Source organism: Nocardia ignorata NBRC 108230 (assembly GCF_001612905.1).
Lineage (GTDB): Bacteria > Actinomycetota > Actinomycetes > Mycobacteriales > Mycobacteriaceae > Nocardia > Nocardia ignorata.
Genome location: NZ_BDBI01000008.1, coordinates 1 through 55,306 on the forward strand (window position 1 = coordinate 1; position 55,306 = coordinate 55,306).

The window sequence follows — 55,306 nt, forward strand, 5'->3', positions numbered from 1 at the left end:
TAACGGATTGGTAACAAGCTCGAAAGCGGGATGTCGTGTCGGACTGGGGACGCGAATTCCCCAGGTGTACCGGCCGCACGCACGAGCGTGTCAGCAAAGGAAGTGCACATGAGCGAGCATTGGCAGAACACAGCCGCATCGGCGGTCACGGTCGCGCCGGGCGGCAGCGAGGTGCGAGGATGACCGCCAACTTGATGATCGTCGACGACGATGTGCAGATGCGGGGCGATCTGCGCCGCGCGATGGAAGACGAGGGCTACGCCGTGGCCGAGGCGGGTGTCCCCGAGGACGCCCTCGACCGGCTGCGCAACGACGGACCGCCCGATCTGATGATCGTGGACCTGATGCGCGGGGCCACCGACGGCTTCGACTGCATCCGTGAGATCCGCCGCGACCACGACGTGCCGATCATCGTGATCAGCACCAGGTACGACACCCACGACGTGGTCGCGGCCCTGGAAGCCGGTGCCGACGACTTCGTCAGCAAGCCGTTCGAGATCAAGGAGATCACCGCCCGGATGCGCGCCCTGCGCCGCCGCGCCAGGATCACCGCCGAACGCGATGCCACTCCCGAAGTGGTCCTCGACGACGACCCGGTGCGTCCCCTTGTCCTCGCGGCCGACGCGGGCGCGGTGCGCCGTGGCAGCGAGGAACTGCACCTCACGGTCACCGAGTTCCGGTTGCTGTGCGAACTCGCCGAGACCCCCGGCCGCGTGCTCAGCCGCGCGGTGCTGCTCGAAAGGGTCTGGGATCAAGGCTTTTTCGGTGACGAACGCATCGTCGACGTCCACGTGCGCCGGTTGCGCACCAAGATCGAGCGTGACGCCTCGGATCCGCGCATCGTGGTGACCGTGCGCGGGCTGGGTTACCGGCTGGATATCCAGCCGCAGTAAACGATTCGTCATACAACCGCAAAGAGCTCGACACAAAGACCGTAAAGTCTCTTAGTCAAGGTGGAATGTATGCCGAGTCCGACTATGTCCATGGAGCCGACCGATACCGCGACGGCTCGAGGTTCGGAAATAATTCTCAGACACCCGAGATTGGGTGACGGTGCCCAATTGTGGCGCATCGCGCGCGATTCCCGCGTACTCGACGTGAATACGAGCTACGCCTATCTGCTGTGGTGCCGGGATTTCGAGGCGACCTCCATGGTCGTCGAATGTGGCGGGCAGGCAGTGGGATTCGTGATCGGGTATGTTCGTCCCGATGAGCCGGACACGCTTTTCGTCTGGCAGATCGCCGTCGACGCCGAATTCCGCGGCCGGGGTCTGGCCGCGAAACTCCTGCACGCTCTGCTCGATTCCGTGGCACCCGCCGGGATCAACACCCTGGAAACGACGATCTCCCCCGATAATTCCGCTTCCCAGGCGTTGTTCTCCGCGGTGGCCCGCGAACGCGGCGCGCAACTGCGTACCGAGGAACTATTCGAAGCACATCATTTTCCAGATTCCCACGAAGCCGAGCACCTCTACATTATTTCGCCCGCTCAGCGCCAGGAGGCATGATCATGATCACGACCACCGACACCAGCATTTTCGAAGCGATGGAATCGAATGTGCGTGGCTACTGCCGCGACTGGCCCGCCGTCTTCACCACCGCCGAAGGTGCCTGGATCCGCGATGAGCAGGGCCGCGACTATCTCGACTTCTTCGCGGGCGCAGGCGCGCTGAACTACGGCCACAACAACCCGGTGCTCAAGAAGGCGCTGCTGGAATACATCGGCAGCAACGGCATCACCCACGGTCTGGACATGTCGACCGTGGCCAAGCGTGAACTGCTCGAGACCATCCGCGAAACCCTGCTCACCCCGCGCGGGCTCGACTACAAGGTGCAGTTCCCCGGCCCCACGGGTGCCAACGCGGTCGAGGCGGCGCTGAAGCTGGCCCGCAAGGTCACCGGCCGCAAGACGATCCTGAGCTTCACCAACGCCTTCCATGGCATGACGCTCGGCGCGCTGTCGGTCACCGGCAACGCGGCCAAGCGGGCGGGCGCCGGTGTGCCGCTCGAGCACGCCACCCCCATGCCCTACGACGGCTACTTCGACAACACCATCGAGGACTTCGGCTGGATGCAGCGGGTGCTCGACGACAGCTCCTCGGGTTTCGACCGCCCCGCCGCGGTGATCGTGGAGACCGTGCAGGGTGAGGGCGGTGTGAACCTGGCCCGCGCCGAGTGGCTGCGCCACCTGGCCGGCCTGTGCGCCGCCCGCGACATCCTGCTCATCGTCGACGACGTGCAGATGGGTTGCGGCCGCACCGGCCCGTTCTTCTCCTTCGAGATCGCGGGCATCACCCCCGATATCGTCACCCTGTCCAAGTCGATCGGTGGCTACGGCCTGCCGATGGCGTTGGTGCTGCTCAAGCCCGAGCACGACCAGTGGGCTCCCGGTGAGCACAACGGCACCTTCCGCGGCAACAACCCCGCCTTCGTCACTGCGACCGCCGCGCTGCGCGAGTACTGGTCCGACGACAAGCTGGCCCGGCTCACCGCCGCCAACGGCGAGTACATCGGCCGCACGCTCTCGGCGGTGGCCGAGCGGCACGAGGGCGTCACCACCCGCGGTCGCGGCATGGTGCACGGCATCGTGTTCGACGACCCGTCGCAGGCGGGCAAGGTCTGCCGTACCGCGTTCGAGCAGGGTCTGCTGGTGGAGACGTCGGGCTCGATGGACGAGGTCGTGAAACTGCTACCGCCGTTGACGCTGCGCAGCGACGAGCTCGACCGCGGTCTGTCGGTGCTGTCGGACAGTATCGACACCGTCTGTGGTGGTGCCGCATGATCGTGCGCACCACCGCCGAGATCACCGGAACCGACCGCGATGTGGCCGGTCCCGGGTGGCGAAGCAAACGTATCGTGCTCGCGGGCGACAAGGTCGGATTCTCGTTCCACGAGACCACGATCGAGGCAGGCACCGTGCACCGGTTCCACTACCAGAACCATGTGGAGGCGGTCTGGCTGGTCGAGGGTGAGGGTGAACTGCTCGACCTCGAGGACCAGACGGTGTACCCGCTCGGTCCCGGCTCGATGTACCTGCTCGACGGCCACGAACGTCATCAGGTCACCGCCCGCACCACGCTGCGGATGTTGTGTGTGTTCAATCCGCCGGTCACCGGCCGCGAGGTACACGACGAGAACGGGGTGTATCCGCTGATTATCGAGGAGGATGCCAGTGTCTGATCGGTCCGACCGCTACCCCACGCGGTTGTCCGAGCCCGCCGCACACATCGAGCGCACCGATCCGACGGTGTGGGGGCAGGTGACTACACCCGAGCTGGCCGAGTTCGACGCGAACGGTTTCGCGACGATCCCGGACCTGCTCAGTGCGGACGAGGTGGCGGCCTTCGGGGCCGAGATAGGGCATCTGGCGGCCGACCCGGTGCTCTACGGCGACGAGCGAGTGATCGTGGAACCCGTTGCCGGACAGGTTCGTTCGGTGTTCCAGGTGCACCGGCTGAGCAAGCCGATCGCGCAACTGCTCGCCGAGTCGCGCATCGTCGGGCTCGCCGAGCAGATCCTCGGTTCGCCGGTGTATCTGCATCAGAGCCGGGTGAACTACATGCCGGGTTTCGGTGGTAGCGGCTTCGGCTGGCACTCCGATTTCGAGACCTGGCACGCCGAGGACGGGATGCCGACCCCGCGCGCGGTGAGTCTGTCGATCGCGTTGACCGACAACTACCCGTTCAACGGGTCGCTGATGGTGATGCCGGGCTCGCATCGCACGTTCGTGCCGTGCCTGGGTGAGACGCCGGAGGGTCATTACCGGGAGTCGTTGCGCGAACAGCGCATCGGCATCCCGACCAACGACGACATCACCTTCCTCGCCGCGCGCTACGGCATCACCCAGTTCACCGGCAAGGCCGGCTCGGCGCTGCTGTTCGATTCCAACCTGATGCACGGGTCGTCGAACAACATCACGCCGTATGCCAGGTCGAACATCTTCCTGGTGTTCAACAGTGTCGAGAACGCCCTGGTCGAGCCGTTCGCGGCACCGCAGCGCAGGCCGGAGCACATCGCCGCACGTGATTTCACGCCTGTGCGGTCGTTGTCCGCCGAGCGGCACCTGGTGGATCAGGTGCGCTGAGGCAGTTCGGCCAGGCAGGCCGCGGCCCGGGGATCCTCGTGGGCCGCGGCCTGCCACCAGGTGCGGGCGGCGCCGATATCGCCGACGTGCAGGGCGAGCAGGCCCAGGTCGTAGGCGGCGGCGCTGTTTCCGGCCTCGGCGGCTTGGGCCCAGAGCACGCGAGCCGAGTCGTGTTCTCCCCGTGCGAACATGGCCGAGCCCAGGTCGTGCAGTGCGCGTCCGACATTCTGCTCCGCGTATGGCTGCGCGGTCGGTTCGGCGGCGACGACCGGCTGGACACGCGCGGTCGGCTTGGCGTACAGGGGCGGCTCGGCCCGCACGAGTGGCTGGGCGCCCACACGCGGCAGCTGATCGGTCGGCGCGGGGTCCGCGTCTGCCCGGGTGAGTTCGACGACGAGTTCGTTGAAGTCCGGGGTACCCGGGCCGGTGCTGCACCACAGCGTCGACGCACCGTTCGGCAGCAGGTCGACGACCATGCCGTAGTTGCCGGTCCACGACTGCTGGGGGCCGGCACCCGCCACCCAGACGGGCGTGAGGGTGAACAGAGCCTCGGGCGCCTCGGCGGTGACGGTGATGTCGATGCCCGCCGCGAGCGCGTCGGACCAGATGTCCACGCCGCCCAGGGTTCGCCCGCCCAGATTCACGTGGCCGTCTGTGACGGTGAGCCCCAGACCCAATCCGGACACGTCGGCGGGCGGCATCACCGACAGCGCGCGCAGTCGTAGCGCGGTCGTCCCGGTGGGTAGTGCCTCGGTGTACATCGGGTACACGTCGGCACCGCACCAGTCGATGGGATCGGCCCCGGTGTAGCGGTGCTCGAGCGGCACGTCACCGGGGCGCTGTGCGCCAGGACGATTCATCGGTGCAGCCCACCCTTTCCGACGTAGTACCCCCTGCATCGGTCGCGCGCTACACCGTACCCGCGTCCCACCCCGAACGCGGGCTGATTCATGACACGGAATCGGTCATCTCACCTCCGCGTGATCCGCCTGCGCCTCGCCGGTCCGGCACCCACCGCTGCGCGACTCACCGGATGATCTCGGCCCGCGCACGCTCGTTCGGCGTGGCGATGTCCCGGAACCGGACGCTGCCCCGCGCCTCGCGGTAGTCGCCGGTGCCACCGGAGATCGCCATGTCGAGCGGGCTCGTCCCGCGCTTCCACAGCGACTGCACGGTGATCGAGCCGGTGCCGATGCCTCCCGAGACACCGCCGCGCGCCCGAATGGGACACTGCGGAAGTAGTTGGGGCGCACGTCACTCGATTCAGGCGGCGACCGATTCGCCTATCTCCTCCTCGACCGCGCGCTCGCTGACCGGCTCGGGGGCATGCCGCGCCTCGTACTTCCCCGCGACAGTGACGAGCAGCACGCCGACCGCCAGCCACACGAACAACCCGCCGAGGCGTGCGCTGAAACCGGCGCCACCGTCGAAGTACAGCAGGCTGCGCAGACCTTCGACGAAATCGGCGCCGTTCCAGAACGAATGCAGCGCACCGAAGAACCCGTTCTGCAGTTCCGGCCGGTAGACACCGCCGGAGGTGGTGAAGTTGAGCATCACGAACAGGGTGATCAGGGCTAGCGTGGTCCAGCGCTTCAGGAAGGTGTGCAGGCCGATACCGATCAGGATGATGCCCGCGGAATACAGCCAGGCGATGCCGCACACGCTCGCGAAGTCGCTGTCGATCACCCCGAACACCGGGCCCGCCACCACGACACCGATCAGGCTCACCACCAGGGCCGTCAGCACGCCGATCGCCGCGCGCACCCGCATCCGCAGCATCGCGCCCGCGGCGCCGATCACCGCGACACTGCCGTAGGAGCCGACACTCAACGCCACCAGCAGGAAGAACAGCCCCTGCCCGGTCGGATCGCCCTCGGCCTTGCTCGTCACGTCGGTGACCACCAGCGGCACGCCCTGATGGTCGGCGACCGACCGGAACGCCACCTCGGCGGCCATCGCACTCGTGTCCGAACCGGCGGTGGCCACGAGCAGTTCGGGGCGCGCGGCATCGGGCACGTAGGCGCCGACGAGGTCGCGCTCGCGCAGCAGGTCCGTCGCGGCCTCGCGGGTGGGCACGGTGATGACGTCGACACCCGACCCACCCCGGTTCTGCATCGTCTGGGCGAGCACCATCGCCTGCGGGGAATCACCGACGACGGCCAGCGCCAGATGGTTCGGCGTGGGCTGGTGGAAGGCGCCGAGATAGGCCAGGGCCATGCCGAGACACATCAGCAGGGGGGTGAGCAGGTGGCCGGCGAGGTGCCGCAGCTGGGTGACGGTCATCGAGGAAAGTCTCCAAGAAGGTTGGTAAATGCAACTATGATTGTTGTATCCTACAACCATGACTGAGTCAGAGGCAAGGGACGACGCCGTCGACGTCATTCAGCGGGAGCTGACCGCCTTCTCCCGCCGCGCCCGCGGCCGCGCCGCCGAACTGCACCCGGAATTGAGCCTGGTCGCCTACAGCATCCTCGACCTGGTCCTCGAACGCGACGGCTGCCAGGCCGCCGACGTGGCCGCACAGTTCCTGCTCGACAAGTCGACCGTCAGCAGACAGGTCGGCGCGCTCGAGCAGCTCGGCTACCTCGAACGCGAAATCGACCCCGCCAACCGGCGCAACCACATCCTGCGCGCCACCCCCGAGGGTCGCGCTGCCGCACGCAAGGCCGAACGCATCCGCCGAGCCGCCTTCACCGCCCGGTTCGCCGACTGGTCCGACCAGGATGTCCGCACCCTTGCCCGCCTGCTCGTCCGCTACAACCAAGGCTGAACGGGGTGTCGTGCGCGTCACTGCCGCCGAAGGTCGGTGCCCCGAGTCGGGCGCTCGGTCGGTATAGTCGCCGCGGATGAGTAGTGACACCACCCACCCCGCGCAACCGACCCCACGCCCGATCAATCGAGCCTGGTGGCTGGTGCCGATGGTGCTCGGTGTCGTCGCGGTGGTGTGCATGCGCACCCCGCTGTGGCCGTTCGAACCGTACTCCGGCGCCTTCATCGACCTGCAGGTGTACCGCCTCGGGATCGAGGCCATGCGCGACGGTGCCGACATGTACGGCCAGCTCCCCAAGACCAGTGTCGGGATCGGACTGCCGTTCATCTATCCGCCGTTCGCGGCGATCGCGCTCGCGCCGTTCGCGTTGCTGCCGTGGGGTGCGGCCAAAACCCTCTACGTCGCGGTGTCGGTCGCCGCGCTGGCCTGGACCCTGTACCTGGTCGCCCGCCGCTACAACCCCGAGCGCAAGCAGGTCGCCCTCCTGGTCACCGCGTGTGCGCTACCGGTCGCGATGCTGCTCGAACCGGTGCGGGCCACCATCGACTTCGGGCAGGTGAACCTGCTGCTCATGGTCCTGGTCGCCACCGACTGCCTGCTGCCCAAGACCCGCTACCCGCGCGGCATGCTCATCGGCCTGGCCGCCGCCGTCAAGCTCACGCCCGCCGCGTTCGTGCTGTTCTTCCTCGTCCGCAAGGACTACAAGGCCGCCGCCACCGCGGCCGCGACCGGCGCGATCGCCACGGTCGCCTCGTTCGCGATCCTGCCGACGGAGTCCGTGCGCTACTGGTTCGGCGGCCTCGGCAACGTCTCGGGACTGAGCGGTTCGGCCTTCCACACGAACCAGTCGATTCAGGCGGTACTGGCCCGCCTGCACGTCACGGGCCTGCCGTTCGACGCTTTGTGGTTGTTCTTCGGCGCTTTGCTGCTCGCCCTCGTCGTGGTCGCCATGCGCAAAGCCGCCGACGCTCCCGCGATCGCCCTTGCTCTCAACGCCGTCTTCACCCTGCTGCTGTCGCCGATCTCGTGGTCGCACCATTGGGTGTGGATCGCGCCCGCGCTGCTCGCCGTCGTCTGCCACGCCCGCACCCTGCCCGCCGCGAGCGCGCGCGGCTGGTATGCCACGGCTGTCGTGGTCGCCGCCGTCTTCGTCATCGCGCCACACAGTTTCCTGCCCGACGGCGAACACCGGGAAACGTCGTGGACCTGGGATCAGCACCTCATCGGCGATACCTATGTGTGGTTGGCGGTGGCGCTGGTTGTGCTGTTCCTCGTCACCGGCAGGCGCGCGGACCGCAAGTCCGTCGCGGTGGAGCCCGCCCGTCCGGAAGTCATCCCCGCCGCCTGAGGACCGCCCTGTTTGAGGCCGGTCCGCCCGGGTATTTCGGCAGCCGTTCGAGGAAACTGACGCAGGTCGCTTCGGCGCCCGGAAAGGTTCCGTGATGGTGACTACCGATGTGCAGCGGGTCGAGCGAGCGTTGTCGGAGGTGGATTTCCCGGCGAACAAGGACGACCTGGTGCGGTGCGCGACCGACGCGAAAGCCGACGAGGACACGGTGCGCGCCCTGCGCGCCATCCCGCCGGTGGCCTACGCCAACATGACCGAGGTCCTGCAGTCGGTGACCCTCGACGACGGACGAACCGAGGCACAGCGCATGGCACAGAGCCGCGATCACGCGCACCCCGGTGTCGCCGAGCGGGACCGCGAGGTACCGCCGAACCCGATCGTGGAGGAACTGGGGGAGAACCGGGACAGCTGACGGAGGTGTGACGCATGGCCGAGACACAGGTCGACGACGAACTCTGGGACGAATTCCATCGCGTGGTGAACATGTCCTCACGCGAGCTGAGCGACTGGTTGCGCACCGCGGCGGCGGGCACTGACGCGGAACGGGAGCCGGATCTGTCCGGACCCGAGATCGGCAGGCACGTGCTGGCGATCCTCGGTAAACGCCGCACCGACGTGACCGCCGACGATGTGGCGGTCATGCGGCAGGTGGTCGACGAGATCAACGCCTCGCGCCGAGCCGATCTGGAACCCGTCGCCGGTGAGGCACAGTTCCGGCACCGGCTCATGAGCCTCGGCCACGATCCGTTGAAAGCGCCCTGACCGGGACCTGGGTCACCGTTGTTTCGTGGCCGGGATCCGCGATGTATCCGCCAGCCCGCTTCCCGTCACCAGCGGAAGGTCGAGCGTGGTGCGGATGCCCGCCGGTGCGGCGACGACGGCGGGGATGGCGTTGACCAGGCGCATCGCGGTGCCGACGAGGCTGGCGTGGTTGTGGTCGCCGTGGTCGCTGAACATGGCCAGATCGAGGGTGTAGTTCGGCTCGCCGGTGACCTCCACCCGATAGGAACCGCCGGCCCGGGCGGGCTGAGGCCAGTCGGGCGCGAGATCGGCGCGCAACCGGGTGACGTGCTCGAGCACCGTGACGGCGCGAGCACCCACCATGCCGCGCACTTCGAATCGCAGTGCCGCCGCCGTACCCGCCTCGATGGTGCCGGAGTCGATGTCGAAGGTCTCCGGGGCGGGCAACCGCTGGTACTCCTGGGTGACGGCGTCGAGTTCGATGCCGAGCCCGGCCGCGAGCTGACGCACGACGCTGCCCCAGGCCAGCGACAGCACCCCCGGCTGCAACAGCAGCGGCGTCTCGGTCATCGGCTTGCCGAACCCCATGATGTCGAACATGACCGCCGGATTGTCGTAGGTCGAGTAGTCGACGATCTCGAGGCAGCGCACCTGCTCGACGTACCGGCAGGTGCCGAGCAGGGCGAGGGGGAGCAGATCATTGGCGAACCCGGGGTCGATCCCGTTGACGAACAGCGACGAATCACCCTGTGCCGCAGCCTCTTCGATGGGATCGAGGAGCTCCGCCGGAAGCACACCCCACGGGTACTGCAGGAACACCGGTGCGCTGGCCACCACATCGATGCCCGCGGCGAGCAGCCTGCGCAGGTCTTCGAGCGCCTCGGGTAGCCGGTTGTCGGTCATCGCGGTGTATACGACACAGTCGGGACGACGCGCCAGCACCTCCTCGATGCCGGTGGTGGCCGGCACGCCGGACGGGGTGGCGAGTCCTGCCAATTCGGCCGCGTCGAGACCGACCTTGTCGGGGCCGGAAACATGGACCCCGATCAGCTCGAACCGCGGGTCCGTGAGCACACCCGCCAACGCGTGCCTTCCGACATTGCCTGTACCCCAGTGGATTACGCGAACAGTCATGATGTGGTCCTCACAGATCAGGAAGCGGAATCGTCAGATTGGGTGCGATCAGGCCGCCGTCGACCTCGAGCACCTTGCCGGTGAGAAACGACCCGGCGGGCGAGGCGAGATATACCGCCGCCGCCGCGATATCGGTGGGCTCACCGAGGCGCCGCAGTGGCGTCGCCTGTTCCATCTGGCCGCGCATCTGCTCGTTGCCCGCGACGACCGCCAGCGCCGAGGTGAGGATCGAACCGGGTGCGATGGCGTTGACCCGCACCCGCGGGCTCAGATCGGCCGCGGCGGTACGCGTGTAGTGGGCAAGCGCGGCCTTGGCCGTCGCGTACGCGGCGAACGCGCGCCCGGGTAACCGGCCCATGGTCGAGGTGATGTTGATGATCGAACCACCCTCGGCCGTGGCGAGCATCTTCGGCACCGCGGCCCGCACCAGAGCGTGCGCGGTGCCGACATTGAAGGTGAAGGCCTCGGCCAGGTCCTCGGGAGTGGTGTCCAGCAACGGTTTCGGCAGCGCCCCACCGACATTGTTGACGGCGATGTCGAGGCGCCCGAACCGCTCGACCGCCACCTCGGCGAGCGCGGCGGCGGCCGCCGGGTCGGCGAGGTCTGCGACCACGACCTCCGCTCGTCGGCCGGCGGCCGCCACCTGCTCGGCGACCGCACGCAGATCCGACTCGGTCCGCGCGGCGATCACCACATCGGCGCCCGCCTCGGCGAATCCGACGGCGATCGCGGCCCCGAGTCCGCGTCCTGCCCCGGTGACGACGGCGACGCGGTCGTCGAGCCGGAAGTGATCGAGAATCATGAAAGCCCCTCAGGCGTCGAATATTCGACTAAAGTGTGGCGAATAGTCGAAGCAGTGTAGGGCGGGGCGACCCCGCGGACAAGAGGTTGTCATGGTGCAGTCGGCATCGCCGCCGACCCGGCGGGTCGTCGAGGTGATGGAGTTGCTCGCGAGCGCGGGCAAGCCGCTCACGGCCTCGGAGGTCGCGACGGCACTGTCACTGGCGCGCGCCACGGTCACCGCCGTCCTCACCGAACTCGCCGCGGCCGGATGGGTGCGCCGGGACGGGGAACGCCGCTTCCGCCCCGGTCCAGCCCTGGCGGCTCTGTCTCCGGCGGAATCCGAACTGCCCGAGGCGGCCGTGCGGGCGGAACTGCGGACGCTCGCGGTCGCGGCGGGCTGCGGGGTGACGCTGAGCAGGATCGAACGCGCCACCCTGACCGTCGTCGCGAAGGAGTACGCACCGGATGCCCGTGTGGTGCCGGGACTCACTGTGGGTCAATCGATTCCGCTGGCCTATCCCGCGGGCGCGGCCGTGATGCCGTGGCGCGCGGAGGCCGAGCGTGCCGCGTGGTCGAAGACCGCTCCCGGCGAGGCCGCGGCACTGCTGGAATTCGTGCGGGCCAACGGGTGCGCGCTCTTCCGTCCCGACTCCGACGACGCGGGCGTTGTCGACGTGCTCGCCGACCTGCTCGGCGCCCTCGGCGCGGAACTCCTGCAACCCGACCTGCGCGCCCGCGTCCTGCGCCAGCTCGCTCGTCTTACCGCCCGCCCGTATCGCGACACCGAATTCACCGGCGACGATCCGCTGCCCGTGAGCTACCTGTCGGCCCCGGTGTTCGCCGGCGGCGCCGCACCCTACGAACTGCAGCTCGGCCCGTTGCGCCCGGCCGTCGGCCGCGCCGAGCGAATGGTGTATGTCGAGGCGATAACCGCAGGGGCCCAAGCGATGTCGGTCGCGCTGGGCAGGTAGTTCTCAGGCGGGCCGAGGCGTCAGGATCACCACCGGTATCCGGCGTTCGGTCCACGCCTGATAGGTGTCGAAATCGGCGTACAGGTCGACCAGTGCCGGCCACAGCCGAGCCCGCTGCTCGTCGTCGGCGACCACCGCCCGCACGGCCCGGCGCTCACGCCCGATCTGCACGTGCGTGTCCGGGTGTACGCACAGGTTCCGGTACCACTGCGGATGATTCGCCAACCCGCCCTGGGAGGCGACGACCACGATATCGGCGCCGTCGACCAGGTAGAGCAGTGGAACAGTGAACTGCTTGCCCGACTTACGGCCGCGATGCTCGAGCAACAGGGTGGGCACCGGCTTGCGGAAGCCCGCGCCGATGCGCCAGGTGCCGCCGATGCGCCCACCGGTGCGCCGGTAGATCGCCACCTGCGCGCGGCCGACGATCCGGAAGATCTTGGGCAGCACGGGGTGATCGAGCTGACGCGGTCGCGGCGGTGTGGTCACTCACCAACCATACATAGTGCTGCTCGTTTGTATGGTCTGTTTCTCGTGTCCCGCCGCGAGTCGGCGCGGGATCAGGGGCTGCTGGCGGTGAATAATCACCTCGGAAGCCCGGTAGGTCCGGACGGCGGCGAGAGGTGCGACGATGACCGCGATCGGTTTGATCTTCACCGGGGTGGCGGTGCTTCTGCACGCCTACATCTTCGTGATGGAGTCGCTGCAATGGACGGCTCCGAGCACCCGGCGGACCTTCGGGATGACGGCCGCCGAGGCCGAGTCCACCACGGAGATGGCCTTCAATCAGGGCTTCTACAACCTCTTCCTGGCCGTCGTCGCGGCCATTGGGATGGGGTTCACCGCCTTCGGCGACAAGGGCATCGGGCTCGCGCTCGTGCTCGCGGGAGCCGGGTCGATGGTCGCGGCGGGTGTCGTCCTGCTCGCGTCTTCGCCGAGCAAGGCACGCCCGGCCCTGATCCAGTTGGTCCCGCCGCTGATCGGCTGCGTCGCGCTGGTGATCGCCCGCTTCTGAACTCGTCGGTAACCACACCTTCCGCTGGAGTAGTAACAGTGTTACTCTTCCCCGCGGCGCAGGTGTGATGGGCCTCATGGTTCCTTTCATCTGCGGCGTGAATCACTCCGGCGACGTCGCCGGGCGGTGGAAGGAAAGGTTCTCGATGGATCAGCAGGTTATCGGGCGACGACGGCCGAAGACAGGCCGCGTCGTCCTGGGAGCAGCCGTTGCCTGCGCGATGGCGGCCACCGTCATGGTCGCGCAGACCGATGCCTCGTCGGCCGAGCCGGTTGGCTCGTTCTACACCCCGCCCGCGCAGATCCCGCAGGAACCCGGCGCCATCGTCAAGACCGCCCCGATGACCCTGCTCGCCACCCCGCCCACCGACAAGGGCTGGCCGGGCGCCGCCCAGCACGTCATGTACACCTCACGCCTGCAGGACGGGTCGCCCGTCGCGGTGTCGGGTACCTACCTCGAACCGACCGGCCCCTGGCTCGGTGCCGGCCCGCGCCCGACCGTCGTCATCGCACCCGGCACCTCGGGCCAGGCCGACCGGTGCGCCATGTCGCAGGCGTTCTCCACCGGCCTGAGCGTGCACACCGATCCCGCGCTCGGCCTGTCGGCGAACCAGGAACTGCCGTCCTCGGCGGTGTGGAGCCGGCTCGGCGCCCGCGTGCTCGTCACCGACTACATCGGACTCGGCACCCCGGGCATCCACACCTACGCCAATCGCATCGAGAGCGCCCACGCGGTGCTCGACGGCGCACGAGCGGCACATCGCCTGGCGGGGGTCGGCCCGGAGACACCGGTGGTGCTGTGGGGCTACTCGCAGGGCGGCGGTTCGACCGCGGCCGCCGCGGAGATGGCGCCGGACTACGCACCGGAACTCACGGTGAAGGGCACCTGGGCGGGTGGCCCCGTCGCCGACCTGTCCGCGATCCTCGCCAAGATCGACGGCGCCTTGATCAGCGGTGCCATCGGCTTCGCCGTGAACGGCATGGTCGCCCGCTACCCCGAGCTGAACGCGGCCGTCGACCGGGTCATCAGCCCGTCTGGCCGCGACATGCTCGCCACCCTGAGCGACTCGTGCATCGCCGACCTCATCACCCGACACCCGTTCCTGAAGACCACGACGCTGACCAAGGACGGTCGCACGCTGACCGAACACCTGGCCGAAATGCCCGAAGCCGCAGCGGCTCTGGAAGAGCTGCGGGTCGGCTCGATGACCCCGGCCACGCCGGTGCTCATCACCAGCGGGCTCAACGACGACACCGTCCCCTACGGCCAGGCCCGCGCGCTCGCCGAGACCTGGTGCGCCAAGGGCGCAACGGTCACCTTCCGCACCAACGAGCTGCCGCCGATCCTGCCCGGGACCACCATCCCGAACCATTTCGGTCCCGAGATGATCGACGGTTTCGGTCCCGACAACGCGATCACCTATCTGCTCGATCGCCTCGCGGACAAGCCGGTCACCGGCTGCACCTTCGACTGACTTCTTGCGAGGAAATCCCCGTGAATACGTTCTCCCGCCGCAGCATGCTCGCGGCCGGGGCGGCGCTGGGCGGCATGCTGCTCGGCGCCCGCCCGGGCCTCGCCGCGCCGATTCCGGCGCGCACCGGCACCATTCCCCTGACTCGTGAGGACCATCGGGTCATCGTCATCGGCTCCGGATTCGGTGGCGGCGTCAGCGCTCTGCGGCTGGCGCGGGCGGGCGTGCCGGTCACCGTGCTCGAACGCGGGCTGCGCTGGCCGACCGGCCCGAACGCCGAAACCTTCCCGCGCGCGTCCGCGCCGGACAAGCGGATGCTGTGGTGCCGGTCGAGCCCGAACCTGTTCGGGCGCCCCCTGCTCGTCGAGCCCTATGCCGGGTTAATCGAGGCAGTGACCGGTGAGAACATGACCGCCCTGTGCGCCGCCGGTGTCGGTGGCGGTTCGCTGGTCTACCAGGGCATGTCGCTGCAGCCCGCGCAGGATGTGTTCGAGGCGCACTTCCCGCAGGAACTGGACTGGGCGCGGATGAACCGGGTCCACTACCCGAGGGTGGCGGCGATGCTCGGCCTCGCCGAGGCGCCCGACGAGTTGGTGAACACCGAGAACTACCGTGTCGCGAGAATTTTCGCCGAACGGGTGCGCCGGGCCGGGCTGCCGCTGTCGAAGATCCCGATGCCCATCGACTGGAACTTCGCCCTCGCCGAACTGCGCGGGGAGATGAAGGCCTCCTACACCAACGGCGACGGTGCGATGGGGGTCAACAACGGCGGCAAGCATTCCGTCGACGTCACCTATATCGCCGCCGCCGAGGCCACCGGCAACTGCCGGGTGAAGACCCTGCACGAGGTCACCGACGTCGAGCGCGCGGCCGACGGCCGCTGGGTCGTGCACGTGCAACGGCTCGACACCGCCGGCGCCGTCGTCGAGCACAAGATCCTCACCACCGGCGCGCTCATCATGGCGGCCGGCAGCCTCAACACCACCCGCCTGCTGGTCCGTGCCGGCGCCAAGGGGCTGATCCCCGACCTGCCCGACGACCTCGGCCGAGGCTGGGGAACCAATGCCGACCGCATCTACGTCTGGCGCGATCCGGCCGCGAATTTCGGTTCGGCACAGGGTGGTCCGGTGGTCTACGGCAGCAAGAACTGGCACGACCCGCACACCGCGCACACGGTGATCCAGGCGTCCATCCCGCCCGTGTCCTTCGATGCGGGCAGCACGATGCTCGTCGGCTACGGCGTGAGCGACAGCCGTGGTGCCTTCACCTACGACGCCGCACGCGACGAGGCCGTGCTGCGCTGGCCCGCCGACGGCGACCGGACCATCCAGGACAATCACATCGGACCGACGGTCGCGCGCATCGCGGGCACCGGCGCCACGCTGCTCGACACCAACACCCTGTTCCCCTCCACTTGGCACCCGCTCGGCGGTGCCAATATGGGCGCGGTGTGCGACCTGAACGGCCGCGTACACGACCAGCCGGGGCTCTACGTACTCGACGGCGCGCTGCTGCCGGGCAGCGCCGCCGCGTGTAATCCGTCCATGACCATCGCCGCCGTGGCCGAACGGGCCATGGACACCGTGGTCGACGAAGACATCGGGACTCGCATCTGAGTTCCGTGCACTACCCTGTCCGGGTGGCACGAAGGGGCGAAGGCGATCCGGCGCGCAGGATCACCGAGGTGACCCTCACGCTGCTCGAGACCGAAGGGTACGAGGCGGTGCAGTTGCGCACCGTGGCCAGGCTCGCCCACGCGTCGCTGAGCACCGTCTACAAGCTCTACGCCACTCGCGACGAGCTGGTCCTCGCCGCCGTCGCGCAGTGGATGGCCACCAACACCTACACCGAACTCGAGCCGCCGCGCCCGGGTGAGTCGCTGGCCGAGGTGCTCATCCGGGTGATCCGCTACGTCTTCGAGCCGTGGGAGCGTCATCCACGGATGCTGGCCGCCTACCATCACGCCAGGTCGGGTCCCGGCGGCCAGCGCCTCGACAACCAGGGCTTCGCCGCCATCCTGCCCGTGGTCGCCCCGATGTTCGCCACCCTCGACAAGGACTACGCCGCCGATCTCGCGCTCGTCCTGTCGAACATGGTCTTCGCCCTGCTCGCCCGGTTCACGCACGGCGACCTCGATATCGCCGATATCGTGCCCGCCCTCGAGCGCGCCATCACCCGGCTCACCGGTGACAACACGCCGCTGGCCGCCGCCGCGCTCCGGGTGACCACCGCCGACAGCGGTGATTTCGCGTGGAACTCCGGTTTCGGTTCGCCCTACTCGCCGGGCACCGCGACCGACGAGTCGTAACTCCACCTCCCACACGCTCCGCGCCCACCGATGGGCCATTGCTGTCCGCGCGCGTCGATGATACTGTCCAGACAGGTGTCCAGCTCGGTGTCTCGAAGCTGAGAACACCTGGGCGACAGGGGAAGGCGGGCGACGAGATGAGCAGACGCATCGTCGTTGATCTGGATCTGTGTCAGGGGCACGCCGCGTGCCAGGAGGAAGCGCCGGAGGTGTTCACGGTGCCCAAACGCGGGAAGGTCGAAATCCTCGTCGAACGGCCGTCGAGCGCCCAGCACGCGGCCGTCGCCGACGCGGTGACCTACTGCCCCACGCGGGCGCTGTCGATCGTCGACGACAGCGCGGCCGACGACGAAGGAGAATGACATGACCGGTTTTTCGCGCGGCGAACTGGAAGAGATGGTCCAGCGCTGGCTGGATGCGAACAAGCGCTGTGAGGCCGAAGGCGACTGGCGGCCGCTGGCCGACATGTACACCGAGGACGCCACCTACGGCTGGAACTACGGACCGAACCACGAGTTCATGGCGGTGGGTCGCGAGCAGATCCGCGAGATCGCGGTCGGCCAGGAGATGGACGGCCTCGAGGGCTGGACCTACCCGTATCAGCATGTGGTGATCGACGAGAAGACCGGTGACGTCGTCGGTTTCTGGAAGCAGACCTCGAGCGCGACCCGTCCCGACGGCAGCAACTATCAGGTGCAGGGCATCGGTGGCAGCTGGTTCCGTTACGGCGGCGACTTCCAATGGTCCTGGCAGCGCGACTTCTTCGACTACGGCAATGTCGGCGCCTTGTTCATGGAGATGATGACGAACAAGGCGATGACCCCCGGCATGCTCACCCGCATCAAGAAGGCGACGACCGAGCAGCCGCTGCCGGGGTGGTACCCGATCGGGAAAGCGCCGGTTCCGCTGTGGTGACGCCGAATTCGCGACAGTCCTACGCCGGGCTGTCGCGCGCGCAACTGGCCACGCTCGTCCCGGAACTGCTGCTGTGCGGTCACCTGATCGACCGGTCGGGCATGCCGCACACGATCGGCGCGTTCGGTCGCGAGGGCATGACCGAGGTCGCCATCGACGAGTGGCAGGTCGCCAGTCCCGTCTACACCCGGCGGATGCAGGCCGCGCTCGGCTTCGCCGGTGACGGTGTCGAGACGATCTTCAAAGGCCTGCAGCTCGATATCGGCGCCCCGCCACAGTTTCTCGACTTCCGCTTCCGCGTCGAGGATCACGATCACGGCGAGTTCTGGCTCGACCACTGTGGTGCGCTGGCCGATGTGGAACCGCTCGGCGACCAGTTCGTGCGGGCCATGTGTCACGACATCGAGGATCCGACCTTCGACGCGACCGCCCTGGCCACCAATCCGCACGCCCAGGTCCGCCCGATCCATCGCCCGCCGCGTGCGCCCGCGGACCGCAAGCCGGTATGCGCGTGGCGGGTGAGTATCGACCCGGCCAACGAACCGCCGCCGATTCCGCGCAATGCGGGGCTGGTGGCCGGGTCCGTCGCGGCGACGGTGGCGTTGTCACCGATCGACCCGGCCGACGACGGCACCGCCGACTACCGTGGCCCGTTGCTGAGCGATCTGCGGTTCGGTGATTTCTCCCGGTCGGCGCTGATCCGCATCGCCGAGGAGGTCGCGCTGCAACAGCACCTGCTGGTCGCCGGTTTCCTCATCGCGATCCGCGAACGGGTCGACGCGGAGCGGGCGGCGGAGATCGGCCGCAAGCAGTTCGCCGGTGTGGCGGGGGTGGCCGCGGAGCGGATCAGATCGGCCTTGGGTCTGGGTGGTGACCCGGAGTCGCTGGCGCGCGTGCTCGACCTGCATCCGGCGCTCAATCCGCGGCAGTACGTGGGCGCGAGAGTCGAAAAGTCCGGTGCCGAAGTGCGTCTCGTGCTCGAGCGCGGGTGCGGTGCGATCACCGACGGTGTGTGGCCCGCCCTGCTCGACCCGGACCATCTCGCGCCGCTCGACGCGCTGGTGCGTGGTGTCGACCCGCACTACACCTGCCACACCTCGAAGGCGACCGACACCGAACTCGTCGTCGAGGTCGTGCGTGCCGAGGAACCGGCCGCCGAGGCGGTGGAGGTGGCGCTGACCAGGATCAGCACCGGGGCCGCCTTCACCTTCGCCGATCGCGGAATCCCGTTGCCGTTGACCGTCGTAGATTCGAGTGGAGTGCGCAGTGACCGTTGACATGGAGACCTCGATCCCGTTCGACCCGTACGACTACGCCTTCCACGAGGACCCGTACCCCACCTACGCCCGGCTGCGGGCGGAGGCGCCGGTGTACCGCAACGCGTCGATGGACTTCTGGGCGTTGTCGCGGCACCGCGATGTGCGGGCCGCCCTGCGCGACAGCGCCCGCCTGTCCAACAGCTGGGGTGTCTCGCTCGACCCCACCGCCTACGGGCCGGAAGCGCACCGGTCCATGTCGTTCCTGGCGATGGACGACCCCAAGCACGCGCGTATCCGCAAACTGGTGTCCAAGGGTTTCACCCCGCGCAGGCTCGCGGACCTGAGCGAACGGATCGCCGAACTCACCCGTAGCCACTGGGATCGGTGCCTGCAACTGGGCGAGTTCGACTACATCCGTGACTTCGCCGGGCTGCTGCCGATGGACGTGGTCTCGGAGATGCTCGGCGTCCCCGAGTCGGACCGCGCCCATCTGCGTACCCAGTCGGATCTGCTGCTGCACCGGGAGGAAGGCGTGCTCGACGTGCCGCAGGGCGCGATCATGGCCTATCTCGAACTCACCGGTTACTACCGCGACCTGCTCGAAGGGCGCCGCAAGAACCCCGGTGAGGATCTGGTGTCGGTGCTGATGGACGCCGAGGTCACCGACGGCGACGCGGGCACCACCCGCCTGTCCGACGCCGAGATCATCGGCTTCCTGATCCTGATGGTCGTCGCGGGCAACGAGACGACGACCAAGCTGCTCGGCAACGCCATGTACTGGGGTTCGCGGTTCCCCGACGAGGTCGCCAAACCCTTGGCCGACCCCTCGCTCGTGCCGGACTGGACCGAAGAGACACTGCGCTACGACAATTCGACCCAGATCCTGGTGCGCCGTGTCCTCACGGATGTCGAATTCGGTGAGCACACCATCGCGGCGGGGGAGCGGGTGCTGTTGCTGCTCGGTTCGGCCAACCGCGACGAGGACGTCTTCGACGACGCCGCCGAGTACCGCATCGGCCGCGACAGCTCCCAGACCCTGCTGAGTTTCGGTCTCGGCGTGCACTTCTGCCTCGGTGCGCACCTGGCGCGGATGGAGGCCGACATCGGCCTCGGGCAGATCGCCGCCTCCATCCGCGGCTACGAGATCGACACCGCCGCTGCCGAACGGGTGCACTCGGTGAGCGTGCGCGGCTTCGCCACGCTGCCGATGTCGGTGCGGGCGAGATAGGTCACTTCAGCGGCAGGGCGTTCTGCAGCCCACCGACATCGGCGATCCGCCAGTCCGCGTTGCGGTCGACCGTGAGCGAATAGGCCACGGTGGTGAGGGTGCCGGTGGGATTCTGCACGCTGGTGGAGTTGACGGTGAGATAGGCGTTCACCTTGTACACCCCGCCCGACTCGGACACGACGCCGGCCGACAAGGGTGTCGCCGTCGAGGTCCACTGCAGCGGCAGCAGGATCTGCTCGAGTTGCGGCGCTGTCGCGTCGAACTTGCCCGAAAGCTGCGGGGTGGTACCGGTTTTCAGCCGGGCCAGCCACGCCTTGGCGTCCCGGTAGTCTATGGTCGACGCCCCGAGCGCGTAGTCGAGGGCGACCTGTTCGACCCGGCGATCCTCGGCGGCGCGCCGATCGTGGTCGGCGATGGTGGTGCGCGCCGACAGATACAGGATTCCGAAGGTGGCCGTCACCACCACGAGCGCCGCGACGGCGCACCCGGTGAGCACGCTCGACAGCCGGATCGAGAGGGTGCGTGGCTGGGGTCCGTCGGGGGCAGGCGTGTGGGGGCGGGTCTCGAGGTCAACGGTCATGGGGTGCCGGTCCTTTCGTGCCTATTTGATGCCGATGCGCAGATGCACCGTGTCGTCGCCGAGGCCGTGCAGGGCCTGGTCGAGCAGGGCGCCGAGATCGAGATCGGGTGCGGTGGCCACGGCGTCGCGCACCACCGGTTGCAGCATCGGGCCCAAGGCCGCGGCGCTCGGCCCGATCTTCGCGAGCAGCGCGTCGAGTTCGCGCACGAACACCAGCACCCCGCCCCCGGAGAAATAGTCGGCGACCGGGCGGCTCTCGACCAGCGCCGACCCGGACTGCACGATGGCGCTGAGGGTGATGCCGAACTCGCCGAACAGCGGGCCCGCTGTGCTCAGCGACGGCCCCATCCAGTCGATGTCGGCGCCGAGGAATTGCAGGTCGGCGAACAGCTGACGCAGCCGGTCGGTGCGGCTGAGCAATGTCGCGGCCAGCAATGTGGTGGAGCGGCGCAGGGTCTGCATGGTCGCCTCGGTGTCGGCAAGGGCACGGTCGAAGGTGTCGACCAGGCCTGCCATCACCTCGGGGCGGATCTGATCGAGCAGGTCGATCAGCCGGGTGGACAGGGTGGTGATGGTCATCGGCGCGGGCACGCGGTGCGCCGGAATGCGCTGCCCGTCGGTGAGATACGGCCCCGCGTCGTCGACCGGGTCGAAACCGATGTAGGGCTCGCCGAGTGCCGAGAGCTGTTCCACGCGGATCCGGCTCGACACCGGAATCGGGTACCGCTCGTCGATCCGCAAGGCGACGAGTACCCCGCTCGCCTGCTTGCGTACCGACTCGGCCCGGCCCACCGCGATCCCGTTGAGCAGCACCGGCGCGCCGGGACCGAGCCCACCCGAGGTGCTCAGTTCCAGCTCGACGGCCAGGTAGTCGCGACGCGGGTCGATATTCAGTACCCCGAACGTCATGTACGCGACGCCGAGAACCAGCACGGCCGCGATGGCCGAGAGCGACAGCGCGGCACGGGTATTCATCGGACGGCTCCGATCATCCGCAGCAGGTCGACGATTCGCTCGGTCTGCTCGTCGGTACTCTTCGCCCCCGTGACCCCGATCTCGACCACGTCGACCTTCGGCCCGCGCTGGGCGAACGGCAGCACCTTGGTATGGATCAGGTCGACGAGCGTCTTCAGGTTCGACGGCGACGAGGTATCGAACGGTCTGCTGCCGAACAGCATCGGCACCACCGCGGCGGTCGTGGCGTCGAGCGAACCGAGCAGCGGCCCGAGCCAGGCGGCGCTCGGCGCGACCGGGCCGAGCGCGGTGAGGACGAAGATGACACCGATCTGGGCGTTGATCGCATCGGTGGTCTGGGTGACGCCGTAGGGCGTGAGCAGCTCGGCCAGCACGGGGGCGTTGTCGAGAACCCCGTCCTCGAGGGTGGCACCGAGACCGTCGAGGATCGCGTCGACCGAGTCGAGGTGATCGGCCAGGTCCGACAGGTCCGTGCCGAGGGTTTCGGACAGGCGGGCGGTGTCGCCCGGATCGGCGGGCAGCACCCCGTTCATCGTGGTGACGATGTCCTGCAGATCGGTGACCGCGCCGGTGCCGATGAACACCGACAGCGTGGCGAGAATGTCCTCGATGGCCGGGGCGCGGGCGGTGTCGGCCAGCGGGATCGTCGCGCCAGGTCCCAGCGTGCCGGTGGTGGATTCGCTCGGTTCGGTGAGCGCGATGTGCACGTCGCCCAGTGGGGTGTTCTGGCGCAGCTCGGCCGTGGTGCCCACCGGCAGCCGAACCGTGTCGTCGATCTCGACGTCCGCTGTGGCATGGCCGTTTTCGCTGAGGGCGACCGACGAGAGCTTGCCCACCCGGACACCGTCGGCGATCACCTTCGCGCCCTGCGGCAGGTTGAGGACACTGGCGAATTCGATGCGCAGCCGATAGGTGGGTTCGCCGGCGCCCGGCAGAACCGTTCCGCATCCGAGCAGGGTGCAGGCCGCTACGACGATCAGGAACAGGTGTCGTAGCCGACCGCGCCTCCCGAGGGGAAGCTGGTTCCGCAACCGGCACGTCGTCGACCTCATCGCCCACTCACCGCCGCGAGCAGGGCCGGAAGCGCGGGCAGAGTGAGCGTTCCGTCCGGCGCGAGAGCACACGGTTGCCCGGTCACCGCCTGGATTGCCGCACACACGTGTGGTGAGTCGACTTGGGGCACAGCCAGTTTCGGAGGCGCGTACCCGATGGTGGGGCGCCCACTGTCCGGATCGATACTCGCGGCGAAGCCGGCGGCGAGGGCGGGGGTGAGCTCGATGACTTCGGCAACCGAGCCGAATCCCGCCGTCAGCAGTGCGGGCAGGTCGGCGATCTTGTCGAGCGCACGGACCGCCGGGGTGCCGATCATCATCATCACGTCGTTGAGCTGGGGCAGGACCTGGATCAGATAGGTCACGATGTCGATGATCGGTGGGAAGGCGATGGTGACGATGTCGTCGAACGTCCGTGGTAGCTCGATCGTCATCGCCCGCACGGTGTCCCACCCGTTGCGGGCGTGCCGTACCAGCTCGGTGAGGGCGTCGATGAGACTGCCGAGGTGCCCGATCGCGGCATCGGGGGCGGCCAGCGCCCGGCCGAGCTGGTGCAGGACCGCGTTGATGTCGTCGCCGGTGCCCGCGGTCGCCCGGTCGAGCGCCGACAAGCCCGAGCCGAGGGCCGTGCGCTGCGCGGGATCGTCGGCGGCATTCAGTTCGTCGGCCAGCCCGGCGAGCGCGTCGAACGTCTCCGAAAGACTCAGCGGAGTCAGTGTTCTGGTGATGCACGTGCCCGGCTCCCAGCCACCGGCAGCCGGTTCGTCGCCGACGAGAGCGAGATGGCGATCGGCCACCAGGGTGTCGCTCACGGTCACCGCGCCCACATCCGTGGGCAGCCGGCGATCGGCGCGCACGGTGAACCGCACCCGAGCCGAGGCGCCGTGTGGCTCGATGCCGGTGACCTCACCGACCGGGATGCCGAGCACGGTGACGGAGCTGCCCCGGTAGAGCCCGATGCTGTCGGGCATGTCCGCGCAATAGGTGCGCACCGGCGGCGCGGGCCGTGACAGCTGTAGTGCCACCGCGCCCGCGAGGACGACGACAAGCACCACCGCCGTTGACATGAACCCGCGCGAACCGAGCAGGCGTGTCACCATCAGCACCCACCTCCCGGAACCGGCACACAGATACGGTCCGGCACGATCGTCACCGTGGAGTGGTCGATGCTCACCCCGTCGCCACCGGCGAGCAGCGGCGTCAATCGCTGTTCCAGTGCCACCAGTGCTTCGAAGAGCGAACCCAGGTGCGTGCCGAGGTTTTCCAGGCCCGCGACGGCGTCGGCGAGCGGTTGCGCGCGGGCTCGCAGGTCGCGGTCCCAGGCCCGGCCGAGCGGGGACGCCTTGCGCAGCACATCGGACAGGTCGCCCAGAGCCTGGCTCACGATGGCCTTGTTGGTCTGCACCAGCGTTTCCAGGGTGTGCAGGTTGCGCACCAGTTGGGCGAGCACCTGCGAACTGCCGTTCAGCGCGGTCAGGTACTCGTCGGCGAAGGCGAGCGCGCGGGAGATGTCGGCGTTCTGGGTGTTCAGCACCGCGACGAAGTCACCGGCGGCGCGCAGCGCCGACCGGAAAGCGTCGGGACTGTTGTCGAACGAGGTGGACAGGGCGGCCAGGTTCTGTCGCAGCACCGAGCCGTCGATCTCGCGCACGGGTCGTACCGCGTCCTGGAAGACCTCGGTGAGGTTGTAGGGCAGGATCACCCTCTCCCGGGGGATCACGGCCGAACCCAGCGCAGCCGTGCCCGCCGGTCGCAGGGCGACGTAGTAGCCGCCCACCACCGTCAGCATGCGGATCTCCAGGATCGTCTGATCGCCGACGGCCACGTCCTCGCGCACGGTGAACGTCATCCGTACCCGATCCGCCAGCAGGTCAAGCGTCCGTACCCGGCCGACACCGATCCCCGCGATCCGTACATCGTCGCCTTCGCGCAGCGCACCCGCATCGGCCAGTTCGGCGTGGTACACCCGCTCGGCATCCGTCCCGACCACCGCGACCACACCAAGCGCGATCATGAGCAGCACGGCACCGCACAGCCCGGCCAGCCCCCAGCGCAGGTCACCGGCACGCCCGTCCGTGCGCCGGCCGAGCAAGGCGCGCAGTCGTGTCATCGGGTGCGGCACAGCGTCACCCCCTGTCCGTCGAACAGCACCCGCAACGGCTCCGGCGCCGCCGCGACCCCATGAGTGCACGTGCCCGCCCGCCCGTTCGCGGGCACGGTGGCCGCCATGGTCTGGATGAGCCCCGGCAGTCCGGCGAAGACCTCGGCCGCCACCTGCGGATCGGGAAACGCGTTGCGCAACACCAGGTCCAGATCGCTGCCCTCGTCACCGGTGATGCCCGCGACGGTCAGCATCGACCGGATCGGTTGCAGCACCGGGGGAATGGCAACGGAGAAATCGACCAGGCCGGGCAGCTTGTCGGCGATGGCGGTGAACAAGCCGGTGAGGTTGGTCAGCATCCGCACCGCCTGCGCCGACTTACCGCCGAGGCGCTCCGCGATCACGGCCAGATTCCGCACCAGCGTCGACAGCACGACCTGCCGGTCGGAGGCGTAGCGGCTCAGGGTGTCGACCGCGTCGAGAGCGGGACCCAGACCGGCGCCGTCCCCCTGGATCACGGCGAGCAGGCTGGTGGTGAACCGGTTGATCTCCTCGGTGGACAGCTGCGCGAGGACCGGCTGCAAACCCTTGAACAGTGTGGTGATGTCGAACGAAGGAACGGTTTCGGCGGTTCCGAACACTTGCTCGGGCGCGCGCGGTGTGCTCGGCCGCGGCGGTGCGACGATCTCCAGATACCGGAAGCCGGTGAGGTTCTGGTACCGAACGGCGATGGTGGCGGCCGTGTCGACCGGGTGCGCGCGCAGCACGGTGAACCGGACGCGGGCCAGTGCGCCGTCGAGCTCGATCCCCGACACCTTGCCGACCGCGACACCGTGCAACCGCACGTCGTCGCCCGTGCGCAACCCGTTGGCATCGGTGAACAGCGCGATGAAGGACTCGGTGTCGCCGCGCACCGGTCGCTCGATCAACCGGAAGATCCCGGCCAGCGCGACGGCGGTGAGCGTCAGTGCGATCGCCACCCGCACGGCGAGCCCGCGAGTCCTCATCAGCGCCCTCCGCTCGGCAGCAGCGCGGCCAGCGGCCCGGCCAGACCCGGCACGGTGTCGAGTTCGACCGAGACCCGGAGCGCGGGGCCGTCGGGGGTGTCACGGAACGCGGCGCCCAGGCGTTCGAGCAGCGTGGCGAGCTGATCCGCCGATCGTCCCGGTAAACCCATGGTCGCGGACACCTCGTCGAGCAGCAGCGTGGCCATCGGCATCATGTCGCCGAAATGTGTTCGCGCGGTGGTCATCAGCGCGGTGACGGCGGGCAGGAGCTGGTATTGCATATCGCCCCAGAACTGCCCGAACCGCGCGATGTTCGCCGGTGAGCGCAGGTACTCGTTGGTGTAGGCGGCCTCGAGCACGTCGACGGCGCCGGTCAGCATCGGCGGCATACCGGCCAGCACCGAACCGAAGGAACTCGCCAGCTCCGACGGCGGCAGTTCGCGGGTGTCGGCGTAGGCGCGCAGGGTGGCGCCGAGGGCTTCCAGCAGCGGGGTGAAGGCACGCAGGTCACCGGCGATGGTGTGCAGCAGCGCGGCCAGTTTCGGGGTGAGTACCTGCTCGACGAGTCCGCCGGTGGAGCGCAGCAGCGCCGCCAGCGTGGCGTCGCGGACGCGGCCGTCGTCGAGGTCGACCGAGGACGCGTTCCCGAGCTCGGTGCCACCGGGCCGCGCCACGAGATTCAGCGCGCTGATGCCGAACAGATTGCCCGGCGCGAACTCGACATCGACGGTGTCGGTGAGCCCGAACAGCTGCGGCCGGTCGAGCACGAGGGTGAGCTGTTCGCGCCCCCGCCCGGCCGGTGCGATGGCCTCGACCGTCCCGACCCGCACCCCGTCGAGACGGACATCGGTGCCGGGGGCGATGCCCGCACCGACCCGCTCGGTTCGCAACGTCACCCGGATCTGCTCGGCGGCAAGAGATTCCGGCCACACCTGCCAAGCCAGCACGCTCGCCAGCGCGACCAGGAGCGCGCAGACACCGAGCACGCGGGCACGCAAGGGCCCCACCTCGGTCCCGGGAAGTGCGTACGGAGGCATGCGCGTCACCCCGTGAACGTGATCGGGGAGCGCCAGCCCCACAGGACGACGGTGGCCACCATGTCGAGCGCGATGATCGCCACCAGGCTGGCGCGGATGGCGCGCCCCGAACCGATCCCGACACCTTCGGGTCCACCGACCGCGAAATAGCCCTGGTAACAATGGATCAGGACCACCGCGACGGCGAACACCACCACCTTCACGGTCGCGGCGAACACATCCCAGCCGAGGACGAACTGGTCGAAGTAGTGGTCGTAGGTCCCGGTCGGCACCTCGTGGATCGATGTCACGATCAGCTGACACGACAGATAGCTCAGGATCAGCGCCACCACGAAAGCCGGTGCCACCGCGACGATCCCGGCCACCACCCGGGTGGTGACCACGAACGGCACCGACCGGATCCCCATGGATTCGAGTGCGTCGATCTCCTCCGAGATCCGCATCGACCCGATCTCCGCCGTCATCCGGCAGCCCGCCTGTGCGGCGAAACCCACCCCGGCCGCGATCGGTGCCAGCTCCCGAGTCACCCCGAACGCGGAGATGAGCCCGCTGAGCTGCCCGAGTGCCAGCGCGTCCAGCGCGTGATGGGCCTCGATGCCGATGGAGGCACCCATCGCCGCACCCATCAGCAACATCAGCGGCACCACCCCGCCGCCGACGATCACCGAGCCGCGCCCCCAGGTCATATCGGTGATCGCGGTGAGTGTCTGGCGCCGGTAGTGCGCGAGGGTGTACGGCACCGACGACAGCACCTGCCAGCAGAACCCGATCACGAACCCGAGTGACTCCACGGGGCGCACCGGTCCGATGCGGCGGCGCAGCCGGCCGATCCAGCGCACTCCGAACGGCAGATACGGGCTCGCGGTCATCAGGCCGCCCGCAGTGGAACGAACACCGTGATCACCTGGGTGACAACGGTATTGAGCACAGTGATCGCCGCGACCGACATCACCACCGCCGCGTTGACACCGTCGGCCACCCCGCGTGGTCCACCCCGCGCCTCCAGCCCGCGCTGACAGGCGATCACCACCACGAGGAACCCGAACATCAGCGACTTCACCAGCGACACCCACACATCCAGCGAGGTGGTGAACGCGCCGAAGGAGTCCCAATAACTGCCCGGCGTGACGTCGAGGGCGGTGACCGCCACGCCGTATCCGGCGGCGATCCCGACGACGATGATGAGCACGTCGAGCAGCGGCGCGATCAGCATCATGGCGGCGATGCGCGGAACGACCAGGCGCTGCACCGGATCCACGCCCATCACGCGCATGGCGTCGACTTCCTCGCGCACGGTGCGCGCACCGAGGTCGGCGGCGATCGCGGCGGCGCCCGCCCCGCCGAGCAGAATGCCCGCGGCCATCGGCGCGCCCTGTTTGATCACCCCCAGCCCGCCCGCGGCGCCGATCATCGAGTCGGCGCCCAGCTGGGAGACGATATTGCCGACCTGGGTGGACAGGATCACCCCGAACGGCACGGCCATCAGCACGGCCGGAATCGCGGTCACCTTCACCAGGAACCAGGCCTGTTCCAAGGCCTCGTGCACCGGAAATCGCAGGCGCACGGCGTCGTTCGCGCCGATCCGCACGGCCGAGGTGCCCATGCGCAGGGCGCGGCCGAAGGTGGCCAGCGCCGACAGCACGGTGTCGGCGAAGTTGCGGCGCAGCACCGCGCCCGCGGTGCGTGGCTGCGCGAGTGGCTCGGCGTCGGTGGAATGGCCGTGCCCGGCTCGCGATGTGGTCCGCCCGAACAATGCACACCCCCTCGGTGTTCGAATGCCCGTTCAATTGCCTGGACACCAGTCTGGACGGTACTACACCCAGCTTCGGCGGAAGGTCGTAATCGCGAATCGCTCCGAACGAGAGCGATTCTCCGTATCATGGACACCTGTCTGGACAGAAATTCAGAAATAGCGAACCGGTATCGAGTTGCGAGGCACTGCATGGTTGGTTTCAGTTTGTCGAACGTATTCGCGACCGTGGCGGCGGCGATTCCGGAGCGCGAATTCCTCGTGCACGGTGACCGCCGGGTGTCCTATGCCGAAACCGACTGCAGGGTAACGGGATTCGCGAAATTCCTGGCCGCGCGGGGGATCGGTGCCGAGGTCGAGCGGACCGCCCGGCATTTGTCCGGGCAGGACCATTTGGGCGTCTATTTGCGCAACGGCACGGAGTACCCGGAGATCTTGATCGGTGCCTACCGGGCGCGCGCGGTGCCTTTCAATATCAACTACCGCTACGTCGAAGAGGAATTGCTGTACCTGCTCCGCGACGCCCGGGCACGAGTGCTGGTGTACCACGCCGAATTCGCCCCACGGGTGGCCGCGGTACTGCCCACGCTGACCGACCCGCCGCTCCTGATCCAGGTCGCCGACAGCAGTGGCAACGACCTGTTGCCGGGCGCGATCGACTACGAGACCACCGTCGCCACCACCGAGGGCGAGCTGCCGGAACCCGACGGCGACGATCTGTACCTGCTCTACACCGGCGGCACCACCGGGATGCCCAAGGGTGTGCTGTGGCGTCAGGACGACATCTACCTCGCCGCCATGGGCGGCACCCGCTTCGGCACCGGCGTGCGACTGGATTCCTATGCGGAACTGGCCGATTCGGCCACGGTCACCGGCGGCGCCTACCGCTTGGTCGTCGCCGCCCCGTTCATGCACGGCGCCGCCCAGTGGTTGCTGTTCCAGTGCGTCACCAACGGCGGAACCCTGGTGCTGCCCACCGTCGTCGACCGCTTCGACGCCACCTCGGTCCTCGAGGCCGTGGCCAGGGAGAACGTGATCGCCCTTCCACTCGTCGGTGACGCCATGGCGCGACCGATCGTCGCCGAACTCGAGCGGCGCTACTACGACCTGCCGTCGCTGGCCGCCGTGCACAACGCAGGCGCCCCGCTCACCCCGGCCGTGCGACAGCGATTGATCGCGGCCTTCGGCAAACCCGTACTCGTCGTCGACTCGGTGGGCTCCTCGGAGTCCGGCATCCAGATGACCCAGGTCTACGACGCCGACGCCCGAACCACAGCGAGCAGCTTCGTCCCCGCCGACACCGACACCGCCGTGATCGACGAGGACCTCACCCGGCTGCTCGACGAACCGGGCGCCTCGGGCTGGCTGGCGCGCAAGGGCCGCATCCCGCTGGGCTATCTGGGCGACGAGGAGAAGACACGGCGCACCTTTCCGGTCGTCGACGGTGTGCGCTGGTCCATCGCGGGTGATCGCGCGAAGGTGCTGGGCGACGGCCGGATCGAACTGCTCGGCCGCGACAACCTGACGATCAACTCCGGCGGCGAGAAGATCTTCGTCGAAGAGGTCGAGCGCGCCGTCGCCGCCCACGCGAGCGTGCTCGACGTGGTCGTGGTCGGCAGACCGTCACAGCGGTGGGGTAGCGAGGTCGTCGCCCTAGTGCAGATGGGCGACGAGACCGTCACCGATGCCGAGCTGCTCGATGAATGCGCCAAGCACATCGCCCGCTACAAACTGCCGAAAGCCATTCTGCGCTGTCGCGAAATCCTGCGCTCGCCCACCGGCAAGGCCGACTACCGGTGGGCGCGCGGCGTCGCGACGCGGATGTGAGGAGATCCCGATGCCCCCACTCACCCTGCCCGCCGGCCTCGACTTCTCCGACCCGGGACTCTGGGCACAGCGCACGCCCGTCGAGGAATTCGCGATGTTGCGCGAGGCCGCCCCGGTGTGGTGGAACGCGCAGTCCGACGACATGTGCGTGCCCCACGACGACGGCGGATTCTGGGTCGTGAGCCGTCACGAGGACGTGCGAACGATCTCGCGCAACCCCACCCTGTTCTCCGCGAGCACCAAGGGTTCGGTGATCCGCTTCCCCGGCACCGTCACCGCCGACACCTTCGAAGCGACGAAATCCATGCTCCTCAACATGGATCCGCCCAAGCACTCGGCCGTGCGCCGCATCATCTCGCGCGGATTCACCCCACGCGCGGTCGAGGCGCTGCGCGCCGCGCTGGCCGAACGCGCCGAGGCCATCGTGCACGCCGCCCGTGCGACCGGCGGCGGCGACTTCGTCCACCAGGTGGCGCGCGAGCTGCCGCTGCAGGCCATCGCCGAACTGTTCGGCATCCCGCAACCGGATCGGCTGCGCCTGTTCGACTGGTCCAACCAGATGCTCAATTTCGACGACCCCGAATACGGCGACCCCATCGGCGCCACCGCGGATCTGCTCGGCTACGCCTGGCAGCTGGCCGAATCGCGACGCCTCGACCCCGCCGACGACCTGGTGTCGAAACTGGTCACCGCCGATATCGACGGCGGCTCACTGACACCCGACGAATTCGGCTTCTTCATGATCCTGCTGACCGTCGCGGGCAACGAGACCACCCGTAATGCCACCACTCACGGCATGAAGGCCTTCGTGGATCATCCGGAGCAGTGGGAACTCTTCCGCGCGCAGCGCCCACGCACCGCCGCCGACGAGATCGTCCGCTGGGCGACTCCGGTGATCGCGTTCCAGCGCACGGCCACCGAGGACACCGAACTGAGCGGTCAGCCGATCCGCGCGGGGCAGCGGGTCGCGATGTTCTACAGCTCGGCCAATTTCGACGAATCGGCCTTCGGCAACCCCTTCACCTTCGACATTCTGCGAGACCCCAACCCGCACCTGGGTTTCGGTGGTACAGGCCCGCACTACTGCGTAGGCGCGAATCTGGCGCGACTGCAACTGGAGCTGATCTTCGGGGCCATTGCCGACGCCATGCCGCGCCTACGGCAGGTGGCCGAGCCGACCAGGCTGCGGTCGAGCTTCGTCAACGGGATCAAGCACTGGCAGGTCGCCTACGAGTGAGGCGGATCGCCGGTCGCCGGGACCGATCCGTAGTAATGTCCAGACAGGTGTCCAGGCTCGTCTGGACGAAAGGAAGGTGTGACCATGCCACGATTCGAACCCCACCCGCCGGCGCGCCCCGCCCTGGTCACCGGCGGCTCGTCCGGCATCGGCGCCGCCACCGCGAAAGCCCTTGCCGAACTGGGTCATCCGGTCGCGCTCGGTGCCCGGCGCGAGGCCGAGTGCGAGGCCGTCGCGGCGGCCATCCGGGAGAAGGGTGGCACCGCGTTCGCCCACCGGCTCGATGTCACCGACAACGACTCGGTGGAGGAGTTCGTCGCCGCCGCGCAGCGCGAACTCGGCGACATCGAGATCCTGGTTTCGGCCGCCGGGGTGGTGAAATTCGGGTGCGTGCACGAGCTGTCCTCGGCCGACTTCGTCCGCCAGCTCGACCTGCACCTGGCGGGCCCGCAGCGCCTGCTGCGCCTGCTCGTGCCAGGCATGATCGAGCGGCGCCGCGGCGACGTGGTGCTCATCGGCTCGGACTGCTCGGTGACGCCACGTCCGCGCACCGGCGCCTACAGCGCCGCCAAGGCGGGCATCGAGACCCTGGCCACTCAGATGCGGATGGAGCTGGAGGGCACCGGCGTTCGCGTGTCGCTGGTCCGCCCCGGTCCCACCGCTACCGAGATGGGCACCGACGCGACCGTCGAGGACATCGAGCCGCTGCTGAAGGACTGGGCACGCTGGGGCTTCGCACGCCACCCCTACATGTTGCGCGCCGCCGACCTGGCCGACGCCGTCACCGCGGTGGTGTCCACGCCGCGCGGTGCCCATGTGATCGTCAGCGAGGTGCAGCCCGAGTCGCCGCTGCGCTGACTCGCCAGACGTCGAAAGCCGCCCCGAACCTTCCGGGGCGGCTTTCGCGTGTGACGTCAGCGGCGCCTGCGGTAGCGCACCCGGCACGGCTGCTGCAGCTGCACGACCATCTTGGAGTGATCGTTGCGATAGCTGTCCGACGGCTGCGCCATCTCGAACTCCCAGTCGCGCAACAGGATCGAGAAGATCGCCTTCATCTGCATGAGGGCGAACGCGGCACCGACGCAGCGATGCCTGCCCGCGCCGAACGGGATCCAGGTCCAGCGGTTGACGATATCGGCCTGTTCGGGGTCGATATAGCGGCCGGGATCGAAGGCGTCGGGATCGGGGAAGCATTCGGGCAGCCGGTTGGACACCGCCGGGGTGGCCGCCACCAGGTCGCCCGGCGCGATGCGGTGCCCACACACCTCGAACTCGTCCCTGGCCACCCGCATCAGGATGATGAGCGGTGGATGGAGCCGCAGCGTCTCCTTCAACGCCGCTTCCAACCGCGGAATCCGGCGCAGCGCACGGAAACTCACCTCGGTGTCGTCGGTGAAGAGGCTGTCGAGCTCCCCGACCACATCGGCGAGCGTGTCGGGGTGGCGCAGCAGTTCGATCATCGTCCACGCCGAGGTCCCCGAGGTGGTGTGGTGACCGGCGAACATCATCGAGATGAAGATGCCGGTGACCACCGACGCCGAGAAGCGCGGTGCGCCCTGTTCGTCGCGCACCGACACCAGCACGTCGAGCAGATCGCGTTCCTCCTTGCCCTGGGGAGGCGCGGCGATGCGGCGGTCCATGATCTCGCCGACCAATTCGACGAGTCGGCGCCGCGATTCGTCGCGTTTACGGAAGCTCTCGATCGGCATATACGGATCGACGTAGGCCAGTGCGTCGGTGCCGCGCTCGAGATCGTGATAGAGCTCGGCGAAACGGCTGTCGAGTTCATTGCGGAATTTGGTGCCGATGAGGCAGGCCGAGGAGGTGTAGATGGTGAGCTCGGCGAAGAAGCCGAGCAGATCTATTTCGCCGGAATCGCCCCAGTCCGCGATCATCCGGTCCACTTCGTGCGAAATCGTCGCCGCATGGCCGCGCATGTAGTCGGCGCGCAACGCCTGATTGTGCAGCATCTCCTTGCGCCGCTCCGGGCTGGCGTCGAAGACGACGCCCTCGCCGAAGATCGGCTTCATGAAGGGATACGCGGCCTCCTGGTCGAGGTCCTCGTCGCCGGCGCGGAAGAAGAATTCATTGGCCTCGGCGCCCGAGAGCAACACCACGTCGCGCCCGGCCAACTCGAAAACGCCCACGTCGCCACATTCCTCGCGCACCCGGCGCATGAGGGCGATCGGGTCGGAACGCAGTTCCTCGAGGTGACCGTGCTCGTGTTCGCCGCCGGAGACCCGTCGCGGTTTCAGAAGCGTCATCGAAGACCTTTCAATCTCTGGGTCATATAGACACGTGTCCAGACGGTACTACAGTTCTCGGGCGTGGCGCAATGCGCGAAAAAGCCGCCACCCGGTTACCGGATGACGGCTTCTGTTGTCGCGGAGACTATTTCAGGATCAGGTAGACCGATTTCTCGATCCGGTCCGCCATTTCGTCGTAGGTCCCGTATCCCATCCCGGCACGCACCAGCGCGCCCGCGTAGAGCAATTCGAACGCCTCGAGCACATCCGGATCGTGGTCGGGACCCAGCGCCCGCGCGATCCGCTGCCGGATCTCCAGGCCGATCCGCACCCGCAGATGCGACACGTCGGGGTCCTGGCCGAGCAGGGCGCTGGTCACGGCACCCGCCAGCTCGTTCTCCCCGCCGACCATCAGCGACACCTGCCGCAGCGTCTCGACGACCCGCTCGGCCGCCGACTTGTCGTCGTCGTGTTCGAGCTGCGGCGTCTGCAGCAGGCGACGCCAGAACACCTCGGCGACGAGGTGTTCCTTCGACGAGAAATAGGTGTAGGCGGTCGCGGTTCCCACCCCCGCGGCGGCGGCCACCTGGCGCACGGTGAGTCCGGAATAACCCTGCTCGGTGATGACGTCGACGGCGGCGCGGGTGAGCCGGTCGACCGTATCGGCCTGTTTCTCGGTCAGGCGCCTGCGCGTGGCCTCGAGAATCGCGGGATCAGAATGGTTTTCGGACACAATTCCATATTAGTCGCAGGTGCATGGGATACCTATTTGGGCCTGCGCATGCGCGGTTCGCCGCCCCCGCGTGCCCGTTCGGAAACGGTGCTGATCGCGGTATCGAGCCGGGTTCCGTTGGGCCAGCCGACATAGTGGCACAGGAACAGGGCGATTTCGCGGAGCTGTTCCTCGGTGAGCTCTTTGTTGTGCAGGGCGGCGTGGATCTGGATTTCGGCGGTTTCCATGCGGCCCTGGGCGGCGAGCGCGCCGAGCAGCAGCAGCCGGCGGTCGCGGTCGGTGAGTCCGGGGCGCGACCAGATCTCGGCGAAGAGGTGATCGACGGTGGTGGCGAAGAACGCGCCGTCGATCTCCGGCGGTTGCCAGCCGTAGACCTCTTTCATGCGGGCCAGGCCGCGGGCGCGGGCGTCGTCGGTCATGTGCTGCTCCTGTCGGATGTGGGGACCCGAAGGCCGAGACCTTCGGCGAGATGCTCGAAACCCATTCGGGCGAGCGGTAATTCGACGCCGAGCCGGGCGCCGAGGTCCAGGGCCAGCGCCAGATCCTTCTCGCCCAGGTCGCGTACGTGCGACATGATCGGCAGCCACGGATCGCCCTCGGCGAGGCGGGCGGTGGACTCGCGCCACAGGATGGCACCCGGTCCGCCGGTGACGGCGTCGGAGTGGCGCACCACCTCACCGAGGCGGCGGATGTCGAGCCCGGCCGACTCGGCCAGGCGCGAGGCCTCGGCGGCGGCGGCGAAGGCGACGAAGTGCACCAGATTGCGGGCGAGCTTCATCCGGGTACCCGCACCCACCGGGCCCGCGTGCACCACGAGATCGGCGAAGCGGGCGAACGGGGACCGCACCGCCTCGAACGCGGTCTCGCTGCCGCCGATCATGACCGCGAGGCGCCCCTGTTTCGCGCCGGGCGCACCACCGCTGACGGGTGCGTCGACCAGCTCGACCTCGTGGCGCGCGCATTCCTCGGCCAATTCGATCGCCGTGCTGTCGGCGATGGTCGAATGCACGGCGACCACCGTGCCCGCGGCGGCCGTCGACAGAATTCCCTGCGGACCGGTCAGCACATCGCGGACCTGGGCGTCGTCGAGGACGGTCACCGAGATCACCGCCGCGCGGGCAGCGACCTCGGCCGGTGTCGCCGCCACCGCGACACCCGCGGCGGCGAACTTCTCGGTGGCATCGGCCCGCGCGTCGCACACCACCAGGCCGCCCGGCCAGTCGACGAGCCTGCGCGCCATGGGCGCACCCATGTTGCCCAGCCCGATGTAGCCGAGACGTGGCGCGTTGTCGGTGGTCATGAGCGGATCACCTGACCGCCGTCGACATTGAAGATCTGCCCGGTCACCCAGGCGGCGTCGTCGGAGAGCAGATACAGGCAGGCGCCGACGAGATCCTGCGGTGTGCCCATCCGCTTGAGCGGCAACCGCTTCACCATGTCGTCGACGATGACCGACGGCGTGATCGTCTTGGTCGCCTCGGTATCGATGGGGCCCGGGGCGATGGCATTGATCCGGATGCCGGAGCTGCCGAGCTCGTGTGCCAGCTGCTGGGTGAGGCCGTTCACGCCGACCTTGGCCAGCCCGTAGAAGCTCGAATAGGTCCACGCGGCGGTGGAGGACTGGTTCACGATGGACCCGCCACTGGCGCGCATCGTCGGCCAGACCGCGCGGGTCACGTTCAGCGCGCCGTCGAAGTTCACGCTCATGAAGTGCTTGTAGTAGTCCCACGGCACCGTGAGCAGCAGGTTCAGCTTCATGGTCCCGTAGATGGCCGCGTTGTTCACCAGATGGTCGATGCCACCGAACTTCTCGACGGTGAACGCGGCGAGCGCGGCCGCGGAATCCGGGTCGGCGACATCGACCTCCCGGAAAGCGGCGACACCGCCGGCCGCGGTGATCTCCTTGGCGACCGATTCGCCCGCCTCGGCATTGATGTCGGCCACCACCACTCGGGCGCCCTCGGCGGCGAGCGCCTTGGCGTAGGCCGCGCCGATACCCTGTGCCGCGCCGGTGACGATCGCGGTCCGGTCGGTGAAACGTGTCATGTCTGTTCTCCTTCAGGCCGGGTAGGCCACGAGTTTGGTTTCGAGGTATTCCTCGAAACCGGCGACGCCCATCTCGCGTCCGATGCCGGACTGCTTGTAGCCGCCGAAGGGCGCGTCGACCGAGTACCAGGTGCCGCCGTTCACACCGAGGGTCCCGGTGCGGATGGCGGAGACGACCTTGTCGACGCGGGCGGGATCGGTGCCCCACACCGAGCCCGACAGGCCGTAGGGGGAGTCGTTGGCGATGCGGATGGCGTCGGCGTCGCCGTCGTGCGGCAGGATCACCAGCACAGGCCCGAAGATTTCCTCCCTGGCCACCCGGGACTCGTTCGTCAGCCCGGCGATCAGGGTCGGCTCGACGAAGTAGCCCGCGTCGCGGCCGGCCGGACGACCGCCGCCCACGACCACCTCGCCGCCTTCGGTGCGAGCCAGCGAGATGTAGCCCTCCACGCGTTCGCGCTGTCGCTCGGAGATGAGCGGACCGCACACGGTGCGCCGGTCGTCCGGGTCGCCCGCGCGGATGCCGGCCATGGTCTTGGCTGTTGCTTCGAGAGCCGCCTCATAAGCGCTGCGCGGTACCAGCAACCGGGTGGACAGCGCGCAACCCTGACCGGCGTGCACACACACCGAGAAGGCGGCCATCGCGCAGGCCGCCGCGATATCGGCGTCGTCGAGGACGACGAACGCGGACTTGCCGCCGAGCTCGAGGAACACCTTCTTCACCGTGGCCGCCGCCGCGGCCATCACCGACTTCCCGGTGCGGGTGGAACCGGTGAACGACACCAGATCCACGTCGGGATCCTCGGCGAGCTGCGCGCCGAGCCGGTGATCGGAGCCGGTCACCACATTGAACACACCCGCGGGGATATCGGTGTGCTCGGCGGCCAGAATCCCCAGTGCCGCACCGCACCACGGGGTATCGGGTGCGGGTTTGAGCACCACGGTATTGCCCGCCGCGAGCGCGGGCCCGATCTTGGCCAGGTTGATCTGATGGGGGAAGTTCCACGGCGTGATCGCCCCGACGACGCCCACCGCCTCGCGCCGCAGTTCCCTGCGGGTACGCATACCCATCGGTTCGGCGATCGGCATCTCGGTGCGCCAGGAATAGGATTCGGCGAGGTCCGCGAAGTAGCCGAGATCGTTCACCGGCCCTTCCAGATGAGGTCCTGCCGTGAGCATCCGGGGTGCGCCCGCCTCCTCGATGGTGATCTCGCGCAGTTCCTCGATGTGCTCGCGCATGGCCTCGCGCAATTGGCGCAGGCAGCGCGCCCGGAACGCCGGATCGGTCGACCATCCGGTGGTGTCGAAGGCGGTGCGGGCCGCGGTGACGGCCGCGCGCATGTCCTCGGTCGTGGCATCGGCCGCCCAGCCGAGGCGCTCGCCGGTGGCGGGGTTGCCGGTCGCGAACACTCCGCCCGATCCCCGGCTCAGTTTTCCGTCGATCAGCAGCGTGCAGCCGTCCTCGGGACGTAAATTGCTCGGCACCGTGTCTCCCTAACTGTCTGGACAGGTGTCTAGACTGTATTTCACCGTCCGCCGGTGAGCAAGGGCGCATCGGCCGGAACCGTTGCCCGCGAGAGGAAATGCCATGAAGACCAGACTGCGATGCCCCTGTGGAGACCTCATCGTCGGTGCCGACGAGGACGACCTGGTCGAGCACGCGAACGCGCACCTGGTAGCGAACCATCCCGACCACGACTACACCCGCGAGGAGATTTTGCTGTTCGCCTACTGACACGACAGCGGGCCCGCACCGTGTACCGGTGCGGGCCCGCTGTCGTGGACCGGGTCAGGGTTTGCGGGCGACCCCGCCGTACGCGGAGATCGGCTGGACTTCGCCCACCTGGGCATTCTCGGGCCGCCACTGGGTGATCGAGGTGAAGCCGGGCTCCACGAACTCGAGGCCGTCGAACACCGCCTGGATCTGGGCCTGCGTGCGCGGAATGTAGGGGGTGCCGCCGGTGCCGGTGTAGTTCTCGCACAGCGTCACGTAGGCCTGGCTGTCGTCGGTGCCGTCCCACATGATGAGGTAGCTGCCCGACGGGACCGCCGCCAGCACGGTGCCGACGATGCGGAGCAGGTCCTCGTAGGTCTTGGCGTGGCCGAGCACGCCCATGAACATCACCGCGATGGGCTCGTTGAAGTTCAGCACATTGCGGGCGTCGGCGACGATCTTCTCGGGCTCGTGGAAGTCGGCGTCGATGTAGGTGGTGACACCCTCGGGGGTGGTGCTGGTGAGCAGCGCCCGCGCGTGGGTGAGCACCAGCGGATCGTTGTCGACGTACACCACGCGGGCGTCGGGGGTGACGCCCTGGGCGACCTCGTGGGTGTTCTGCATGGTCGGCAGGCCGGTGCCGATGTCGAGGAACTGCCGGATGCCGCGCTCGCGGGCCAGGAACCGGACCGCCCGGATCAGGAACTGCCGCGACTGCACCGCCATGGTCGAGATGTCCGGGTCGACGGCCAAGCCCGCGTCACCGGCGATCTTGTCGATGTCATAGTGGTCTTTGCCTCCCATCCAGTAGTTCCAGATCCGCGCCGAATGCGGGATGTCGGTCCTGATCTGTGGGGTGTCTACGTCGGCCATGGGTCTCGTTCCTCTGCGAATCGACTGTGACTTAGCCGGCCCGCCGGTCCACACCGCCGGCGCGGGACAGCATCTGATCTGGTTGCGACAGTACAAGATTGACGCCGTGCTCGAGCAGATTCGTGGTTCACCTGTTCGGGCCGATCGAAACCGGTTCTCGCGCTGCGAATCTCGCGCCCGACAAGGTGGTCCCGGACGGGAACGGTCAGGTCGAATTCCCGCCGGTGACCCGATTCGCGGCTCCCTACGGTCGGTCGAGTGAACCCTGATACCTACGCACAGACCCCGGTGACCGACAGGCTCCACCGTCCCCTGATCCTGTTCATGGCACTCGCGGCCGCCGTCGGTACATCGACGATCTATCCGATGCAGCCCGCGATCGCGGACGTGGCGGATTCGCTCGGCACCCAGATCACCGCTGTCGGATTCGCCCTGGCTTGCGGGCCGATCGGCTACATGCTCGGACTCGGCCTGCTGGTGCCGCTGGTCGACCGCTTCGCTCCCGGCCGCGTCCTGGCCGCTCAGTTCGGGGTCCTCGCGTGTGCGCTCGCGGCCGGTGCCGCCGCGGGCAGCGCCACCGTGCTGGCTCCGATGATCGGTCTGGTCGGCGCCTGCTCGGCGGTCGGGGCCGGGTTGAGCTCCGTCGCCGGCCGGTTGGCGCACCCGCACCGGCGCGCGACGGTTCTGGGAGTGGTGACCGCGGGCATCTCCGTCGGCATCCTCGCCGGCCGGATCGTGGGCGGGTGGCTCGCGGACGAGATCGGCTGGCGCGCGATGCTGCTCGTCTTCGCGGCCGGCTGCGCCCTGCTCGCCGTCTGCTGCCTCGTCGCGCTGCCCGTCGTGACCGGCACCGCCGAGCGCGGCTACTTCTCGACCTTGCGTTCCCTGCCCGGATTGTTCGTCCACCACGCGACGCTTCGGATCGCCGCTGTGCGTGGCTTCCTGTGGTTCTTCGCCTTCTGCGCGGTCTGGGCGGGCATCGCCGTGGCACTCTCGGAGCCCCCGTACTCCTATTCGGCCGAACGGATCGGCCTCTACGCGCTGGCGGGCCTCTCGGGCATCCTGGCCACCCGGATCGCGGGCACACGGACCGACCGCGACGGCGCTCGCCCGGTGATCCTCGCCGGTCTCGCCCTCGCCGGAGCCGCCACCGTCGTCATGGGTTTCGGCCTCGCGAACACGCTCGTGACGCTGGTCTGCCTGGCGGCCTTCGACGCCGGGCTCTTCGCTGCCCAGGTCGCCAACCAGAGCACGGTCCTGGCGATCGAACCCGACGCACCGGCACGCTTCAACAGCGCGTACATGCTGGTCTACTTCGTCGGTGGCAGCCTCGGGACCGCCTTCGGTGCCGCGGCGGTCGAGTGGTTCGGGTGGCAGGCGACCGCCCTGATCGCGGCGGCAGCCATCGTCGCCGCCGCGATCAGCACAGCACGATCGCCGCTCGTATAATATGAAACTCGTATGGTCGTTCGGTGGGTAGGAGAAGAGAGCGCGGATGGTGGCGGACGAAGCGACTCGGCGACGCAAGCTCACGGTGGCGGTCAAAGACGCCCTGCGTGACTTGAATATCGAACTGTCTTTGCTCAATCGGCGCTTCGGTGGCCAGGTGGAGCTGCGGGAGGTGGACTTCACCTGTCTCGACCTGATCAACCGGCACGGGCCGATGTCGCCGAAGGAACTCTCACGCCGGGCCGGCCTGCACCCGGCCACGCTGACCGGGATTCTCGACCGTTTGCAGAACGGTGGATGGGTCGTGCGCGAACGCGACCCGGAGTCCGCCGACCGCAGGGCCGTCACCGTCCGTGCTGTGCGCGAACGCAATTCGGCGCTCTACGAGGTGTTTTCCGGCATGAACAACCGGATGGACGCGCTGTGCGCCGACTACACCGACGACCAGCTCATGGCGATCGCCGACTTCCTCCGGCGCACCGGTGATGCCGGGCGGCAATCCGCCGAGGAACTCGCCCGCTGAACGGCACCGCTGGAATTCGATGTCATCGGCAAGCCCTCCGGTCAGCGGGTGAAGGCTGCCGCATGGTCGGTGACCCAGGTGGCGAAATCCTGTGCGGGACGGTCCAGGAGGTCGGCGACCGTGGCGGTCGTCGGGCCGAGAATGCGGACCTTGTCGGGTTGGGTCAGCGATCGGGGACCGGTGAGGACATCGGAGCGATTCCCGTGTCCTTCCTCGGTCAGCGCGCGCACCGCGACGGCGGCGATATCGCGTTCGTGGATCGGCGAGGTGGCCGCATCCCGATACGCACCGCGCACCACGTCACCGGCGCGTAGCTGTGGCGCCCACGCCAGGGTGTTGGCGGCGAAATCGCTGCAGCGCAGGGCGGTCCATGCCATGCCCGAACTCTGGGCGGCGGCCTCGAGGGCTCGGAACCCCGCCATGAAGCGCGGTTCCCCCGCGGGGAACTCGACGGTCGCCGCGGAGATGACCACAACCCGCTCGACCCCGTGACCCGCTGCCGCGGCGAGGATCGCGCCGCGGAGTCGAGGGCGCCACGCGAGCTCAACAGCACCGCCTCGGTGCCCTTCCATACGTCGGCCGGGATATGCGGGCCCGCTGGATCACCCTGTGCGACAACAACTCGACTCGGCAAGACGGCTTCACGATCCCGGGTGACCGCCGTGACGGGTGCGCCTGCCGCTACCAAGTGGGAGACGACTTCACGGCCCACGATCCCGGTGGCTCCGATGACGACGAACATGACCCCGGGAGAGATGTAATACGGAAATCAAACTACTTCGCCGTGATGCTCGTCACCGAGGGAAGGGCTAATCTGGGGCGAACGGACATGGGGGAGTCGATGGACGACGCGGGTTTCGATCGCAAACTGGACGCATTCGAACGATGGCAGTCGACCCCCTGGGGCAGGCTCCGATACCGCATAGCCGCCGCAAACCTCGCCACTCATCTCCCGGCCGGGCGCAGCCTCGCGGTCCTCGATGTCGGTGGGGGCAACGGGCTGGATGTCCTAGAGCTGGCCGCTCTCGGTCACCGGGTGACCATCGCCGATCTCTCACGGCCATCCCTCACCTCGGCCGAGGCGCTCGCCGCCGAGCGCGGACTCGCCGACCACATCACCACCGCGCCGGTCGCCATCGACGACCTGGCGACCGAGTTCGGGCACGCGGCGTTCGATATCGTGCTGTGCCACAACGTGATCCAATACCTCCCCGAATCACCGATATCCGCCCTCGCGGCCCAGCTCGCGCACACGGGTCTGCTCTCCGTCATCGCTCCCAACGCGGCCGCGGACCCCCTTCTCACCGCGGTCCGTTCCCGGAATCTCACCGAGGCGCTGCGCCTACTCGACGCCCCGACCCGTGTCGCTGTCACCTACGACACCGAAGCGCGAGCCTGCTACGCCGACGACATCGCAGGCGACCTGCGCGACGCGGGCCTGGAAGTGCTGGCCCACAGCGGAATCCGCGTCGTCTGCGACCTCGTCACCGACGACGCCCGTAAATCCGAGCCCGACTTCTACGCCGATCTGGAACGCCTGGAACTGGCCTTGACCAACCGGGCGCCGTACCCCCACTTCGCCCGCATGTTCCAGCTCATCGCCCGTCCGTCGCGTACACGCTGAAACTCTCACCGTCGGCGATCCGGCGCATCGCCGCCACCTGATAGGCGATCGCGTCGCCGGGAATCTCGCTCATCTGCCGCCATGTCAGCTCGGAGCACTTGTGTGGTTCGCGGTTGACCACGTCGTCGTCCCACCGTTCGGCGCGGAAGAAGAAACCCACTCTGTGCGGCTGATTTCCGTACCGGTGCTGCATGACGTGCACGCACGTCAGATCCTCGGGGCGTAGCCGGATCCCCACTTCCTCCTCGGCCTCCCGAATGGCTGTCTCGACCACATCCTCGCCCTCCTCGAGGTGTCCGGCCACCAATCCCAGCTGCCCATCGGCGAATCCGGTGTTCGACCGCCGCGACCACAACAACTTCCCGTCGCGCACCAAGACCAGATGCACATCCACCACGCTCCGAAACCGTTCGACCACGCTTGTCTCCCAACAGCTCCCGGCATCGCACCCCGGTGGACGCGACCGAGCACGATCGTATTTCCCACAGGCGCCGAGCGGTTCGGGAATGCACGTCCATCGATGGGTCGTCGGTCAGTGGTATTCGGGTGCCCATCGGACGAGCTGGTTCACGGCCGAAGGTCGATCGCGCACGCCCGCATTCGCTGACGCGTCATCATTCCCGCTGGTCAACCCCCACGCCGCCGCTGATCGGGACGACACCCCGACTCGACCGCGACACACCTGATCCGGGGTAGCGATTGCTGGATGATTGCGGTTGCGCGCGCCGGACGGAGAGCAAACTCCGGACCCGGAGGCAGGCGATCAGTGTTCGGCTGTGTCCGGAGCCATGGAGGAGTCCGACGGTATGGGTGTGCTCAATTCTACTGCCCCGAAGGGCATTCCGTGTGGCCGTGGGCCGCCGCCGCGGTCGGTCGTTCGTGTACAGGACCGGGGCCGCGCCGTTGTGCTGGTGCGGATTCTCCCCGGACATCGGATCGGGTGCCTCCCCGCGAGCACGGGGAGACACCCGAAAGAGCTCTGCGTGGCGGTCGCCACCGCCGCGCGGAGCAACGCAGACACTGGGAGAGCGCTGCTGTGACCACACTAGATGTTCCTGTTGTTCCCGTGTGCCCGGATTCGGCCCATCGGCCGCTCATGGCACCAGCCGACCCGACGGTCGAGTCGTTGCGAACGGCGATTCTCGGCGACTCGCGTGCGACGCACCGCCGGGTGCGCGCCGCGACCATCGCCCTGAACGACCGGCCAGGATCGGGATTCACCTCCTCGGCCGAGGCCGCGCTGGCACCGGATCTGCTGTGCACGACGATCGCGGTCCTCGGTGGATCGGCAACGGCCATCGCCGCCGACCCCCGGTTGCGCGGTGCGCTGTGCGAGTGGGCGGCTGTGTACGCCCCGCACCTGTTGCCCGTGCTCACCGGCCATCTCGACTTGGCGATCGGGGCGATCACCGCACTCGGCAACGGTTCGGCGTACCAGCGGGAACTCCTCGCCGAGCTCGACACCGGCGAGGCGATCGGCTTGCTGCTGCTGACCGAGCTCGGTGGCACCAACGGCGCCGACCAGCAGACCACCGCCACCTGGGACGGCGCCCGTGGCGGGTTCTGGCTCGACTCGCCCGACACCGCGAGCTGGAAGTTCATGCCGAACATGGCTGATCCGACCACCCGCAAGACGGGTGTGGTCACCGCCCGCCTGATCGCCGACGGTCGCGACGAAGGCGTGCTGCCCTTCCTGCTGAGGTTGCGTACCGGGCAGGGCCTCGTGCCCGGTCTGAATGTCGCTCCGCTGCCCGACAAGGGCTGGGCGCCGATGGATCACGCGCTGATCCGGTTCGACGCGGTGTTCGTCCCGGCCGACGCACTGCTCGGCGGCCGGTGGGCGGTGCTCGGCGCTGCTGGAATCGAATCAGAAGTTCCGGTGCGGCAACGCTTTCACCGCGCGATCACGGCTTTGGGGGAGGGCCGGCTGGACTTGGCAGGCGCGGCGGCCGCCGCTGCGCGTGCGGCGCTGGCGGTGACGGTGAACTACGCCGGTCAGCGCCGTCCGGGTGGCCGGACCTCGATGGCCGACCGGGGAACGGTTCGCCGTGATCTGGTCTCCGCACTGGCCTCCACCTACGCCACCAGCATCCTCGGCCGCCGCATCCAGGACCTGCGTGTGGCCGCCGCCGAACCGTTCTCCGCGCTGTGGTCGATGCTGGCCAAACCGTTGCTGGCCTACACCGCCCACGACGTGTTGCTGACCTGCCGTCAGCGCAGTGCGGCGCAGGGGTCGCTGCGCGCCAACTGGATCATCGACTGGATCGGCAACACGGAAGGCATCATCACCGCCGAGGGTGAGTCCCAGCTGCTCTGGAAGCAGGCCGGGCACCTCATCGCCCGCGCGGAAACCGCCCTGATGCTGCCTGCCACGCCGGACCTGCTGCCCTGGTACATCCGCATGCTCACCGGACGGGAGTCGGCGCTCGCTGCCGCACTGCGCCGGGGTGACATCGCCGTCGCGAGCACCGCGGTCGACGGCGATACCGCCGCCGTCGAGCTCGCCGCCGCCACCAGCGAAAGGCTCGCCGCCACCGCGTTGTTCTCGGCCTGTGTCACGGCCGACGACGCTTCGGCCCGCCACCTGCTCGAGTCCGCCTGTGTTGTGTACGCGCTGGAGCGAATCCGCGCGCACGGCAGCTGGTTCGCTGCCCACGGACAGCTGACGCCCCGGCACGCCCATCGCGTGCACGAGGAATTGCGCTGTGGTACCGACTATCTCGGTGCGCATCTGAATGTTCTGGTCGACGGCTTCGACATCGAACTCGAGCCCTTCGACGCGCCGATGGCGGCGCCGGACTACCTGCGGTGGTGGGAGACCTGGGCGGGCGGGAAGACCGCGCCGTTCGGCGAGACGCTGCGCTCGATCACCGGGCAGGTGCGGGCATGACCGGACACGGTGTCGAATACGAGGTCGTCGTCGTAGGGGCCGGGTTCGGTGGGCTCACCATGGCATGGGAACTCCAAGAGGCAGGCGTGCGGAACTTCCTGATCCTCGAGGAAGGGCCCGAGGTCGGCGGTGTGTGGCGGGAGAACACCTATCCGGGCTGTTCCTGCGACGTGCCCGCACACCTGTACTCGCTCGCCTTCGACCCCTACCGTGACCCCCGGGTGCGCTACCCCGACGCGCAAGCGATCCTGTCCTACCTGGGTGCGGTCGCCGACCGGCACGGGCTGCGTCCCCATCTGCGCTGCGACACCGCCGTGGTGGGCGCCGATTACCGCGACGCCGACCGCACCTGGTCGCTCACCACGTCGGCGGGGGACCAGATCCGCACCAGAGCGGTGGTGTGGGCGGTCGGTCAGCTGCACCGGCCCGCAGTCGCACAGCTGCGCGGAGCCGACACCTTCGGTGGCCCGATGTTCCACTCCGCGCGCTGGGATCACACGGCCGACCTCACCGGACACATCGCCGTGGTCGGCACCGGATCCTCGGCGGCACAGATGATTCCCGAGCTGGCTCGCACCGCTTCGTCGGTCACCGTCTACCAGCGGAGCCCGTCGTGGGTACTGCCCAAGCCCGCCGCGTCGTTCGGAACGATGTCGCGGTGGGCGCTGACCCATATACCCGGCCTGCACGGCTTGTACCGCGCCGGACTGTACCGTGCCGCCGACCTGGTCCTGGCCCCGACCACTCATGCCGGGTGGACGGCCAAGTCGCTGGAATTGGTTGCGCGGGAACATCTTCGACGCCAGGTCCGCGATCCGGAGCTGCGCCGAAAGCTCACCCCGGAGCACCGGATCGGGGAGAAGCGCATCCTCATCGACAGCGGGTACTACCGCGCGCTCACCGAGCCTCACGTAGAACTCGTCACCGACCCGATCGACCGGATCGTCCCGGACGGTATCCGCACTGTCGACGGCATCGAACGCCGCGCCGACCTCATCGTCCTGGCCACCGGCTTCCGCGCCCGGGAGTTCCTCGACGGCGTCCGGGTCCGTGGCCGGGGTGGTGTCGAGCTGCACGACCGGTGGCGAACCGAGGGCCGCCCGACCGCCTTCTACGGACTGGCCGTTCCCGGCTTTCCCAATCTCTACCTGATCGCGGGCCCGCACTCGTTCACCCCGACCAACAGCAACCCCGCCGTCAAACAACACCAGGTCCGCTACATCATGCGCTGCCTGGCACTCAGCGCCCGCCTGCGCGAACCGATCGAGGTCACCGAACAGGCGATGGCGACCTACCTGGACCACCTCGACGACGCGCTCGACCGCACCGTCTGGCGCGTCGGCAACGCAACAACCTGGTGGAAAACGGCTGACGGCACCGTCACCAATGCCTGGCCGGGGACGGTAGCCGCTTTCGGAAAGGCGCTCGCCGGAAACAACCCGGCCCTCTCGTTCACGGTGCCGAACGCACAGACACGGCTCCCGGGCGGCCCCCAACCACGTCCACACGACGAACCGTGCCGAACGGGATAGTGGCGCCGTTTCGCGCGATCGGCACCGAGTAGAGCTGATCGCACCGCGCACGCCCTCGAAGAGACCGCATTCTCCTCGAGGGCGTCGCTGGTGATACCCGGCGGGGGCTCGGTCTACCTGTCGGTTCCGGTCATTCCTCGGCGAGGATTTCCTGGAGCGCAGTCGATATGGCGGCCCGCAACGAATCATGCCGGGGGCCGAGCCGATGCTCCGGCGCTTCGCGTTCGGATCCGTAGCGTGCGACCGGTCCCACCCTGAGGTGCTCCGGCTCCCAGTGGTAGCGCGCGTGAATGTGACCGTGCAGATGCGGCCAGAAGTTGCCGAGGACTTCGTAGTTGATCCGAAGGAACCCCGGATCCACAGCGCGACAGGCACGTTCGACAGCTTCGCCGAGTATCACCATGTCGCGCATGAAGGCGACTCGATCACTTCTCGGCAGCTCGGTGAGCTGGTCGGCGTCCCCGTCATGAATGAGTACGCAGTACCCCGGGAGGTGCTGCGTGCTACCGATGACCGCCCATCCGGTCCGCATCCGTCCGATGACGGCCGGGTTGGTCCCTTGCCGGGCGGCACCGATCGGGTCCTTCGAATAGTCGATCGGCGCACTGTCGGCCGAGATCTCCGCCATGCGATATCTCCGTTCCCGGTGCGCGCCGACAGTATCGAGCGACGCGGCCCGTGTAGATGCGGAGTTCCACGGTAGTTCTCGCGGCGTCAGCCCGTAGTGGAAGATTGTGCCTGTCGCGAAACAATGTTCGCGACCGTCCACATGATGTCGTTCAGCGGTTTACGTCGACGGTCCGTACCAGTGGCGTCACCGACCGGCAGCCCGACGGCCGCCATCGTCGCGATCTCCCAGTGGTCGGGCAACGCGAACTCTTGGTGCAGTCCGTCCCGGTCGAATGCCCGGAATTGATGCACCTGGAGTCCGAGTTCGTGTGCCTGAAAGGTCAGGTGCGCCACGGCCTGTCCGAGGTCGTAGTCGGCGAACTCGGAGTACTCGAACTCGGTGTCCGCCACCCGTCGCTGTACGAGGTTGGCGACGAGGAGGCTCGCATTCGGTGCCCACGCCGCGGAACTTCGGGCGAGGAAACCGGCGAGCCGCCGATGAACAGCGTCCCCGCGCACACCGGCGATGAACCGCCACGGTTGCGAATTGCCAGCCGAGGGCGCGCGCCGGGCAGCTTCGAACAGCGAGCTGACCTCGGCCGACGACAGCGTGTGGTCACGGCGGAAACCGTTGGGGCTGTAGCGCTCGAGGACGAAAGGGTGCAGGGCGGGAACGTGGACGGTCACACGAAAGGCAACCACTCGAGCGGGCCCGACCTTCCCGGGCACGCCCGCAGTTCAGACGGTCCGACCGTCCTGAACCGAGGGAAACCGGACGGGCATGCGACCATACAGAGGTTGTCGGAGGTCGTCGCTATGCTCGGTGTCACCACGGCTCGAAGCCACTCCCAGGGGGAATCCATGACCGACCTACACCCGCGCACGTCCGGCCGTCCTCCGGAACCCGCCCGCACCGACGAGGTAGAACTCGCCGTGTCTTCGAACGCTGTCCCATTGTTCAGCACCCCGCACCACAACGAACCCACGGCGGCAACACCGACCACCACCGGTCACCAGTTCCCGACTTTCCTCGCCCCCGCGCACCACCGGTCCGACGACGACCCGCAACGCTAGAATCCCTTTTCGGCTCGCGTCGGCCATGCCGGAGCGAGGCGCGCGGTGCCGTCATAGTTCTCGGCGGCCGAGCGCTTCACCCAGTGCAAGCCCTGTATCGAGCGGCGAAGGCCTTTCGTGCCCGCACCCGGGCACGAGTGCGCGGCCGCGACATCGTGGCGCGCAGGAGCGGCGAAATCACGCCCCCCGCACGACATCGTCCGGGTACACCGCGGACAACGATGCGGCACACCGTCTCTCGACGGGTGACGTTTGAACGACAACCGACACGAGACGCATACCCAGTGCAGCTTGTAGTGCACGAACGCATAGGTACACATGCTGTCGCATGGTATCCGTCCGGCAGGGCATCGAGGGTGTCCGAGCGCCGTGAACCCGGAGTCTTCACGGCGCTCGGGCACTGCCGTCAGAGCACGGCGTCGGCGAGACGATCGATCTGATCGGGATCGGTGCCGTAGCAATACAGCATGACTTCGTCAGCGCCGAGATCCTCGAATTGGCTGATGGCGGAACCGATTCGGTCGGTCGTGGTGAGCATGCCGTCGGCCATGTTGCCGGCACGGCCGCTGAACTCGTAGTAGTCGAGGACGGCGGCGCGGGCCTGGTCGACCACTGGCTGCGGGCCGAGGACTACGTTGAGCTGGGCGACGATGCGTGGTGAACCGTAACGGCCGTGGCTGCTCCAGGATTCGCGAGCCAGGTCGAAGAGTCTGCCTGCCCAGGACGGCGCGGCGGCGGCGAGGAATCCGCCACCCCAGCGGCCGACGCGGTCGATCGCGGCGGGCTGGAAGCCGCCGAACAGGAGTTCAGGGCCCGCCGGTGTGGTCGGTGAGGGACCGATGGGTCCGCAGCTGTCGCTGAACCGATCACCGGCCCACAGTCGGCGCATGAGGCCGAGCTGTTCGTCCATACGGCGGCCGCGGCTGCGGATATCGGTGGCGCTCGCCTCGTGATCGTCGTCGCGACCGCCGACACCGAGGCCGAGCACGAAGCGACCACCGGACATCCGATCCAGCGTCGCGACCTGTTTCGCGAGCAGCGCGGGCTCACGCAGCGGTGCGACGAGCACCTCGGTCTGCAAGCGGATACGAGTGGTACGACCAGCCAGCACCGCCAGGGTGACCAGCGGTTCGGGGTTGTCGTAGACCAGCCGGTCGAGCAGGCCGAGAGTGGCGAAACCGGCGGCTTCGGCACGGACAGCCCATTCGGGCAGCGTGCTGGGATCGGCGATGGGAAGGCCGAGACCGATATGCATGGAATCCTCCACGGGAGATGGGTGTGCGTCATCACGCCGCCCACTCCACGCCTCCTCAGATGAGGCGGGGCTCCCACACTGCGACTGTATTCCTGGAGAGCACCGATCGGATTGCGGCCACGATACGACGCTCACCATGGAACCCGCAAGAGGGACGAGGTACTGGTCTCGGCGGGCTCGATGCATCGGCCCGATCGGGCCGGGTTGAAGGTAACGGGTAGGCTCACCAGGTGAAGCAACTGTGAAAGACCTGACCGTCGGCGTCGTCGCGACCTCCCGCAAGGAAAACGAGCATCGGCTGGCCATCCATCCGGCCCACCTCGACCGCATCGACCCGGGACTGCGCGGGCAGATCTTTCTCGAACGTGGCTATGGTGACCGTTTCGGTCACTCCGACGAGGCACTCGCTCCGCTGGTCGCCGGGTTCCGCACCCGCGAAGAACTCTTCGCCGAATGCGACGTGCTGCTGCTGGCCAAACCGCTGGCCGAAGACCTCGAGCAGATGCGGCCCGGAACGATCGTGTGGGGCTGGCCGCACTGTGTGCAGGACGCGCGAATCACCCAGCTGGCCATCGATCGGGAACTGACCCTGATCGCGTGGGAAGCGATGAACCACTGGACGAAGGCAGGCGTGTTCAGCGTCCACGTCTTCCACAAGAACAACGAGCTCGCCGGCTACTGTTCGGTGCTGCACGCACTCCAATTGCGTGGCGTCACCGGCGATTACGGCCGCCGGATGCGAGCCGCCGTGATCAGCTTCGGTGCTACCGCGCGCGGTGCGGTGCGGGCGCTGTCGGCGCTGGGCATCAGCGATGTGACAGTGCTGACCCAGCGCAGCGTGTCGGCGGTGGCCTCGCCCTTCGCCTCGGTGCGGATGCAGCACTTCGAGCGCGACCCGGCCACCCCGAGCCGTACGTTGGCATTGAAGGCACCGGAACCGGGCCCGCTCGCGGAGATGCTGGCCGGTTACGACGTTGTCGTGAACTGCATGTTCCAGGACACCGAGGCGCCACTGACATTCGTGACCAACGACGACCTCGACCTGTTCTCGCGCGGCACGCTGTTCATCGACGTGTCCTGCGACGAGGGGATGGGTTTCGAATGGGCGCGCCCCACCTCGTTCGCCGACCCCATGTTCACGGTGGGTACCGAGCTGCACTACTACGGTGTCGACCACAGCCCGTCGTTCCTGTGGGACTCGGCGACCTGGGAGAACTCCGAGGCCCTGCTCGAGTACCTCCCGGTCGTGCTCGCCGGCCCCGGCGCGTGGGACGCCAGTGACACGATCCGCCGCGCCATCGAAATCCGAGGTGGTCGCGTGCAGAACCCGCGGATCCTGTCGTTCCAGGACCGTTCCGACGCCTACCCGTACGCGGTGAACTGACGCAGACCACCATCTCCATCGTGCGCGCGGCGTAGCTCGCCCGACTCGGGCTCCCGCGAGGCGTCTACCTGGTTGCTGTCGCTGTCGAAGACGTGGCGGGTGGGCGCGCCAGCGACGGAGTCGGACGTGCGCGCTTCGTCGCAGTCGGTGTCGTGGTCGCGGGCGTGGGCCGCGTCGTTGTGGTCGTCGGTGGCACGGTGGTGATCGGCGGCGCGGTGGTGATCGAGGTCGGTGGGATTGTTGTGCGGGGCGGCGCTGTTGTCGTGGTGGTCGGCGGAGCGATGGTTGTGGATGTGATGGTGACGGTCGATGGGTCGGCCGTCACCGGCACTGTGCTCGGCCTGACTGTCGAGGTATCCGAGGGAATCGCGGTGACGGGCACTGTGGATTCCGGGACCGACGCGACACCCGGATCTTGTGGCGGCGTGGCCTGAACCGAAAGGCTCGCCGTGACAGACAAACTCACGCTGACGGATGTATCCGGCGAATCCACAGGCAAGGGATCGGTGGTCACGATGGTCGTCGTTTCCGGTGTGGGGGCAGTGCTCGGCGTTTCGGTGTCGGGTGGGTCGAACCCGGCATCGGTAGCCGGGCCGGCATCCGAGGCGACATCAGGAACGGCGATCTCATTCGGTGTGTCGGCTGCCGCGCCGGAATCGACCACCGCGGGACTGTCGTCGACGGCGCAGTAGTCGGGGGTCTGTACGGGCGTTTCGCCCGAGAACGTCGCCGCGTTGTTCGCCGGTATCGGCGGGCTCGAATCCGCCGGCAGTATCAGCGATATCCCGATGCCCGTGCCGATGACCGCAGCCGCAACGCCCGTACGTGACATCCGCCGCCGGTACCGATCGGCGGGTACCGCCGAGGCGTGCCGCCCGTATCGACGCAGAGGCCGAATCCCGGGTTCGATTTCGCTGTGGTCGACGGATTCCATCCTGCGTTCTCCCTCGAGGTATGCCCACCGTGCGAACCGGCGGCAACAATGCGGACGTCGCGGCCCATTTCAGGGTTTCGAGTAGGGATGCACCTCGCGTAACCGTTGCCGGTGTATTTGTTGCAGTTCGCCCGCTCGGGTCAGAAAGTCCGCGATTATTTCGAGTTCGTCGGTGTTGTAATAGCTCAGCAACATCTTGTAACTCTCGACGATCATGGGTACGACGATTTCCCGTACCCGATGGGCCGCGAGTTCGGTGGCCATCACTATCACCCGACGACGATCGGTCGGATGCAACGACCGGACGATATAGCCCTGTTTCTCCAGCCGATTGAGCATGATCGTGACGCCCGCCGCAGTGAGGCCGAGCCGTTCGGCCAGCCTTCCCGGAGTGGTGGATTTCTCGTCCTCGAGCAGCAGGATTTCGAGTGCGCGTCGATCGGTTTCGTTCACGCCGAGCACTCTGATCAATTCGCGAATCAGGTCCTCGACGGATCCGTGATAGAACTCCAGCGCCCTTTTGAGCTCGACCGAGATCCGGGCGGGTTCGCTAGTAGTGGGGCACACGAGCTTTCCCATCAGCAGTCACCGATCAGAGGTTCCCTACGGGCGGAAAGATCGCCGCCGGGCGTTCGAAGGGGGCATGGTGGCTCCTGTCGATCGAACATCACGAGAGCGGCACCACCGCGGCCGCCGAAGTGAACCGTGGCTGTGTCGGACATGCAGCGTACGACACGATGGCCGGTGCGATACGCCCATCGGACTTTTCGGTCGAAATGGTTACCCCGCACCAAAGCCTAAGTGGGGCAACCATTGTCGATAGTGATGTATATGGTCTCGCCGGGACCGGACCGGACCGGGCCGCTCGCGCGACCCGGTCCGGACATCTTCACCACGGATTGTCGGCGCGGGCGCGGGTCACCGTGCCGCAACCCCTGTCCATGGGCCTAGGTGACGGTGGTTGTGGTCAGGGTCGGGGAGGGGTTCGGGTAGCACGAAGTCGCTACGTTGCCGACGAATGAGACGTTGGTTGTCATGGTCATACCGGGGCTGGTGTAGCTGGTTCCCGCGTACTTGCTGGTGATCGACGTTCCCGCGGCACCCGCGGTGACATTGAGGGTCACCGCCGGCGGGGTGAAGCTGGTGCCGCCGGCGATCGGCCCGGGAATGGTGAGCACGACGTTCCCACCGGACGTCGCGACAGTGCCCGCCACGCTACCTCCGGAGGCGGTAGCCGAGACCAGGGTCGAATTCGCCGGGGTGGGAATGGTCATCTTCAGGTTGCTGATGTTGTTCACTGTGAAGCCGGAAGCCGAACTCGGCACCGACGACGCACCAGGTGTGATGGTGATGGCCACGGCGGATCCCGATGCCGCCGAGCCCGGTGCCGTACCGGTGACCGTCGTGTTCATGTTCGAGGTCTGGCTGATGCCGAGGACGGTGCCCCGGCAGGCCCAGTTCACGCTGACCGGTGCCGCGTTGACGGGTGCGGCCAAACAAAAGACGGTAGCGACGGCCACCGGAGCGATAAAGCCTGCACGAAACAGGGAAGTGGTCGATATCATGGCGATCTCCAGGAAATGTCGAGCAGCGGTGTGTGACGGTATGCCCAACTGCAAAGTGGGTGTTTTAAAAATATAGCTCGCCATCTTCTTTCCGTGGCTGAAATCGCGAATCGATACACCCCGGAATATCCTTATCCGCTATTAGTTATTTTCTCCGAATAGTTAATTGTGGAAAGGTTTCCACGTATTTCGGAACTGCGGAATGAACTGGGCGGCCAGGGGGCACCGGCGCCGATGGCCGCCCGCGCCGCGCGGAGCTCCCGAGGCCTGGCCATCGCGACGGCGCCGACGGGGAGGCCGTCGCGGACGGCCACGGCGAGGAAGTCCCGGGATTCCAAGGTGCCTTCGACGACGAGGTCGTCGTGCGGGTGGACCCAGCCGGCGAATTGCAGGGAGAGCCCGTGCTGATCGGTCCAGCCCCAAGGGATTTCGGCGGGGGCGGCAGTACGGCCCAGCATGGCCCTGGCCGCGGCGGCCCCCGCGGACATCGCCGAGTTCCACTGTCGGCCACTCTCGAACTCGCCGCGGTGGGAGTTGAAGGCGGTGGTCGCATCGCCCGCGGCGAACACTCCCGGTGCCGATGTGCGGTAGTGCTGATCGATGACGATGCCCTCGTTGACGGCCAGGCCGGCGGCTTCGGCCAAGGCGGTGTCGGGCGCCGCTCCGATGGCGACCAGAGCGGCCCCGGCCGACCAGCTGCGCCCGTCGGCCGCCGTGGCCGTCACGCCGTCGGTTGTGTCACCGAGATCCGTTGTACTGACCTCTGTTTCGACGACGACACCGTGCTCGTGATGGATGTCGCGCAGCAGGTCCGCCACCGACCGCGGCACCACCCGATCGAGCAGCGCGGGGCCCGCGTGCAACAGCGTCACATCGGCGCCGAGGCCACGGGCGGTGGCGGCCACCTCGCAGCCGATCAGCCCGCCGCCGATGATCAGCAGCGACCCGTCGGCATCGATCGCCGCTCGCAGCGCCGTGATGTCGGACAGCGTCCGCAAGGTGTGTACGCGGGTGGACGCGGTGTCGATGTGGCGTGCCCGTGCACCGGTCGCGAGCAGCAAGCTGTCGTAGCCGAGGTCTCCACCCGTGCTCAATCGCACCGACGCGCGGTCGATGTCGATCGCGTCGACCCTGGTCGCCGGCCGAAGATCGATGACATTGTCGGCCCAGAACTTCGCGGGCTTCAGCAGGGTGCGCTCGACCGAGGCGGTGCCCGCCAGCAGTTCCTTCGAGACCGCGGGCCGACGATAGGGCATCATCGG

General features: G+C 68.1%; 61 protein-coding genes and 1 pseudogene (1 of these 62 cut by a window edge). 31 read left to right on the top strand and 31 right to left on the bottom strand.

Features of this window, described 5'->3' with window-relative positions; translation table 11 throughout:
- The first annotated feature begins 179 nt into the window (after positions 1-179).
- From NI2_RS06505 to thpD, 5 genes are all read left to right on the top strand, one after another.
- Positions 180-893 (top strand): response regulator transcription factor, encoded by a 714-nt coding sequence (locus NI2_RS06505; RefSeq protein ID WP_067487451.1) that lies wholly within the window; start codon positions 180-182, stop codon positions 891-893.
- A gap of 90 nt (positions 894-983) precedes the next feature.
- Positions 984-1,508: a diaminobutyrate acetyltransferase gene (gene ectA / locus NI2_RS06510; RefSeq protein WP_067487455.1), complete on the top strand. Its 525-nt coding sequence runs from the start codon at positions 984-986 to the stop codon at positions 1,506-1,508.
- A 5-nt stretch (positions 1,509-1,513) separates the two neighbouring features.
- Positions 1,514-2,782, top strand: coding sequence for a diaminobutyrate--2-oxoglutarate transaminase (gene ectB, locus NI2_RS06515; protein ID WP_067487816.1), 1,269 nt, complete (start codon positions 1,514-1,516; stop codon positions 2,780-2,782).
- Positions 2,779-3,180 (top strand): ectoine synthase, encoded by a 402-nt coding sequence (locus NI2_RS06520; RefSeq protein WP_067487457.1) that lies wholly within the window; start codon positions 2,779-2,781, stop codon positions 3,178-3,180. The genes ectB and NI2_RS06520 overlap by 4 nt, the downstream gene beginning before the upstream one ends.
- Positions 3,167-4,084, top strand: coding sequence for an ectoine hydroxylase (gene thpD, locus NI2_RS06525; RefSeq protein WP_067487460.1), 918 nt, complete (start codon positions 3,167-3,169; stop codon positions 4,082-4,084). Before NI2_RS06520 ends, thpD begins: the two co-directional genes overlap by 14 nt.
- Here the strand turns inward: thpD and NI2_RS06530 are convergent.
- The 3 genes from NI2_RS06530 to NI2_RS06535 all read right to left on the bottom strand — a co-directional run bounded on the left by NI2_RS06530 (position 4,072) and on the right by NI2_RS06535 (position 6,367).
- Entirely contained in the window at positions 4,072-4,944 is an 873-nt protein-coding gene (locus NI2_RS06530; protein WP_133734178.1) for a tetratricopeptide repeat protein, read from the bottom strand. The two genes, thpD and NI2_RS06530, sit on opposite strands and share 13 nt — an antisense overlap.
- Before the next feature lie 166 nt (positions 4,945-5,110).
- Positions 5,111-5,257 (bottom strand): allene oxide cyclase barrel-like domain-containing protein, encoded by a 147-nt coding sequence (locus NI2_RS35635; protein WP_167355142.1) that lies wholly within the window; start codon positions 5,255-5,257, stop codon positions 5,111-5,113.
- A 90-nt stretch (positions 5,258-5,347) separates the two neighbouring features.
- Complete coding sequence (locus NI2_RS06535; protein WP_067487463.1) at positions 5,348-6,367, bottom strand: ABC-2 transporter permease; 1,020 nt, start codon at positions 6,365-6,367, stop codon at positions 5,348-5,350.
- 58 nt (positions 6,368-6,425) lie between these two features.
- Here NI2_RS06535 and NI2_RS06540 point away from each other — a divergent pair, with 58 nt between their 5' ends.
- The 4 genes from NI2_RS06540 (at position 6,426) to NI2_RS06555 (ending at position 8,964) form a co-directional block, all read left to right on the top strand.
- On the top strand, positions 6,426-6,854 hold the full coding sequence (locus NI2_RS06540; protein ID WP_067487465.1) for a MarR family winged helix-turn-helix transcriptional regulator: 429 nt from the start codon (positions 6,426-6,428) through the stop codon (positions 6,852-6,854).
- 76 nt (positions 6,855-6,930) lie between these two features.
- Entirely contained in the window at positions 6,931-8,202 is a 1,272-nt protein-coding gene (locus tag NI2_RS06545) for a glycosyltransferase 87 family protein (protein ID WP_243750064.1), read from the top strand.
- A 94-nt stretch (positions 8,203-8,296) separates the two neighbouring features.
- Positions 8,297-8,614: a DUF2795 domain-containing protein gene (locus NI2_RS06550; protein ID WP_084456260.1), complete on the top strand. Its 318-nt coding sequence runs from the start codon at positions 8,297-8,299 to the stop codon at positions 8,612-8,614.
- A gap of 14 nt (positions 8,615-8,628) precedes the next feature.
- Positions 8,629-8,964 carry a DUF3140 domain-containing protein gene (locus NI2_RS06555; protein WP_067487467.1) on the top strand — a complete coding sequence of 112 codons (336 nt, stop codon included), beginning with the start codon at positions 8,629-8,631 and terminating at the stop codon, positions 8,962-8,964.
- A 12-nt stretch (positions 8,965-8,976) separates the two neighbouring features.
- On the opposite strand, the gene NI2_RS06560 is transcribed toward NI2_RS06555, so the two are convergent.
- Both NI2_RS06560 and NI2_RS06565 read right to left on the bottom strand, forming a co-directional pair.
- A complete protein-coding gene (locus NI2_RS06560; protein ID WP_067487469.1) occupies positions 8,977-10,077 on the bottom strand; it encodes an NAD(P)H-dependent amine dehydrogenase family protein in 1,101 nt (366 codons plus the stop codon).
- Positions 10,078-10,087: 10 nt separating this feature from the next.
- Positions 10,088-10,879 (bottom strand): SDR family oxidoreductase, encoded by a 792-nt coding sequence (locus NI2_RS06565; protein ID WP_067487470.1) that lies wholly within the window; start codon positions 10,877-10,879, stop codon positions 10,088-10,090.
- Positions 10,880-10,973: 94 nt separating this feature from the next.
- Between NI2_RS06565 and NI2_RS06570 the strand changes: the two genes are divergently transcribed.
- Positions 10,974-11,831 carry a helix-turn-helix domain-containing protein gene (locus tag NI2_RS06570; protein ID WP_371851942.1) on the top strand — a complete coding sequence of 286 codons (858 nt, stop codon included), beginning with the start codon at positions 10,974-10,976 and terminating at the stop codon, positions 11,829-11,831.
- Between the two features lie 3 nt (positions 11,832-11,834).
- On the opposite strand, the gene NI2_RS06575 is transcribed toward NI2_RS06570, so the two are convergent.
- Positions 11,835-12,320 (bottom strand): nitroreductase family deazaflavin-dependent oxidoreductase, encoded by a 486-nt coding sequence (locus NI2_RS06575; protein WP_067487474.1) that lies wholly within the window; start codon positions 12,318-12,320, stop codon positions 11,835-11,837.
- Between the two features lie 142 nt (positions 12,321-12,462).
- Here NI2_RS06575 and NI2_RS06580 point away from each other — a divergent pair, with 142 nt between their 5' ends.
- The 8 genes from NI2_RS06580 (at position 12,463) to NI2_RS06615 (ending at position 20,027) form a co-directional block, all read left to right on the top strand.
- A complete protein-coding gene (locus NI2_RS06580) occupies positions 12,463-12,846 on the top strand; it encodes a DUF1304 domain-containing protein (RefSeq protein WP_067487476.1) in 384 nt (127 codons plus the stop codon).
- A 145-nt stretch (positions 12,847-12,991) separates the two neighbouring features.
- Entirely contained in the window at positions 12,992-14,320 is a 1,329-nt protein-coding gene (locus NI2_RS06585; protein WP_067487822.1) for a lipase family protein, read from the top strand.
- 20 nt (positions 14,321-14,340) lie between these two features.
- Positions 14,341-15,933, top strand: coding sequence for a GMC oxidoreductase (locus NI2_RS06590; protein ID WP_067487479.1), 1,593 nt, complete (start codon positions 14,341-14,343; stop codon positions 15,931-15,933).
- A gap of 23 nt (positions 15,934-15,956) precedes the next feature.
- Positions 15,957-16,625: a TetR family transcriptional regulator gene (locus NI2_RS06595; protein ID WP_084476074.1), complete on the top strand. Its 669-nt coding sequence runs from the start codon at positions 15,957-15,959 to the stop codon at positions 16,623-16,625.
- A 137-nt stretch (positions 16,626-16,762) separates the two neighbouring features.
- On the top strand, positions 16,763-16,987 hold the full coding sequence (locus tag NI2_RS06600) for a ferredoxin (protein WP_067487825.1): 225 nt from the start codon (positions 16,763-16,765) through the stop codon (positions 16,985-16,987).
- A gap of 1 nt (position 16,988) precedes the next feature.
- On the top strand, positions 16,989-17,540 hold the full coding sequence (locus tag NI2_RS06605; protein ID WP_067487481.1) for a nuclear transport factor 2 family protein: 552 nt from the start codon (positions 16,989-16,991) through the stop codon (positions 17,538-17,540).
- Complete coding sequence (locus NI2_RS06610) at positions 17,534-18,817, top strand: hypothetical protein (RefSeq protein ID WP_067487483.1); 1,284 nt, start codon at positions 17,534-17,536, stop codon at positions 18,815-18,817. Before NI2_RS06605 ends, NI2_RS06610 begins: the two co-directional genes overlap by 7 nt.
- A gap of 1 nt (position 18,818) precedes the next feature.
- Positions 18,819-20,027, top strand: coding sequence for a cytochrome P450 (locus tag NI2_RS06615; protein WP_067487486.1), 1,209 nt, complete (start codon positions 18,819-18,821; stop codon positions 20,025-20,027).
- Between the two features lies 1 nt (position 20,028).
- Here NI2_RS06615 and NI2_RS06620 read toward each other — a convergent pair whose 3' ends face one another.
- From NI2_RS06620 to NI2_RS06660, 9 genes are read right to left on the bottom strand one after another with little or no spacing between them, the layout of a single operon-like run.
- Positions 20,029-20,607 (bottom strand): hypothetical protein, encoded by a 579-nt coding sequence (locus tag NI2_RS06620; RefSeq protein WP_067487489.1) that lies wholly within the window; start codon positions 20,605-20,607, stop codon positions 20,029-20,031.
- Between the two features lie 21 nt (positions 20,608-20,628).
- Entirely contained in the window at positions 20,629-21,582 is a 954-nt protein-coding gene (locus NI2_RS06625; RefSeq protein WP_067487490.1) for an MlaD family protein, read from the bottom strand.
- The gene (locus NI2_RS06630; RefSeq protein ID WP_084476031.1) at positions 21,579-22,634 is read right to left on the bottom strand and encodes an MlaD family protein; all 1,056 of its coding nucleotides are present in this window, start codon (positions 22,632-22,634) and stop codon (positions 21,579-21,581) included. The genes NI2_RS06625 and NI2_RS06630 overlap by 4 nt, the downstream gene beginning before the upstream one ends.
- Positions 22,631-23,734, bottom strand: a complete 1,104-nt coding sequence (locus NI2_RS06635; protein WP_067487829.1) for an MlaD family protein — start codon at positions 23,732-23,734, stop codon at positions 22,631-22,633. Before NI2_RS06635 ends, NI2_RS06630 begins: the two co-directional genes overlap by 4 nt.
- The gene (locus NI2_RS06640) at positions 23,734-24,744 is read right to left on the bottom strand and encodes an MlaD family protein (RefSeq protein WP_067487832.1); all 1,011 of its coding nucleotides are present in this window, start codon (positions 24,742-24,744) and stop codon (positions 23,734-23,736) included. Before NI2_RS06640 ends, NI2_RS06635 begins: the two co-directional genes overlap by 1 nt.
- Positions 24,741-25,742 (bottom strand): MlaD family protein, encoded by a 1,002-nt coding sequence (locus NI2_RS06645; protein WP_067487491.1) that lies wholly within the window; start codon positions 25,740-25,742, stop codon positions 24,741-24,743. Before NI2_RS06645 ends, NI2_RS06640 begins: the two co-directional genes overlap by 4 nt.
- Positions 25,742-26,779 carry an MlaD family protein gene (locus NI2_RS06650; RefSeq protein WP_157104651.1) on the bottom strand — a complete coding sequence of 346 codons (1,038 nt, stop codon included), beginning with the start codon at positions 26,777-26,779 and terminating at the stop codon, positions 25,742-25,744. The genes NI2_RS06645 and NI2_RS06650 overlap by 1 nt, the downstream gene beginning before the upstream one ends.
- A gap of 5 nt (positions 26,780-26,784) precedes the next feature.
- A complete protein-coding gene (locus tag NI2_RS06655) occupies positions 26,785-27,648 on the bottom strand; it encodes an ABC transporter permease (protein WP_067487495.1) in 864 nt (287 codons plus the stop codon).
- Complete coding sequence (locus NI2_RS06660) at positions 27,648-28,532, bottom strand: MlaE family ABC transporter permease (protein WP_307656576.1); 885 nt, start codon at positions 28,530-28,532, stop codon at positions 27,648-27,650. The genes NI2_RS06655 and NI2_RS06660 overlap by 1 nt, the downstream gene beginning before the upstream one ends.
- 189 nt (positions 28,533-28,721) lie before the next feature.
- Here NI2_RS06660 and NI2_RS06665 point away from each other — a divergent pair, with 189 nt between their 5' ends.
- The 3 genes from NI2_RS06665 (at position 28,722) to NI2_RS06675 (ending at position 32,451) form a co-directional block, all read left to right on the top strand.
- Positions 28,722-30,356 (top strand): acyl-CoA synthetase, encoded by a 1,635-nt coding sequence (locus tag NI2_RS06665; protein ID WP_067487497.1) that lies wholly within the window; start codon positions 28,722-28,724, stop codon positions 30,354-30,356.
- 10 nt (positions 30,357-30,366) lie between these two features.
- Positions 30,367-31,593 (top strand): cytochrome P450, encoded by a 1,227-nt coding sequence (locus NI2_RS06670; RefSeq protein WP_067487499.1) that lies wholly within the window; start codon positions 30,367-30,369, stop codon positions 31,591-31,593.
- 84 nt (positions 31,594-31,677) lie between these two features.
- Complete coding sequence (locus NI2_RS06675) at positions 31,678-32,451, top strand: SDR family oxidoreductase (protein WP_067487837.1); 774 nt, start codon at positions 31,678-31,680, stop codon at positions 32,449-32,451.
- A gap of 56 nt (positions 32,452-32,507) precedes the next feature.
- On the opposite strand, the gene cyp51 is transcribed toward NI2_RS06675, so the two are convergent.
- The 6 genes from cyp51 to NI2_RS06705 form a co-directional block, all read right to left on the bottom strand.
- Entirely contained in the window at positions 32,508-33,857 is a 1,350-nt protein-coding gene (gene cyp51 / locus NI2_RS06680) for a lanosterol 14-alpha demethylase (RefSeq protein ID WP_067487501.1), read from the bottom strand.
- Positions 33,858-33,984: 127 nt separating this feature from the next.
- Positions 33,985-34,572, bottom strand: coding sequence for a TetR/AcrR family transcriptional regulator (locus tag NI2_RS06685; RefSeq protein WP_067487504.1), 588 nt, complete (start codon positions 34,570-34,572; stop codon positions 33,985-33,987).
- A gap of 32 nt (positions 34,573-34,604) precedes the next feature.
- Positions 34,605-34,991 (bottom strand): carboxymuconolactone decarboxylase family protein, encoded by a 387-nt coding sequence (locus NI2_RS06690; RefSeq protein ID WP_067487507.1) that lies wholly within the window; start codon positions 34,989-34,991, stop codon positions 34,605-34,607.
- A complete protein-coding gene (locus NI2_RS06695; protein ID WP_067487509.1) occupies positions 34,988-35,872 on the bottom strand; it encodes an NAD(P)-dependent oxidoreductase in 885 nt (294 codons plus the stop codon). The genes NI2_RS06690 and NI2_RS06695 overlap by 4 nt, the downstream gene beginning before the upstream one ends.
- On the bottom strand, positions 35,869-36,618 hold the full coding sequence (locus NI2_RS06700) for an SDR family oxidoreductase (protein ID WP_067487511.1): 750 nt from the start codon (positions 36,616-36,618) through the stop codon (positions 35,869-35,871). Before NI2_RS06700 ends, NI2_RS06695 begins: the two co-directional genes overlap by 4 nt.
- A gap of 12 nt (positions 36,619-36,630) precedes the next feature.
- Positions 36,631-38,103, bottom strand: coding sequence for an aldehyde dehydrogenase (locus NI2_RS06705; protein ID WP_067487513.1), 1,473 nt, complete (start codon positions 38,101-38,103; stop codon positions 36,631-36,633).
- 103 nt (positions 38,104-38,206) lie between these two features.
- Here NI2_RS06705 and NI2_RS32825 point away from each other — a divergent pair, with 103 nt between their 5' ends.
- The gene (locus NI2_RS32825) at positions 38,207-38,353 is read left to right on the top strand and encodes a DUF1059 domain-containing protein (RefSeq protein WP_084476034.1); all 147 of its coding nucleotides are present in this window, start codon (positions 38,207-38,209) and stop codon (positions 38,351-38,353) included.
- 54 nt (positions 38,354-38,407) lie between these two features.
- Here NI2_RS32825 and NI2_RS06710 read toward each other — a convergent pair whose 3' ends face one another.
- Positions 38,408-39,205 carry an SAM-dependent methyltransferase gene (locus NI2_RS06710; protein WP_067487515.1) on the bottom strand — a complete coding sequence of 266 codons (798 nt, stop codon included), beginning with the start codon at positions 39,203-39,205 and terminating at the stop codon, positions 38,408-38,410.
- 258 nt (positions 39,206-39,463) lie between these two features.
- Between NI2_RS06710 and NI2_RS06715 the strand changes: the two genes are divergently transcribed.
- Both NI2_RS06715 and NI2_RS06720 read left to right on the top strand, forming a co-directional pair.
- Positions 39,464-40,654: an MFS transporter gene (locus tag NI2_RS06715; protein WP_067487519.1), complete on the top strand. Its 1,191-nt coding sequence runs from the start codon at positions 39,464-39,466 to the stop codon at positions 40,652-40,654.
- 46 nt (positions 40,655-40,700) lie between these two features.
- Positions 40,701-41,177 (top strand): MarR family transcriptional regulator, encoded by a 477-nt coding sequence (locus NI2_RS06720; RefSeq protein WP_067487525.1) that lies wholly within the window; start codon positions 40,701-40,703, stop codon positions 41,175-41,177.
- Between the two features lie 41 nt (positions 41,178-41,218).
- On the opposite strand, the gene NI2_RS34945 is transcribed toward NI2_RS06720, so the two are convergent.
- The gene (locus NI2_RS34945; protein ID WP_255284001.1) at positions 41,219-41,650 is read right to left on the bottom strand and encodes an SDR family oxidoreductase; all 432 of its coding nucleotides are present in this window, start codon (positions 41,648-41,650) and stop codon (positions 41,219-41,221) included.
- 119 nt (positions 41,651-41,769) lie between these two features.
- A pseudogene (locus tag NI2_RS34950) lies at positions 41,770-41,919 on the bottom strand (NmrA family NAD(P)-binding protein); the annotation flags it as partial.
- Positions 41,920-42,006: 87 nt separating this feature from the next.
- On the opposite strand from NI2_RS34950, the gene NI2_RS06730 reads away from it, so the two are divergent.
- Complete coding sequence (locus NI2_RS06730) at positions 42,007-42,801, top strand: methyltransferase domain-containing protein (protein WP_067487528.1); 795 nt, start codon at positions 42,007-42,009, stop codon at positions 42,799-42,801.
- On the opposite strand, the gene NI2_RS06735 is transcribed toward NI2_RS06730, so the two are convergent.
- Complete coding sequence (locus NI2_RS06735; protein WP_208115395.1) at positions 42,773-43,198, bottom strand: NUDIX hydrolase; 426 nt, start codon at positions 43,196-43,198, stop codon at positions 42,773-42,775. The genes NI2_RS06730 and NI2_RS06735 overlap by 29 nt on opposite strands.
- Positions 43,199-43,897: 699 nt before the next feature.
- On the opposite strand from NI2_RS06735, the gene NI2_RS06740 reads away from it, so the two are divergent.
- Positions 43,898-45,691: an acyl-CoA dehydrogenase family protein gene (locus NI2_RS06740; protein WP_067487536.1), complete on the top strand. Its 1,794-nt coding sequence runs from the start codon at positions 43,898-43,900 to the stop codon at positions 45,689-45,691.
- A complete protein-coding gene (locus NI2_RS06745; protein ID WP_084476040.1) occupies positions 45,688-47,223 on the top strand; it encodes a flavin-containing monooxygenase in 1,536 nt (511 codons plus the stop codon). The genes NI2_RS06740 and NI2_RS06745 overlap by 4 nt, the downstream gene beginning before the upstream one ends.
- Positions 47,224-47,353: 130 nt before the next feature.
- Here the strand turns inward: NI2_RS06745 and NI2_RS06750 are convergent, their stop codons facing one another.
- Together NI2_RS06750 and NI2_RS06755 are read right to left on the bottom strand one after the other, a co-directional pair.
- A complete protein-coding gene (locus tag NI2_RS06750) occupies positions 47,354-47,851 on the bottom strand; it encodes an HIT family protein (RefSeq protein ID WP_067487540.1) in 498 nt (165 codons plus the stop codon).
- 86 nt (positions 47,852-47,937) lie between these two features.
- Positions 47,938-48,519, bottom strand: a complete 582-nt coding sequence (locus tag NI2_RS06755; RefSeq protein ID WP_067487542.1) for a nitroreductase family protein — start codon at positions 48,517-48,519, stop codon at positions 47,938-47,940.
- Positions 48,520-48,693: 174 nt separating this feature from the next.
- Between NI2_RS06755 and NI2_RS06760 the strand changes: the two genes are divergently transcribed.
- Positions 48,694-48,906 carry a hypothetical protein gene (locus tag NI2_RS06760; RefSeq protein WP_067487544.1) on the top strand — a complete coding sequence of 71 codons (213 nt, stop codon included), beginning with the start codon at positions 48,694-48,696 and terminating at the stop codon, positions 48,904-48,906.
- Between the two features lie 406 nt (positions 48,907-49,312).
- Here the strand turns inward: NI2_RS06760 and NI2_RS06765 are convergent, their stop codons facing one another.
- Positions 49,313-50,161, bottom strand: a complete 849-nt coding sequence (locus NI2_RS06765) for an LLM class flavin-dependent oxidoreductase (protein WP_067487839.1) — start codon at positions 50,159-50,161, stop codon at positions 49,313-49,315.
- A gap of 241 nt (positions 50,162-50,402) precedes the next feature.
- Between NI2_RS06765 and NI2_RS06770 the strand changes: the two genes are divergently transcribed.
- The 3 genes from NI2_RS06770 (at position 50,403) to NI2_RS06780 (ending at position 52,237) form a co-directional block, all read left to right on the top strand.
- Positions 50,403-51,545, top strand: a complete 1,143-nt coding sequence (locus NI2_RS06770) for a N(5)-(carboxyethyl)ornithine synthase (protein ID WP_067487546.1) — start codon at positions 50,403-50,405, stop codon at positions 51,543-51,545.
- Positions 51,546-51,637: 92 nt separating this feature from the next.
- Positions 51,638-51,979 carry a hypothetical protein gene (locus NI2_RS06775; protein ID WP_067487548.1) on the top strand — a complete coding sequence of 114 codons (342 nt, stop codon included), beginning with the start codon at positions 51,638-51,640 and terminating at the stop codon, positions 51,977-51,979.
- A 15-nt stretch (positions 51,980-51,994) separates the two neighbouring features.
- Complete coding sequence (locus NI2_RS06780) at positions 51,995-52,237, top strand: hypothetical protein (protein WP_067487550.1); 243 nt, start codon at positions 51,995-51,997, stop codon at positions 52,235-52,237.
- A gap of 311 nt (positions 52,238-52,548) precedes the next feature.
- On the opposite strand, the gene NI2_RS06785 is transcribed toward NI2_RS06780, so the two are convergent.
- From NI2_RS06785 to NI2_RS06795, 3 genes are all read right to left on the bottom strand, one after another.
- Positions 52,549-53,058: a MarR family winged helix-turn-helix transcriptional regulator gene (locus tag NI2_RS06785; protein WP_243750063.1), complete on the bottom strand. Its 510-nt coding sequence runs from the start codon at positions 53,056-53,058 to the stop codon at positions 52,549-52,551.
- Between the two features lie 368 nt (positions 53,059-53,426).
- The gene (locus NI2_RS34955; protein WP_243750062.1) at positions 53,427-54,128 is read right to left on the bottom strand and encodes a hypothetical protein; all 702 of its coding nucleotides are present in this window, start codon (positions 54,126-54,128) and stop codon (positions 53,427-53,429) included.
- 47 nt (positions 54,129-54,175) lie between these two features.
- Positions 54,176-55,306 carry the 3' portion of an NAD(P)/FAD-dependent oxidoreductase gene (locus NI2_RS06795; protein ID WP_084476042.1) on the bottom strand. Its footprint extends 108 nt past the window's final position, so only the last 1,131 of its 1,239 coding nucleotides appear in the window; the start codon falls outside the window, past its right edge; the stop codon is at positions 54,176-54,178.

Coding starts and splice junctions, on each gene's coding strand:
- NI2_RS06505 (WP_067487451.1), top strand. CDS start 180: ATGACCGCCAACTTGATGATCGTCGACGACGATGTGCAGATGCGGGGC.
- ectA (WP_067487455.1), top strand. CDS start 984: ATGGAGCCGACCGATACCGCGACGGCTCGAGGTTCGGAAATAATTCTC.
- NI2_RS06520 (WP_067487457.1), top strand. CDS start 2,779: ATGATCGTGCGCACCACCGCCGAGATCACCGGAACCGACCGCGATGTG.
- thpD (WP_067487460.1), top strand. CDS start 3,167: ATGCCAGTGTCTGATCGGTCCGACCGCTACCCCACGCGGTTGTCCGAG.
- NI2_RS06530 (WP_133734178.1), bottom strand. CDS start 4,944: ATGAATCGTCCTGGCGCACAGCGCCCCGGTGACGTGCCGCTCGAGCAC.
- NI2_RS06535 (WP_067487463.1), bottom strand. CDS start 6,367: ATGACCGTCACCCAGCTGCGGCACCTCGCCGGCCACCTGCTCACCCCC.
- NI2_RS06540 (WP_067487465.1), top strand. CDS start 6,426: ATGACTGAGTCAGAGGCAAGGGACGACGCCGTCGACGTCATTCAGCGG.
- NI2_RS06545 (WP_243750064.1), top strand. CDS start 6,931: ATGAGTAGTGACACCACCCACCCCGCGCAACCGACCCCACGCCCGATC.
- NI2_RS06550 (WP_084456260.1), top strand. CDS start 8,297: ATGGTGACTACCGATGTGCAGCGGGTCGAGCGAGCGTTGTCGGAGGTG.
- NI2_RS06555 (WP_067487467.1), top strand. CDS start 8,629: ATGGCCGAGACACAGGTCGACGACGAACTCTGGGACGAATTCCATCGC.
- NI2_RS06560 (WP_067487469.1), bottom strand. CDS start 10,077: ATGACTGTTCGCGTAATCCACTGGGGTACAGGCAATGTCGGAAGGCAC.
- NI2_RS06565 (WP_067487470.1), bottom strand. CDS start 10,879: ATGATTCTCGATCACTTCCGGCTCGACGACCGCGTCGCCGTCGTCACC.
- NI2_RS06580 (WP_067487476.1), top strand. CDS start 12,463: ATGACCGCGATCGGTTTGATCTTCACCGGGGTGGCGGTGCTTCTGCAC.
- NI2_RS06585 (WP_067487822.1), top strand. CDS start 12,992: ATGGATCAGCAGGTTATCGGGCGACGACGGCCGAAGACAGGCCGCGTC.
- NI2_RS06600 (WP_067487825.1), top strand. CDS start 16,763: ATGAGCAGACGCATCGTCGTTGATCTGGATCTGTGTCAGGGGCACGCC.
- NI2_RS06605 (WP_067487481.1), top strand. CDS start 16,989: ATGACCGGTTTTTCGCGCGGCGAACTGGAAGAGATGGTCCAGCGCTGG.
- NI2_RS06615 (WP_067487486.1), top strand. CDS start 18,819: ATGGAGACCTCGATCCCGTTCGACCCGTACGACTACGCCTTCCACGAG.
- NI2_RS06620 (WP_067487489.1), bottom strand. CDS start 20,607: ATGACCGTTGACCTCGAGACCCGCCCCCACACGCCTGCCCCCGACGGA.
- NI2_RS06625 (WP_067487490.1), bottom strand. CDS start 21,582: ATGAATACCCGTGCCGCGCTGTCGCTCTCGGCCATCGCGGCCGTGCTG.
- NI2_RS06630 (WP_084476031.1), bottom strand. CDS start 22,634: ATGAGGTCGACGACGTGCCGGTTGCGGAACCAGCTTCCCCTCGGGAGG.
- NI2_RS06635 (WP_067487829.1), bottom strand. CDS start 23,734: ATGGTGACACGCCTGCTCGGTTCGCGCGGGTTCATGTCAACGGCGGTG.
- NI2_RS06640 (WP_067487832.1), bottom strand. CDS start 24,744: ATGACACGACTGCGCGCCTTGCTCGGCCGGCGCACGGACGGGCGTGCC.
- NI2_RS06645 (WP_067487491.1), bottom strand. CDS start 25,742: ATGAGGACTCGCGGGCTCGCCGTGCGGGTGGCGATCGCACTGACGCTC.
- NI2_RS06650 (WP_157104651.1), bottom strand. CDS start 26,779: ATGCCTCCGTACGCACTTCCCGGGACCGAGGTGGGGCCCTTGCGTGCC.
- NI2_RS06655 (WP_067487495.1), bottom strand. CDS start 27,648: ATGACCGCGAGCCCGTATCTGCCGTTCGGAGTGCGCTGGATCGGCCGG.
- NI2_RS06665 (WP_067487497.1), top strand. CDS start 28,722: ATGGTTGGTTTCAGTTTGTCGAACGTATTCGCGACCGTGGCGGCGGCG.
- NI2_RS06670 (WP_067487499.1), top strand. CDS start 30,367: ATGCCCCCACTCACCCTGCCCGCCGGCCTCGACTTCTCCGACCCGGGA.
- NI2_RS06675 (WP_067487837.1), top strand. CDS start 31,678: ATGCCACGATTCGAACCCCACCCGCCGGCGCGCCCCGCCCTGGTCACC.
- cyp51 (WP_067487501.1), bottom strand. CDS start 33,857: ATGACGCTTCTGAAACCGCGACGGGTCTCCGGCGGCGAACACGAGCAC.
- NI2_RS06690 (WP_067487507.1), bottom strand. CDS start 34,991: ATGACCGACGACGCCCGCGCCCGCGGCCTGGCCCGCATGAAAGAGGTC.
- NI2_RS06695 (WP_067487509.1), bottom strand. CDS start 35,872: ATGACCACCGACAACGCGCCACGTCTCGGCTACATCGGGCTGGGCAAC.
- NI2_RS06700 (WP_067487511.1), bottom strand. CDS start 36,618: ATGACACGTTTCACCGACCGGACCGCGATCGTCACCGGCGCGGCACAG.
- NI2_RS32825 (WP_084476034.1), top strand. CDS start 38,207: ATGAAGACCAGACTGCGATGCCCCTGTGGAGACCTCATCGTCGGTGCC.
- NI2_RS06710 (WP_067487515.1), bottom strand. CDS start 39,205: ATGGCCGACGTAGACACCCCACAGATCAGGACCGACATCCCGCATTCG.
- NI2_RS06720 (WP_067487525.1), top strand. CDS start 40,701: ATGGTGGCGGACGAAGCGACTCGGCGACGCAAGCTCACGGTGGCGGTC.
- NI2_RS06730 (WP_067487528.1), top strand. CDS start 42,007: ATGGGGGAGTCGATGGACGACGCGGGTTTCGATCGCAAACTGGACGCA.
- NI2_RS06740 (WP_067487536.1), top strand. CDS start 43,898: ATGGCACCAGCCGACCCGACGGTCGAGTCGTTGCGAACGGCGATTCTC.
- NI2_RS06745 (WP_084476040.1), top strand. CDS start 45,688: ATGACCGGACACGGTGTCGAATACGAGGTCGTCGTCGTAGGGGCCGGG.
- NI2_RS06750 (WP_067487540.1), bottom strand. CDS start 47,851: ATGGCGGAGATCTCGGCCGACAGTGCGCCGATCGACTATTCGAAGGAC.
- NI2_RS06760 (WP_067487544.1), top strand. CDS start 48,694: ATGACCGACCTACACCCGCGCACGTCCGGCCGTCCTCCGGAACCCGCC.
- NI2_RS06765 (WP_067487839.1), bottom strand. CDS start 50,161: ATGCATATCGGTCTCGGCCTTCCCATCGCCGATCCCAGCACGCTGCCC.
- NI2_RS06785 (WP_243750063.1), bottom strand. CDS start 53,058: ATGGGAAAGCTCGTGTGCCCCACTACTAGCGAACCCGCCCGGATCTCG.
- NI2_RS34955 (WP_243750062.1), bottom strand. CDS start 54,128: ATGGCGAGCTATATTTTTAAAACACCCACTTTGCAGTTGGGCATACCG.